The sequence below is a fragment of the Pseudoruegeria sp. SK021 genome (assembly GCF_002119405.1).
Lineage (GTDB): Bacteria > Pseudomonadota > Alphaproteobacteria > Rhodobacterales > Rhodobacteraceae > Meridianimarinicoccus.
Genome location: NZ_MTBG01000001.1, coordinates 285,865 through 343,229, shown reverse-complemented (window position 1 = coordinate 343,229; position 57,365 = coordinate 285,865). Strand labels below are relative to the sequence as shown.

49 protein-coding genes and 3 tRNA genes (1 of these 52 running past the window's edge) are annotated in these 57,365 nt (G+C 61.7%); 22 read left to right on the top strand and 30 right to left on the bottom strand.

Going from position 1 to position 57,365, the window contains the following annotated elements:
• The 4 genes from BV911_RS01590 to clcA all read left to right on the top strand — a co-directional run.
• On the top strand, window positions 1–2,409 hold the 3' portion of the coding sequence (locus tag BV911_RS01590; RefSeq protein ID WP_086051819.1) for a putative PEP-binding protein. The gene continues 138 nt to the left of window position 1, outside the view; only the last 2,409 of its 2,547 coding nucleotides appear in the window; the start codon falls outside the window, past its left edge; the stop codon is at window positions 2,407–2,409.
• Between the two features lie 165 nt (window positions 2,410–2,574).
• The gene (locus tag BV911_RS01585) at window positions 2,575–3,240 is read left to right on the top strand and encodes a cell wall hydrolase (RefSeq protein ID WP_086051818.1); all 666 of its coding nucleotides are present in this window, start codon (window positions 2,575–2,577) and stop codon (window positions 3,238–3,240) included.
• A gap of 208 nt (window positions 3,241–3,448) precedes the next feature.
• The gene (gene glmM / locus BV911_RS01580; RefSeq protein ID WP_086051817.1) at window positions 3,449–4,795 is read left to right on the top strand and encodes a phosphoglucosamine mutase; all 1,347 of its coding nucleotides are present in this window, start codon (window positions 3,449–3,451) and stop codon (window positions 4,793–4,795) included.
• A 112-nt stretch (window positions 4,796–4,907) separates the two neighbouring features.
• The gene (gene clcA / locus BV911_RS01575; RefSeq protein WP_086051816.1) at window positions 4,908–6,230 is read left to right on the top strand and encodes a H(+)/Cl(-) exchange transporter ClcA; all 1,323 of its coding nucleotides are present in this window, start codon (window positions 4,908–4,910) and stop codon (window positions 6,228–6,230) included.
• Between the two features lie 76 nt (window positions 6,231–6,306).
• On the opposite strand, the gene ilvC is transcribed toward clcA, so the two are convergent.
• A complete protein-coding gene (ilvC, locus tag BV911_RS01570) occupies window positions 6,307–7,329 on the bottom strand; it encodes a ketol-acid reductoisomerase (protein WP_086051815.1) in 1,023 nt (340 codons plus the stop codon).
• A 140-nt stretch (window positions 7,330–7,469) separates the two neighbouring features.
• On the opposite strand from ilvC, the gene BV911_RS01565 reads away from it, so the two are divergent.
• Both BV911_RS01565 and BV911_RS01560 read left to right on the top strand, forming a co-directional pair.
• Window positions 7,470–7,928: an Lrp/AsnC family transcriptional regulator gene (locus tag BV911_RS01565; protein WP_086052015.1), complete on the top strand. Its 459-nt coding sequence runs from the start codon at window positions 7,470–7,472 to the stop codon at window positions 7,926–7,928.
• Window positions 7,925–8,383, top strand: a complete 459-nt coding sequence (locus BV911_RS01560) for an Lrp/AsnC family transcriptional regulator (RefSeq protein ID WP_086051814.1) — start codon at window positions 7,925–7,927, stop codon at window positions 8,381–8,383. Before BV911_RS01565 ends, BV911_RS01560 begins: the two co-directional genes overlap by 4 nt.
• A gap of 11 nt (window positions 8,384–8,394) precedes the next feature.
• Here BV911_RS01560 and BV911_RS01555 read toward each other — a convergent pair whose 3' ends face one another.
• The 4 genes from BV911_RS01555 to BV911_RS01540 all read right to left on the bottom strand — a co-directional run bounded on the left by BV911_RS01555 (window position 8,395) and on the right by BV911_RS01540 (window position 11,623).
• On the bottom strand, window positions 8,395–9,318 hold the full coding sequence (locus BV911_RS01555; protein ID WP_086051813.1) for an ATP-grasp fold amidoligase family protein: 924 nt from the start codon (window positions 9,316–9,318) through the stop codon (window positions 8,395–8,397).
• 43 nt (window positions 9,319–9,361) lie between these two features.
• Complete coding sequence (locus tag BV911_RS01550) at window positions 9,362–10,558, bottom strand: UbiH/UbiF family hydroxylase (RefSeq protein WP_086051812.1); 1,197 nt, start codon at window positions 10,556–10,558, stop codon at window positions 9,362–9,364.
• Window positions 10,559–10,663: 105 nt separating this feature from the next.
• Window positions 10,664–10,879, bottom strand: a complete 216-nt coding sequence (locus BV911_RS01545; RefSeq protein ID WP_086051811.1) for a hypothetical protein — start codon at window positions 10,877–10,879, stop codon at window positions 10,664–10,666.
• A gap of 66 nt (window positions 10,880–10,945) precedes the next feature.
• Window positions 10,946–11,623: a pyrimidine 5'-nucleotidase gene (locus BV911_RS01540; protein WP_086051810.1), complete on the bottom strand. Its 678-nt coding sequence runs from the start codon at window positions 11,621–11,623 to the stop codon at window positions 10,946–10,948.
• A gap of 82 nt (window positions 11,624–11,705) precedes the next feature.
• Between BV911_RS01540 and BV911_RS01535 the strand changes: the two genes are divergently transcribed.
• Window positions 11,706–12,359, top strand: a complete 654-nt coding sequence (locus BV911_RS01535) for a GntR family transcriptional regulator (protein WP_086051809.1) — start codon at window positions 11,706–11,708, stop codon at window positions 12,357–12,359.
• A gap of 13 nt (window positions 12,360–12,372) precedes the next feature.
• Here BV911_RS01535 and BV911_RS01530 read toward each other — a convergent pair whose 3' ends face one another.
• Complete coding sequence (locus BV911_RS01530; RefSeq protein WP_086051808.1) at window positions 12,373–14,295, bottom strand: glycosyltransferase family 2 protein; 1,923 nt, start codon at window positions 14,293–14,295, stop codon at window positions 12,373–12,375.
• 109 nt (window positions 14,296–14,404) lie between these two features.
• Window positions 14,405–15,547, bottom strand: a complete 1,143-nt coding sequence (gene carA / locus BV911_RS01525) for a glutamine-hydrolyzing carbamoyl-phosphate synthase small subunit (protein ID WP_086051807.1) — start codon at window positions 15,545–15,547, stop codon at window positions 14,405–14,407.
• A gap of 160 nt (window positions 15,548–15,707) precedes the next feature.
• Between carA and BV911_RS01520 the strand changes: the two genes are divergently transcribed.
• The gene (locus tag BV911_RS01520) at window positions 15,708–16,175 is read left to right on the top strand and encodes a GatB/YqeY domain-containing protein (RefSeq protein ID WP_086051806.1); all 468 of its coding nucleotides are present in this window, start codon (window positions 15,708–15,710) and stop codon (window positions 16,173–16,175) included.
• 96 nt (window positions 16,176–16,271) lie between these two features.
• Here the strand turns inward: BV911_RS01520 and BV911_RS01515 are convergent, their stop codons facing one another.
• A complete protein-coding gene (locus BV911_RS01515; protein WP_086051805.1) occupies window positions 16,272–16,823 on the bottom strand; it encodes a DUF2244 domain-containing protein in 552 nt (183 codons plus the stop codon).
• A 209-nt stretch (window positions 16,824–17,032) separates the two neighbouring features.
• On the opposite strand from BV911_RS01515, the gene BV911_RS01510 reads away from it, so the two are divergent.
• Window positions 17,033–17,818, top strand: coding sequence for a pyrroline-5-carboxylate reductase (locus BV911_RS01510; protein WP_168183950.1), 786 nt, complete (start codon window positions 17,033–17,035; stop codon window positions 17,816–17,818).
• 111 nt (window positions 17,819–17,929) lie between these two features.
• On the opposite strand, the gene ctaD is transcribed toward BV911_RS01510, so the two are convergent.
• Window positions 17,930–19,588: a cytochrome c oxidase subunit I gene (gene ctaD, locus BV911_RS01505; protein WP_086051803.1), complete on the bottom strand. Its 1,659-nt coding sequence runs from the start codon at window positions 19,586–19,588 to the stop codon at window positions 17,930–17,932.
• A 259-nt stretch (window positions 19,589–19,847) separates the two neighbouring features.
• Here ctaD and BV911_RS01495 point away from each other — a divergent pair, with 259 nt between their 5' ends.
• Window positions 19,848–20,792: a DMT family transporter gene (locus BV911_RS01495; protein WP_086051801.1), complete on the top strand. Its 945-nt coding sequence runs from the start codon at window positions 19,848–19,850 to the stop codon at window positions 20,790–20,792.
• A 10-nt stretch (window positions 20,793–20,802) separates the two neighbouring features.
• On the opposite strand, the gene lipB is transcribed toward BV911_RS01495, so the two are convergent.
• On the bottom strand, window positions 20,803–21,510 hold the full coding sequence (gene lipB, locus BV911_RS01490; protein ID WP_086051800.1) for a lipoyl(octanoyl) transferase LipB: 708 nt from the start codon (window positions 21,508–21,510) through the stop codon (window positions 20,803–20,805).
• Between the two features lie 280 nt (window positions 21,511–21,790).
• On the opposite strand from lipB, the gene BV911_RS01485 reads away from it, so the two are divergent.
• Window positions 21,791–21,877: transfer RNA gene (locus BV911_RS01485), tRNA-Leu, on the top strand.
• A gap of 107 nt (window positions 21,878–21,984) precedes the next feature.
• On the opposite strand, the gene BV911_RS01480 is transcribed toward BV911_RS01485, so the two are convergent.
• The 6 genes from BV911_RS01480 to BV911_RS01455 are packed head-to-tail and all read right to left on the bottom strand — an operon-like array spanning window position 21,985 to window position 27,456.
• Window positions 21,985–22,914 carry an AEC family transporter gene (locus BV911_RS01480; protein WP_086051799.1) on the bottom strand — a complete coding sequence of 310 codons (930 nt, stop codon included), beginning with the start codon at window positions 22,912–22,914 and terminating at the stop codon, window positions 21,985–21,987.
• 4 nt (window positions 22,915–22,918) lie between these two features.
• On the bottom strand, window positions 22,919–23,716 hold the full coding sequence (locus BV911_RS01475) for an MBL fold metallo-hydrolase (RefSeq protein WP_086051798.1): 798 nt from the start codon (window positions 23,714–23,716) through the stop codon (window positions 22,919–22,921).
• Complete coding sequence (locus BV911_RS01470; protein ID WP_086051797.1) at window positions 23,716–24,513, bottom strand: TatD family hydrolase; 798 nt, start codon at window positions 24,511–24,513, stop codon at window positions 23,716–23,718. Before BV911_RS01470 ends, BV911_RS01475 begins: the two co-directional genes overlap by 1 nt.
• An 11-nt stretch (window positions 24,514–24,524) precedes the next feature.
• The gene (locus BV911_RS01465; RefSeq protein ID WP_086051796.1) at window positions 24,525–25,640 is read right to left on the bottom strand and encodes a DNA polymerase III subunit delta'; all 1,116 of its coding nucleotides are present in this window, start codon (window positions 25,638–25,640) and stop codon (window positions 24,525–24,527) included.
• Entirely contained in the window at window positions 25,640–26,275 is a 636-nt protein-coding gene (tmk, locus tag BV911_RS01460; protein ID WP_086051795.1) for a dTMP kinase, read from the bottom strand. The genes BV911_RS01465 and tmk overlap by 1 nt, the downstream gene beginning before the upstream one ends.
• A complete protein-coding gene (locus tag BV911_RS01455) occupies window positions 26,272–27,456 on the bottom strand; it encodes a D-alanyl-D-alanine carboxypeptidase family protein (RefSeq protein ID WP_086051794.1) in 1,185 nt (394 codons plus the stop codon). Before BV911_RS01455 ends, tmk begins: the two co-directional genes overlap by 4 nt.
• A 194-nt stretch (window positions 27,457–27,650) precedes the next feature.
• Between BV911_RS01455 and BV911_RS01450 the strand changes: the two genes are divergently transcribed.
• A tRNA-Met gene (locus BV911_RS01450) sits at window positions 27,651–27,727 on the top strand.
• A gap of 271 nt (window positions 27,728–27,998) precedes the next feature.
• Complete coding sequence (locus BV911_RS01445) at window positions 27,999–29,219, top strand: lytic murein transglycosylase (RefSeq protein WP_086051793.1); 1,221 nt, start codon at window positions 27,999–28,001, stop codon at window positions 29,217–29,219.
• 27 nt (window positions 29,220–29,246) lie between these two features.
• On the opposite strand, the gene hemE is transcribed toward BV911_RS01445, so the two are convergent.
• Window positions 29,247–30,281: a uroporphyrinogen decarboxylase gene (gene hemE / locus BV911_RS01440; protein ID WP_086051792.1), complete on the bottom strand. Its 1,035-nt coding sequence runs from the start codon at window positions 30,279–30,281 to the stop codon at window positions 29,247–29,249.
• A 111-nt stretch (window positions 30,282–30,392) separates the two neighbouring features.
• On the opposite strand from hemE, the gene hemC reads away from it, so the two are divergent.
• Together hemC and ppk2 are read left to right on the top strand one after the other, a co-directional pair.
• Window positions 30,393–31,343 carry a hydroxymethylbilane synthase gene (gene hemC / locus BV911_RS01435; protein ID WP_086051791.1) on the top strand — a complete coding sequence of 317 codons (951 nt, stop codon included), beginning with the start codon at window positions 30,393–30,395 and terminating at the stop codon, window positions 31,341–31,343.
• A gap of 102 nt (window positions 31,344–31,445) precedes the next feature.
• Window positions 31,446–32,366, top strand: a complete 921-nt coding sequence (gene ppk2 / locus BV911_RS01430; RefSeq protein WP_086051790.1) for a polyphosphate kinase 2 — start codon at window positions 31,446–31,448, stop codon at window positions 32,364–32,366.
• 113 nt (window positions 32,367–32,479) lie between these two features.
• Here the strand turns inward: ppk2 and urtE are convergent, their stop codons facing one another.
• The 8 genes from urtE to BV911_RS01390 all read right to left on the bottom strand — a co-directional run bounded on the left by urtE (window position 32,480) and on the right by BV911_RS01390 (window position 42,358).
• Window positions 32,480–33,175 carry an urea ABC transporter ATP-binding subunit UrtE gene (urtE, locus tag BV911_RS01425; protein WP_086051789.1) on the bottom strand — a complete coding sequence of 232 codons (696 nt, stop codon included), beginning with the start codon at window positions 33,173–33,175 and terminating at the stop codon, window positions 32,480–32,482.
• Window positions 33,176–33,178: 3 nt separating this feature from the next.
• Window positions 33,179–33,916, bottom strand: a complete 738-nt coding sequence (gene urtD, locus BV911_RS01420) for an urea ABC transporter ATP-binding protein UrtD (RefSeq protein ID WP_086051788.1) — start codon at window positions 33,914–33,916, stop codon at window positions 33,179–33,181.
• A complete protein-coding gene (gene urtC / locus BV911_RS01415; protein WP_086051787.1) occupies window positions 33,913–35,010 on the bottom strand; it encodes an urea ABC transporter permease subunit UrtC in 1,098 nt (365 codons plus the stop codon). Before urtC ends, urtD begins: the two co-directional genes overlap by 4 nt.
• Before the next feature lie 97 nt (window positions 35,011–35,107).
• Window positions 35,108–36,721 (bottom strand): urea ABC transporter permease subunit UrtB, encoded by a 1,614-nt coding sequence (gene urtB, locus BV911_RS01410; protein ID WP_086051786.1) that lies wholly within the window; start codon window positions 36,719–36,721, stop codon window positions 35,108–35,110.
• A gap of 87 nt (window positions 36,722–36,808) precedes the next feature.
• Complete coding sequence (gene urtA, locus BV911_RS01405; RefSeq protein ID WP_086051785.1) at window positions 36,809–38,092, bottom strand: urea ABC transporter substrate-binding protein; 1,284 nt, start codon at window positions 38,090–38,092, stop codon at window positions 36,809–36,811.
• 425 nt (window positions 38,093–38,517) lie between these two features.
• Window positions 38,518–40,164 carry a BCCT family transporter gene (locus BV911_RS01400; protein ID WP_086051784.1) on the bottom strand — a complete coding sequence of 549 codons (1,647 nt, stop codon included), beginning with the start codon at window positions 40,162–40,164 and terminating at the stop codon, window positions 38,518–38,520.
• 48 nt (window positions 40,165–40,212) lie between these two features.
• A complete protein-coding gene (locus tag BV911_RS01395; RefSeq protein ID WP_086051783.1) occupies window positions 40,213–40,626 on the bottom strand; it encodes a universal stress protein in 414 nt (137 codons plus the stop codon).
• A 250-nt stretch (window positions 40,627–40,876) separates the two neighbouring features.
• On the bottom strand, window positions 40,877–42,358 hold the full coding sequence (locus BV911_RS01390) for an MORN repeat-containing protein (RefSeq protein ID WP_240512100.1): 1,482 nt from the start codon (window positions 42,356–42,358) through the stop codon (window positions 40,877–40,879).
• A gap of 183 nt (window positions 42,359–42,541) precedes the next feature.
• On the opposite strand from BV911_RS01390, the gene BV911_RS01385 reads away from it, so the two are divergent.
• The 4 genes from BV911_RS01385 to BV911_RS01370 all read left to right on the top strand — a co-directional run bounded on the left by BV911_RS01385 (window position 42,542) and on the right by BV911_RS01370 (window position 48,641).
• Window positions 42,542–44,200 carry an NAD+ synthase gene (locus BV911_RS01385; protein WP_086051781.1) on the top strand — a complete coding sequence of 553 codons (1,659 nt, stop codon included), beginning with the start codon at window positions 42,542–42,544 and terminating at the stop codon, window positions 44,198–44,200.
• A 152-nt stretch (window positions 44,201–44,352) separates the two neighbouring features.
• Window positions 44,353–44,649: a hypothetical protein gene (locus BV911_RS01380; protein WP_086051780.1), complete on the top strand. Its 297-nt coding sequence runs from the start codon at window positions 44,353–44,355 to the stop codon at window positions 44,647–44,649.
• Window positions 44,650–44,797: 148 nt separating this feature from the next.
• Window positions 44,798–47,677: an excinuclease ABC subunit UvrA gene (uvrA, locus tag BV911_RS01375; RefSeq protein WP_086051779.1), complete on the top strand. Its 2,880-nt coding sequence runs from the start codon at window positions 44,798–44,800 to the stop codon at window positions 47,675–47,677.
• A gap of 31 nt (window positions 47,678–47,708) precedes the next feature.
• The gene (locus BV911_RS01370) at window positions 47,709–48,641 is read left to right on the top strand and encodes a patatin-like phospholipase family protein (RefSeq protein WP_086051778.1); all 933 of its coding nucleotides are present in this window, start codon (window positions 47,709–47,711) and stop codon (window positions 48,639–48,641) included.
• Window positions 48,642–48,655: 14 nt separating this feature from the next.
• Here BV911_RS01370 and BV911_RS01365 read toward each other — a convergent pair whose 3' ends face one another.
• Window positions 48,656–49,900, bottom strand: coding sequence for a bifunctional alpha/beta hydrolase/OsmC family protein (locus tag BV911_RS01365; RefSeq protein ID WP_086051777.1), 1,245 nt, complete (start codon window positions 49,898–49,900; stop codon window positions 48,656–48,658).
• Window positions 49,901–50,315: 415 nt separating this feature from the next.
• On the opposite strand from BV911_RS01365, the gene BV911_RS01360 reads away from it, so the two are divergent.
• A complete protein-coding gene (locus tag BV911_RS01360; protein ID WP_086051776.1) occupies window positions 50,316–51,587 on the top strand; it encodes a DEAD/DEAH box helicase in 1,272 nt (423 codons plus the stop codon).
• Window positions 51,588–51,730: 143 nt separating this feature from the next.
• Here the strand turns inward: BV911_RS01360 and glnA are convergent, their stop codons facing one another.
• Window positions 51,731–53,137: a type I glutamate--ammonia ligase gene (glnA, locus tag BV911_RS01355; protein WP_086051775.1), complete on the bottom strand. Its 1,407-nt coding sequence runs from the start codon at window positions 53,135–53,137 to the stop codon at window positions 51,731–51,733.
• Between the two features lie 75 nt (window positions 53,138–53,212).
• Window positions 53,213–53,551, bottom strand: coding sequence for a P-II family nitrogen regulator (locus tag BV911_RS01350; protein ID WP_086051774.1), 339 nt, complete (start codon window positions 53,549–53,551; stop codon window positions 53,213–53,215).
• A gap of 322 nt (window positions 53,552–53,873) precedes the next feature.
• Between BV911_RS01350 and BV911_RS01345 the strand changes: the two genes are divergently transcribed.
• Together BV911_RS01345 and BV911_RS01340 are read left to right on the top strand one after the other, a co-directional pair.
• Window positions 53,874–54,776 carry an NAD(P)H-hydrate dehydratase gene (locus tag BV911_RS01345; RefSeq protein ID WP_371587721.1) on the top strand — a complete coding sequence of 301 codons (903 nt, stop codon included), beginning with the start codon at window positions 53,874–53,876 and terminating at the stop codon, window positions 54,774–54,776.
• A gap of 441 nt (window positions 54,777–55,217) precedes the next feature.
• A tRNA-Leu gene (locus BV911_RS01340) sits at window positions 55,218–55,301 on the top strand.
• A gap of 113 nt (window positions 55,302–55,414) precedes the next feature.
• Here BV911_RS01340 and BV911_RS01335 read toward each other — a convergent pair.
• A complete protein-coding gene (locus BV911_RS01335; RefSeq protein ID WP_086051772.1) occupies window positions 55,415–56,152 on the bottom strand; it encodes an acetoacetate decarboxylase in 738 nt (245 codons plus the stop codon).
• Complete coding sequence (locus tag BV911_RS01330) at window positions 56,149–57,303, bottom strand: patatin-like phospholipase family protein (protein ID WP_086051771.1); 1,155 nt, start codon at window positions 57,301–57,303, stop codon at window positions 56,149–56,151. Before BV911_RS01330 ends, BV911_RS01335 begins: the two co-directional genes overlap by 4 nt.
• Between the last annotated feature and the right edge of the window lie 62 nt (window positions 57,304–57,365).

Below are 57,365 nucleotides of genomic sequence, written 5' to 3'. Positions count from 1 at the left end.
TCCTTCGAAGCGGTCACGGGCATTTCCGCGGGGCGGATGCCGGATGTCGCCCGGCTGCTAAGCACCTTTGGCACAACGCCGCTGGTGTCGGTCAGACCCAGTTCCGAGGACCCGGATTGGGGCGGCCCGGGGGCGGTTCTGAACATCGGGATGAACAATGCCCGCCATGCGGCGATGATCGACAGCCATGGTGCCGCCGCCGCGAACGCCCTGTATTTGCGGTTCATCCGCACCTATGCCGTTCAGGTTGCCCATCTGGACGATGCTCTGTTCGACCCTGCCGCCGATCCGAGCGCTGACAGCGTCGCCACCGCCTTGCGCGGCTTCGAGGCTGAGACCGAACAGCCGTTCCCGCAAAACCCAGAGGTGCAGCTGGCTGGGGTTCTGCGGTCCATGGCGCGGGCGTGGTTCAGCACCTCGGCCCGGCTGCTGCGGCAGGCCCGGGGTGCGCCGGTGGAAGCGGGGCTGGGGCTGGTGGTGCAAGAAATGGCGCTCGGGGTGGGGCCGGACGAATCCGGATCGGGGGTAATGCAGTTCGTGAACCCTCAGACTGGACAGCCGAAGATTACCGGGCGCTATCTCAGTCAAAGTCAGGGACGAGATGCCCTGACCGACCGCGCCGGGGCGATCTATCTGACCCGTGATCCCCGCGGACCATCGCTGGAACAGGTCTGTCCCGAAGTCTTTGATCAGTTGGTCGGCTATGGCGACCTGTGCCGGCAGCGGTTGCGCGACGAGATGCAGTTGGAATTCACCATTCAGGCCGGGCAGTTGTCGATTCTGGATGCGGTCAAAGTTCAACGCAGCGCCGCCGCATCGGTTCGGATTGTGATCGCCCTGTGTCAGGATGGGATCATTTCGCGCACCGACGCCTTACTGCGGGTGGCCCCGCGCGCGCTGAGCGAGTTGCTGCATCCCCAAGTCGATCCGACGGTGCCGGGCATCATCGTGACCCGGGCGATTGCAGCCAGCCCGGGCGCGGCTGTGGGCACGCTGGTGTTCTCAAGTACCCGGGCGCAAGCCATGGCCGCCCATGGCGAGACTTGCATTCTGGCCAAGCGTGAGACCACGCCGGACGATGTGCGCGGCATGCACGCGGCTGCCGGCATCTTGACCGAGCGGGGCGGCATGAGCAGCCACGCGGCGGTGATCGCGCGGGGCTTGGGCGTGCCTTGCGTGGTCGGGGCGTCGGAGCTGCGGATTGACCGGCGCGCCGGAACCATCGAATCGGCCAGCGGCCATATTTTCCGCGAGGGCGACGTGATCACATTGGATGGCAGTTCGGGCGCCGTGTTGGCGGGGGCCATGCCGATGCTGCACCCGGCCCTTGACGAGTCGTTCGAGACCTTTCTGTCATGGGCGGACGACGTGCGGGACATCGGCATTCGGGTCAATGCCGATACCCCGGAAGACGCGCAGATCGGGCACCGGTTCGCGGCGGATGGTATTGGGCTGTGCCGGACGGAACATATGTTCTTTGCCGAAGAACGGCTGACCGTCATGCGTGAGATGATCTTTGCCGACACCCCAACGGACCGGGATGCGGCGCTGGCCCGTCTGCTTCCGATGCAGCGGACAGACTTCAAGCGTATTTTCCGGATCATGGCGGGCAAGCCGGTCTGCATCCGGTTGTTCGATCCGCCATTGCACGAATTTCTGCCCCATGACCGCGAAGGCATTTTGGAACTGGCCGAAGCGCTGAGCCGTCCGGTCAGCGATGTGCAGCGCCGCATCGACGCCTTGGCCGAATTCAATCCGATGCTGGGCCTACGCGGGGTTCGGCTGGGCCTGACGCTGCCGGAAATCTACGACATGCAGGCCCGTGCGATCTTTGAGGCGGCGTTGGAAGTGTCCGAAGACGGGGCAACGGTGGTGCCGGAAATCATGATCCCGCTGGTTTCGGCATGCCGGGAAGTGGAAATCGTCAAGGGCCGGATCGATGCCATCGCGGCGGCAGTACAGGCCGAGCGCGGGGCGCCGGTGACCTATCGCCTTGGAGTTATGGTCGAAACGCCGCGCGCGGCCCTGATCGCGGGGAAGTTGGCGGCGCATTGCAGTTTTCTCAGCTTTGGCACCAACGATCTGACCCAGATGACCTATGGGTTGTCGCGCGATGATGCGGGCCGCTTCATGGGAAGTTATGTTCGGCAGGGCGTCTTTTCCGAAGATCCCTTCCACGTGCTGGACCGCGATGGGGTGGGCGAATTGCTGCTGATCGGAGCGCAACGTGGTCGGTCGGCCCGGCCGGATTTGGCCCTGTCGATCTGCGGTGAGCATGGCGGCAACAGCGATTCTATCGCCTTTTGTCGGGACGCAGGCTTTGACTATGTCTCCTGTTCGCCCTTCAGGGTGCCGCAAGCTCGGCTGGCAACGGCCCAACTTGCGCTGATATCCGCTCATCGCGATTGACGAGCCAAGGCGCTGAATTAAAAACCACTTTACAACTCCAATCGGCAGAAATCCACCGATCGGAAAAGATTTTGGAACCGATTGCAGAGTCGCGGATTTGCCAAATCCTTAACAGACCGGGTACGAGCATCGCTGTCGAGGAAACTATGGGTAAACTTTGTGACAATGCGAATGGGACTTCTGGCCCTGCTGACAAGCCTGACAATGACGGCTGCCGCAGCAGACACGACGGTGAGTACATCTAACGATCCGACTGCTGGCTTTGCCGGTCAATTGGAAAAGCTGTTCGGCCAGGAAAAGACGGCGATGGCGTCGATCAAGGATGGGGACCTGAAAAATCTGGTCACTCCGGCCGCCAAAGTCACTGTGCCTGTGGATTACACGAAGTCTTGGCTGGCCACGATCCCGGCGCCGGTTGAGCGGAGCGAGGCCCTGAATTGCCTGTCCGAGGCCCTGTATTTTGAAGCGCGCGGCGAAAGCGTGAAGGGCCAGTTCGCGGTGGCAGAAGTTATCCTGAACCGCGTTGCTTCGTCCTCTTATCCGAACACGGTGTGCGGCGTGATCAATCAGGGCACGGGGCGCAAGTTCCAATGCCAGTTTACCTATACCTGTGACGGAAATCCCGAGACGGTTCGGGAAAAGGATGCGTTTATTCAGGTGTCGAAAGTCGCGGAAGTCAGCTTGGCCGGTGCGCCGAAGGCGTTGACCGATGGCGCGACCCACTACCACACCCGGGCCGTGAAGCCGTCTTGGTCGCGAAAGTTTCCCCTGACGGCCAGCATTGGCGTCCACCGGTTCTATCGTCAGCCAGAGCGCGTCGCGACACGCTGACCCTTCGAGCCGCCGCTTAATTTTCTTTGCCGGAAACTGGTGTCGCTGACATGGGTCAGCGGCAGGAATATGCCGCTTCGGTTGTGATCCCAGACCCTGCCCCCCTTGCAGAGCCGGGCGCAGCCGTGCAGATGTGATCTTCTGGTGCCCGGGCAGAGGCCTCGGCTCAGGTTCCGGCCGATCGGAACCGCGACGAGGGAGACACAACATGGACGATCGCAGGCTGTTTGGCACGGACGGGGTTCGGGGTCAGGCCAACACTTTCCCAATGACCGCAGAACTGGCGTTGCGCCTTGGCGCGGCGGCGGGGCGCTATTTTGGCCGCGATCAGACCAATGGCCATCGCGTGGTGATCGGCAAGGACACCCGCCTGTCGGGCTATATGCTAGAAACTGCGCTGACCGCCGGGTTGACGTCGACCGGCATGAACGTCCTGCTGCTGGGTCCGGTTCCCACGCCTGCGGTTGGTTTCCTGACCCGGTCCATGCGCGCCGATCTCGGCATCATGATTTCGGCCAGCCACAATCCGTCGACCGATAACGGCATCAAGTTCTTTGGCCCGGATGGTTTCAAGCTGTCCGATGACGCTGAGGATGAGATCGAAATTCTGACGCGCGGGGACCTGATCCCGGCGCAACCTCAGAATATCGGGCGGGCACGCCGGATCGATGATGGGCCGGGGCGCTATGTCGAATACGCCAAAACCACCTTTCCCAAGGATGTGCGCCTGAGCGGCCTGAAGGTTGTGATTGATTGCGCCCATGGCGCGGCCTATCGCGCGGCGCCCGAGATTTTGTGGGAATTGGGCGCCGAAGTGATCCCGATTGGGGTCGCCCCGAATGGGCGCAACATCAATGACAAGGTCGGTTCGACCTCGCCAGAAGCCGCGGCCGCAGCGGTGCGGGAACACGGGGCCGATGTCGGGATCAGTCTGGACGGCGATGCCGACCGATTGATTGTGTTGGATGAGACCGGGCAAGTGGCGGATGGCGATCAACTGATGGGCCTGTTGGCCAGTCGCTGGGCCGCTGACGGGCGATTGCGCGGCAATGCGTTGGTGACCACCGTGATGTCCAACCTCGGGCTCGAGCGGTTCCTGCAAAGCCGGGGCATCGCCATGCTGCGCACCAAGGTCGGCGACCGCTATGTGGTCGAGGCCATGCGCGAGGGCGGCTATAATCTTGGCGGCGAACAATCCGGCCATATCGTGATGACCGACTACGCCACCACCGGCGACGGTCTGGTGGCCGCGCTTCAGTTTCTGGCCGAGATGGTGCAGACCGGACGCCGGGCCTCGGAACTGATCCAGGTGTTCACGCCCTGTCCACAACTCTTGAAGAATGTGCGCTATTCCGCAGGGTCTGACCCGCTGGCGGCGGGCTTGGTTCAATCTGCCATTGCCGACGCCGAAGACCGTCTGAGTGGGCATGGGCGCCTGCTGATCCGCAAATCCGGCACCGAGCCGCTGATCCGGGTGATGGCGGAATGCGAAGATCCCGCCATGCTTGAGCAGGTGGTCAACGATGTGGTCTCTGCGGTTCAAGCGGCCGTCTGATCGGCTTTGTCGTTGGGCTGATTGGGGGCCGCGACGCCGTGTCGGGTTCCTATTTCGGTCCCTGATGCGCCATGACTGAGGCAAGTTAGACACCCACAGAAAGACAGGCAGAATGGCCCGACTCTTGACTTCACATGGAACGGGTTCTGGTCGTCAGCCATCGCGCGTGCTGGCGCTGGGGCTGCTGGCTGTGCTGGTGGGATTGCTGACCGGGGTGGTTGGGGCCTGTTTCCGGATGGCGTTGACGGCGGCCGAGGCGTTTCGCGGCACTGTTATCACATGGGCGCATGGGCAACCTTACGGCATGGCAATTGTCATAGGCGCGTGCATGACGGCCACCGCCATCGCCGCATTTTTGGTGCGCCGGGTGGTGCCGGAAGCGGCTGGAAGCGGCATTCCGCATGTGGAGGCTCAACTGGAGGGCGAGGCTAAGCCTGCGCCGCTTTGGCTGATCCCGGTGAAGTTCGTGGGCGGGGTGCTGGCCATTGGGTCAGGCTTGGCACTGGGGCGCGAAGGCCCGAGCATTCAAATGGCCGCGGGGATCGCCAACATGATCGGCCGGGCGTTTCGGCGTAGCATCTCTGATTGTCGCGAACTGGTCGCTGGGGCTGCGGGGGCCGGGCTGGCCACTGCCTTTAACGCCCCTTTGGCCGGGGCTGTCTTCGTGCTGGAGGAATTGGTGGGGCGGTTCGAGCCGCGGATCACCGTCGTGGCGTTGGGGGCATCGGCCGCCGCAATTGCCGTCTCGCGTTTGATCGTGGGCGACCATCATGATTTCATCATGCCGGTCCTGACCTCCTCCCGACTAGAGCATATTCCGATCTATTGTCTGCTGGGTATCTTCATCGGCGTTATCTCGATCGTCTATAACCGCAGCCTGCTGGCGACGGTGGCGGTCACGGACCGGCTGAACCGGGTGCCTGAATTGCGCGCTGCGGTCATTGGGGCCGGGGTTGGCGTCGTTGCGTGGTATGCGCCGCACATGGTGGGCGGTGGCGATCCGATCACCCAGCAGGCGCTTTTGGGGGTCGGCACCCTTGCGCTGTTGCCCGCCTTTTTCATGCTGCGTCTTGTTCTTGGGGCGCTGTCCTATTCCGCCGGCACGCCGGGGGGGCTGTTGGCGCCGGTACTGGTGCTGGGGGCGCAAGCCGGATTGTTTGCCGGACTGGCCGTGCAAGCGCTGGCACCGGTGCTGGGCATCCAACCCGAAGCGATGGCAGTGGTCGGGATGACCGCCTTTTTCGTCGGGGTGGTGCGCGCACCGTTGACCGGAATCGCGTTGGTGACGGAAATGACCGGAAGTACGCAGCTGTTGCTGCCCATGCTGGCCGCCAGTTTCAGCGCCATGGCGGTTCCGACAATGACGGGCGATGCCCCGGTCTATACCTCGTTGCGCAAACGTGTCGCCGCGCCGGATCGTTCGACCCCCTCCTAACGCAACAGCCCCGCGCCGGTCGGGCGCGGGGCTGCAATTGTGGTCTCGTCGTGAACGTCAGTGCGTTCAGTTGAGATCAGTTCTTTTCTTTGTCGACCATCTTGCCAGCCGAAATCCACGGCATCATGCCGCGCAGTTTCGCACCGGTTTCTTCGATCAGGTGCTCGTCATTGGCACGACGCGACGCTTTGATCGTCGGCTGACCCACGGCGTTTTCCAGCATGAAGTCGCGCACGAACTTGCCTTTCTGGATGTCGGACAGAACGTCCTTCATCCGGGCTTTGGTTTCGTCGTAGTTCAGGATGCGCGGGCCGGTGACGTACTGGCCGTACTCTGCGGTGTTGGAGATCGAGTAGTCCATGTTGGCGATGCCGCCTTCATAGATCAGGTCCACGATCAGCTTCACTTCGTGCAGGCATTCGAAATAGGCCATTTCCGGCGCGTAGCCAGCTTCGACCAGCGTTTCAAAGCCGCAACGGATCAGTTCGACCAGACCGCCACAAAGAACCGCTTGCTCACCGAACAGGTCGGTTTCGCACTCTTCGCGGAAGTTGGTCTCGATGATGCCCGAACGACCGCCACCGATGGCCGAGCAATAGCTCAGGCCGATTTCCAGCGCTTTGCCGGATGCATCTTTGTCGACAGCCACAAGGCACGGCACGCCGCCGCCTTTGACATATTCGCCGCGCACGGTGTGGCCCGGACCCTTGGGGGCCATCATGATGACGTCGATGCCTTCTTTCGGCTCGATCAGGCCGAAATGGATGTTCAACCCGTGAGCAAACGCAATCGCCGCACCGGGCTTGATGTTGTCATGCACGTATTTCTTGTAGGTCTCGGCCTGCAATTCGTCGGGCATTGTGAACATGATCAGGTCAGCCCAAGCCGCAGCTTCAGCGATCCCCATGACGGTCAGGCCTTCGGCTTCGGCTTTCTTCGCCGACTTCGACCCTTCGCGCAGGGCAACTGCCAGGTTCTTCGCGCCGCTGTCACGCAGGTTCAGGGCGTGGGCGTGGCCTTGGCTGCCATAGCCCAAGATCGCGACCTTCTTGTCTTTGATCAGATTGATGTCGCAATCGCGGTCATAGTAAACGCGCATGGTTTGGTCCTTCCGTAGTGCCGTTATGGCTTTGTGTTGCGCAGTCTACCGCCTTTACGGCGATGGTTTGCAGAGAGTTGCCCTGTTTTGCCATTAATGTGAAATTGTCATGCGTGAAATTGCTTGATAGTAAGATGTTCATGCAACTTGATGATCAAGATCGCCGCCTCCTGCGCTTCTATCAAGAGGATCCGTCGCTCAGCGCGGCGGCCTTGGCTGAACGCACAGATATGACCCGCGCCACCTGCTGGCGACGGCTGGAAAAACTGACCGCAGCCGGGATCATTCAGGGCCGCCGCGCCGTGATCGACTGGGTGCGCCTTGGCTATGAGGTCGAGGTGAGCTTGCGGATCACCTTGGACAAGACCCAAGCCGGGGCCTTCGATACGGTCATTGCACAGGCGCGCGACATCCCAGAAGTGATCGAGATTCAGACCTTTCTGGGTCGGATTGACTTGCGGCTGTCGGTGATTGCGCGGGATATGCGGCATTATCAGGACATCTATCGTAGCCGCATCCTAACCCTGCCGCATATCGCTGATCTGGAACCATTGATGCGCGTCGCCACCATCAAACAGACCGAAAGCCTGCCGCTGTGAGCGATCTGGACGATACCGACCGGGCGCTGCTTCGGGCGCTGTCGCTGGATGCCGGGCAAAGCGCCGGGGCGCTGGGGCGGCGGTTCGGGCTTAGCCAGCCCGCCACATGGCGCCGCATCCGCCGGTTATCGGACTTGGGTATTCTCAGCGGCGAGCGGTTGGTGTTGGACCATGAAAAGCTGGGCTTTGGCGTCACGGTTTTTCTGGGCATCAAGCTGGCCGCGCGGGGGCGGGTCAGTCTGGAAGACTTTGAACGCGCCATCACCGCCATTCCAGAAGTGCAGACCGTGCTGCACGTGTTGGGCCGCTATGATTATCGCCTGAAAGTGGTGGCCCGGGATTTGGCCGATTTCGAACGGGTCTTGCGCCGCCGGATCATGACCTTGCCCTCAGTGGGCGAGGTCGAGGCCAATGTCCTGCTCAGCGAAGAACGCCGTCCCGGGCCGTTGGGCTGAGCCGGGCTGCGTCAGGCTTTGCCCGGCAGGGTCCACATTTCTCCTAGCGTCAGATCGATCGCGGGCGGGGTGAACGGGTTCATCCCACTGCCGCGATAGAACGTCAACTCGTTCAACCAGAACCGATTGTTTGTGAACATAAAATCGACCCGAACATAGTCAAAATGCCGCCCGATCGCCCGGGCAATCGCCAGCGCGTCGTGAAAGCAACTGGGCTCCGCTTCCAGTACATCGGATGCAGGATACACGCCCTGAAACGGCAGCGCGGACCACGTGTCATCCACATTGTCCTGACGGTAGTCGCCAAAGATGTCATGGTCGATCTGGGCAAACCCCAACCGGTCCCCGAACATGTTGAATTTCAGATCGCGCAGGGCGTCGCCGGGGGCGCCGGTCAACAGTTCCTCGGCCAGAATCCGGCGCGGAATATGCTGATAGGCCCATTCGTGCTTGTCGACGCCATAGCTGAGCCGCAACCACCGGGCACAAATTTGGCGTAGTTTGGCCTCATCTACCGGTTGCCCCGCCCGCAAAAAGGCATTGCGGCCGCTGGCATGATTGGCCTTCAGGGCCAGATCGGCGGGCAGGGCAGAGAAATCCAACTCGTCCGGGTGCGCCGCGGCGAGATAGAGCTTTGGAAACAGGTCGGCGCTTGCCTCAGCGCCCAGAATGTCCCGAACCACATCGCGCATCCGCAGCTTGTCAGAGGCTTGGATGAACAGTGGGTTGCGGTCGTAGAGCTTCCGCCACGTGATCTTTTCGTTGAAGGTCCGCGGCTGGTCCAGATCGGGGGCATAGCCGACCCGTTTCTGAAACAACGCGCGCAAGGCCGGAAACCCCCGTGCCGCATCACGCTGCGCGTTCAGACGCAGGCGGGCATCATGAAGGTAATCGCCCATCCGGGAACGCTTTGGCAGTTGTTTCTGAATGTGCATCTGTGCGGCGCTTTTCCCGGTTAGGATTGTGTCTTGGCTGGGCTCAGGTGGCGCCAAGACCGGCTTTCATCACGCTTCGGCGCAGCACTGGCAGGTCGTGCAGCAGGCCGAGCCCGCGCATCCGCAAATCGCGCAGAGCTTGGGTGTCGATCATTGAAGCGCGGTTCAGGGCGTCAACGCCCAGCACCCGCGCCAAGGCCGCTGGCCGCCGCGTCCGGTTATAGCGGTCCAATTGCGCCAATGTCCCCAAACCGTCGGGATCGGCTGCGACCAGATCAATCAGATCGCGAATATCGCCCAGCGACATGTTCAGGCCTTGTGCGCCGATGGGCGGCACCACATGCGCCGCCTCGGCCACCAATGCCACACGCTCGCCGTTAAACCGCTCGGCAAGTTGGCTGATGATCGGCCACAGGCTGCGCCCGCCGATCAGGCGCAGTGGCCCCAGCAGGCTGCAAGACCGTTCGGTGATCGCGTCGTTGAATGCCGGTTCCGGCAAGTCCATCAGCCGCTGCGCCTCGGCGCTGCGTTCCATCCAGACGACGGCGGAACAGGGGCTGCCGTCTTGGTCGGGCAACGGCACAAGGGTGAATGGCCCGCCAGTGCGATGCACTTCGGTCGAGACATCCTGATGCGGCACCGGATGGCAGACGGCGAAGGCCAGCGCTTTTTGACCGTATCGCGTCTGGCGCATGGCAATCCCGGCACCGGCGCGAACTTGCGAATTGCGGCCATCCGCAGCCACCACCAGCCGGGTGCGCAGCCGCGATCCGTCGCTGAGGGTGACCCGCGCCTCTGTCAGCCGGGCCAGCACCCCAGAGACACTGACCCCGGTGCGGTGGGTCACGCTGGCCGCCGCGGCCAGCCCAGCAGTCAGCTCCCGGCGCAGCACCTGATTGGGCAGGTTCCAACCAAAAGGCAGCGGACCCACATCCTGCGCGTCGAAGTCGCGAATCGTTCTGGCTTCTCCGGCGGCGCCGCCAGCATCGACGATCCGCATCACCTGCAACGGGCTGGCCAGCGGCGCGAGGCGTGCCCACAGGCCGATCCGATCCAGAAAAGCGCGCGATGGCTGCAACAGCGCGGTGGAGCGCAGATCGGGGCCGCGCGGGCCACCCGGTCCGGCCGGATCGACGCAGAGGGTGCGCAGCCCGAGACTGCCAAAGCCCGCTGCCGCCACCATGCCTGCCAGACCGCCACCGGCGACCACGACGTCATAGTCTTCAACCGATCCAGTCATCCTGATCTCCTTGCCGACATTGAGACCCCGCAATGACAGGGCTGGGCGCGCCCCTGCGCCGCCACAGTTCGCGGGCGTTTCGCGCCCGGGATGGCCGCCGATAGGTTAGCCTAAGGTGATTTTCACCAGCAGAACCATCACACCAGCGGTCAGCAGAAGGGCCGGAATAAGCAGGCCAACGATGCCAAACAGAACCGTCGACAGCGCCAGAACCAACACCAGAGTAATGGCCAGCATCAGCGCCAGTTCTTCCTCTTTGCTCCAACGCTGGGTGTTGTTGCCGATCGCGGTGGGGTCGGGGTTTTGGCTGGTGGGTGTCATGACGCTCTCCGGGTTGACTGGCCTTAGCCTAGCACGCGTCGATCAGACGCGAAACCAGCCTGAGGCTCAGATATGGGCGATCAAGCGTCGCAGAAAGCCGCTTAAATCATCGGTATGAAAGTCGATATGGTCGGCAGGCACGGGCTGCGGCGCAACAAGGACGGTGCCCATGCCCAGTTCATGCGGCACGGCCAGATTGCGGGGGTCGTCTTCGAACATCACCGCGTCTGAAGGGATCAGCCCGTCCATGGCAAAGACCGCATCAAAGGCTTGCCGCTGGGGTTTCGGGCTGTAACCGGCATGTTCGACACCGTAGACCGCATCAAAGACCCCCGCCAGCCCGCGCGCAACCAGAACCCGCTGGGCATAGGGCGCATCGCCATTGGTAAAGACGATCCGGCGCCCAGGTAGCGCGGTAATCGCCTCGGCCAAGGCCGGGTCCACGGTCACATGGTCCAGTGAGATATCGTGCACATCCATCAGATAAGGGCCGGGGTCCATCTTGTGCTCAATCATTAACCCGGCCAACGTGGTGCCATGGGTCTGCCAATAGTGACGGCGCAGCCGGTCGGCCTCGGCTGCATCGACGCCCAACGCGGCCATCACATAGGCGACCATCTTGATTTCAATTTGGTCGAACAGGCGCATGGCGGGCGGATAGAGGGTGTTGTCGAGATCAAACACCCATGTGGACCGTCCGGACAACGGATGGCGGGATGTGGCGGGCGCAGGTTGGGTCGTCATGGGAACTCCGTCGCTCCTGTGTTATCGGCTGGGTTGATTGAGGATGTGTCCCAGCGATACCCTGCGGCAAGGGAGAAAGCCAATGACGGTGATGCGATCCACCCAGAAGGACGCCTATGATCTGATTCTGGGGGCGATTGATGTCGGCGTGTACCGTCCGGGCAATCGGCTGGTGGAATCCGAATTGGCCGAACGGTTCGGGGTCTCACGGACGCCGATCCGCGAGGCGTTGCAGCGGCTGGAGACCCAATCCTTGCTGGTGCGGGACGGGCGCAGCCTGATCGTGGCCGCGCTGGATCACAACCAGATGGCCGAGCTTTATGTGGTCCGGTCCGAACTGGAAGGGCTGGCGGCGCGCCTTGCCGCGCAACACGCTACGGCTGAAGAAATCCGGGTGCTGCGCGATATGGTCGTGGCCGATCACAAGCGGGTGGGCAATCCGGCGGCGCTGTCACGGTCCAACCGCCGGTTTCACAAGCAAATCCATCTGGCATCCCATAATCGCTATCTGGTGCAGCAGTTGGATCTGGTGCATCGGACCATGGCGCTGATGGCGTCGACCTCGCTGGCGGTGACGGGTCGGGATGAGGTCTCTCTTGTGGAACATTCTGCCATCGTGTCGGCCTTTGAGGCCCGCGATGCCATGGCCGCCGAGGCGGCCCTCAAGGCCCATATTTCACAGGCCTTCGAAACCCGTCTCAAGCAAAATTCGCTGGATTTGGACGGGGCCGATTAAGCAGGCATCGGCGCTATGCCGGCGCGGGTGCGGCAGTGTCGGGCGCGCCTGCGTCAATCGACAGGCCGTGCTGGGTCTTGTCCCAAAAGAACGGCCGCGTCATCAGTTCCGAGAGGGCTTTGTACGCCGCCAGCGTGGCCAGCATGTGATACAGCCCCATGGTCACGGCGCAGGGCAACAGGCCAAGCTGATCGCTGCGGTACAAGGCCACCGTCGACAGCGTGGAATTCAGCAGCCCCGATGTCACCACAACCCCGATCACCGTCAGCCCAAGCGTTTCCGTCAAAACCGGCGAAAGCGGATGCGGCAAGGACAGGGCCACGGCCCAGCACGACCAGATCAACGGTGCCAAAAGCGCCTGCAACAAACTGCCCAGAAACATGATCTGAAATCCGGCGAACGCCCTCGGCCCCAAGTCTCGCCACAGTCGTTTGGGGTCTTGCATATGGGTGGCATAGGTCATGGCATAGCCCTTGATCCAGCGCGACCGCTGCCGCACCCATGCCCAGCCGTGGCAGTTGGCCTCTTCGCGGGTGACCGTGTCGATCAGTTCGGTGCGATAGCCGTGCCGGGCCAGACGAAGGCCAAGATCGGCGTCCTCGGTGACGTTGAACGCGTCCCAACCGCCCAATTGGCGCAATAAAGACGCGCGGAAAAACAGGGTCGTCCCGCCCAGCGGCACCGGCAGGCCCAGCTTGGCAATTCCGGGCAGGACCACGCCGAACCATGTGGCGTATTCAATGCTAAAGCAGCGCGACATCCAGTTCTGACGCCGGTTGTAGAAATCCAACCGGCCCTGCAAGCAGGCGACCTCTGGCGGGGCATGGGCAAAGCGCGCCACCACGCGGCTGATCTGGTCGGCATCCGGCGCGTCTTCGGCGTCATAGACCCCGACAATGCTGCCGCGACAGAAATCCAACGCATAGTTCATGGCGCGGGGCTTGGTCCGCAGATCGCCGTCAGGCACCGTCAGGACCCGCATCCAGTGCGGCAAGGCGGTTCGGGCCAGCGTCGCCCGGGTCACCGCATCGTCGGCCTCTATTACCAGACATACATCCAGCAATGCATGGGGATAGTCGAGTTGCTGCAAATTGCGCACCAGCCGTTCTGCAATCTGGTCTTCTCGCAGAAGGGGTACCAGAATCGACACCACCGGCAGACGTCGATCCACCTGCTGCGGCAGCAGCGGCAGAACGTTGCTGTCCGCCGTAGTGCCGGGATGCCGGGACTGCAGCCCAGCCCACAACGCTGCGCCTTTGAGGGCGCTGGCCGCGATCAAAATCAGCAGGGAAAAACTCAGACCGGCGACAAAGGTTGTGGCCGGGGCAATTGCGGCAAGATAGGCGAGGGTGGCCAGAGTCGCGCTGGCCCAGATCAGAAACTCGGTGCCGCGCCAGTGGCGACAGCTGTCGATCACCCGGTCTTCTGCCCGAAGGTTCAGCGCCCGTGGAAACAACCGGGACAGGCTGTTGGTCAGGTCTTGTTCGCTGACGATGGCCAGCATCACCGGCCCAAACAGCGCCTCAAACTCTGGCTTTACGGCCTCAAATGCGTCCGGTTGCGAGGTGGCGATGACGGTGGCGCCGCCGATATGTCGCCACGGCAGGGCGCGGGCCTCAAAGCAGCGGGCCAGTCCGACCGTCAGAACCAACCCCGGGTCCGGCGGGCGCGCCCGCAGGTCCAGCCCGCCAGCGCCCCATTGCTGTTGTAGGGCCGACAGGATGTCGCCCTCATTCAGCCCGACATCGGCCTGCAACAACGCGCCCAAGGGCGCTGCCATGTCCTGCTGCATCGCCAGACAGGCGCTGACCGTCTCGATCCCGACCAATTGCCGGGCGCACAGGATTTCGCCCAACCGTGGCCGAGATGCGCCCGCAACCGAGGTCGGTTGCGGCGCCGGGGTGGTGGCGACAAGTGTAAGACCGGGCGAGACCATGCGATCGGGACCCCTGTTCTGGACCCGATCAAGTTACCCAAGGTAAGGTTAACCGAAGCTTAAATTGCCCGGTCTGGGGTGGCGCCTCTGCGCCGACCGCGGGCCGGCCTTACGCCATGGCGGCGCGGAACCGTTCGAACAGGTAGAAGCTGTCTTGCGGACCCGGGCTGGCTTCGGGGTGGTACTGAACCGAAAATACCGGCCGACCGGTCATCTTGATGCCGCAATTCGACCCGTCGAACAGCGACACATGGGTCTCTTCCACGCCTGCGGGCAGGGTCTGGGCATCCACGGTGAACCCGTGGTTCATCGAGGTGATCTCGACCTTGCCAGTGCCCAAATCCTTGACCGGGTGATTGGCGCCGTGATGGCCGTGGTTCATCTTGACCGTCTTGGCCCCCAAGGCCAACGCCAGCATCTGGTGGCCAAGGCAAATGCCGAACACCGGCATCTGAGTGCTGTCCAGAATGGTGCGGATCATCGGCACAGCATAGGCGCCGGTGGCTTCGGGGTCGCCCGGTCCGTTGGACAGAAACAACCCGTCCGGCTGATGCGACAGCACGTCTTCGGCAGTGGCCGAGGCCGGCAGAACCGTGACGTCGAACCCGGCACTGGCCAGACAGCGCAGGATGTTGCGCTTGGCGCCATAATCCACGGCAACCACCTTCGGCGCGGTGCCCTCACGGGTGCCAAACCCACCGGGCCACGCCCAACGGGTCTCGTCCCAGCGATAGGACTGGGCGCAGGTGACGTCCTTGGCCAGATCCTTGCCCAGCAGGCCCTCAAAGCCACGCGCCGCAGCGACCAGAGCCTCGATGTCGAACACACCGTCGGGGTTGTGGGCCAGCGCCACATGCGGCGCGCCTTGCTGCCGGATGGCCCGGGTCAGGCGGCGGGTGTCGATCCCGCCCATGCCGATGCGGTTGCGCCGCGACAGCCAATCGGACAACTCGCCTTGCGAGCGCCAGTTCGACGCCACGGTCGGATCCCATTTGACCAGCATCCCAGCGGCGACCGGATCATTGCTTTCGTCGTCTTCGCTGGTGATGCCAACATTGCCGATATGGGGGAAGGTGAAGGTCACGACCTGACCGGCATAGGACGGGTCAGTCATGATCTCTTGATAGCCGGTCATGGAGGTGTTGAACACCAGTTCGGCGGTCACCACCCCGGTGGCCCCGAACCCCTGTCCGAAGAACACAGTTCCATCGGCGAGGGCTAGGCAGGCGGTTGCGGGGGCATGAACGGGCATCGGCGGACTCCGGCTGAAAATCGTCGGGACACTATGCGCCGCAGTGCGGCGGGTCAAGGTCGCGCGGCAGGGTCGGGCGGTGCCATCTTGGTCCTCAGGGTTGCCACTGGGGCTGTCGATCCGTAAAAGCCCGCTTTGACGATTTTAGGATTGGACTCAGATGAGCCTGAAGCAAAAGATCACCGTTAAGATGAAGCAGGCGATGAAAGACAGAGATGTCAAAAGCTTGCCCACCCTCCGGCTGATCATCGCCGCCATCAAGGACAAAGAGATTGCCTGTCGTGGCTGCGAAGAAGGTGTGAGCGACTCGATCTCAGAAGATGAAATTCGGGCGATTCTGTCGAAAATGGTGCGTCAACGCCGCGAAAGCGAAAAAGCCTATGAAGAGGCCGGTCGCTTGGAATTGGCCGAACAGGAACGCGAAGAAGCCAAGATCATCGCGGGATTTCTGCCCAAACCCCTGACCGAGGATGAAGAGACCGCCGCCATTGCCGCTGCGATCACCGAAACCGGTGCCGACTCGATTCGGGATATGGGCAAGGTCATGGGGCTGTTGAAAGAGCGTCATCAGGGCCAGATGGATTTCGCGTCGGTCGGACCGCAGGTCCGCGCCCGCTTGTCGGCATAAAGTGTAACCGGAGGTCCGCGCCCGCTTGTCGGCATAACGTCACACCACGGGCTCGGATCGACTGATGGCTTGGCGCGGATCGCTCTGCGCTGCGTCTCAGGCTTTGGCCCCGGCGGTTCTGAGGGCTGCCAAAACCTGCTCTAGCTGGTCAAACAACACCACCCGCTCGTCGGCGGACAGGAACGCCCCCAGTTCGACCTCGCGTCCGGCACCGCGCAGGGTCAGATACTGCTCAACCGGTCGGCTTGAGGGATGCAACTGCACGGAAACCCAATATGGGTTGGCCGCCCAGCTTTGGGTTGGCCCCCGGCGCGGCTGATGGGTCAGGTCGGCGCGGTCGGTCCACAGCCGCAATTCCTCAAGAATTTCACCGTCGCGATAGGATTTCTCTAACAGAAACCACAGCAATGCCAGCGCACCAAGAAGAAACGGCAACAGGCCCCACAGCACCGGGGTGCCAATGACCGACAGCAGCGGGATCATCAGCAGGGCAAAGGTCGCGCCGATCACCAGCACAAAGCCGCGCCGGGGCAGCGACCGGTAGGGCCAGAGATGCAGGCGGATCAACGGCGGATCGCCTGCCGCGTGATACGCCGTTCGTCCCGTGGCCGAGGCTGCACTGGTGCCATCCATCCATTCCACGGGCATGTCAGAGGCCCCGCTGCAGCGCTGGGGGCAGGGCTTGGGGCAATGCGCGGATGGTCTGACAGCGTATCATGCCCTGACCTTAGCGGGTTCGTGACCGCGAAAAAGCCCATCCTGCTGCGGCGTCGCGTCTTTTCCGGGTTTGGACAGGTCCGCCGCGATGGTGTAGCCCGGTCACGCGAACCTCTGTGATGCTACAATGGGAGACAGGCATGAAAATCGGCTTTATCGGAACGGGCGACATCGCCGAAGCGGTCATCACCGGTATGATGCGGGCAGAATTGCCGATCGACAGCATCGCGGTCTCGGCGCGCAGCCAGCACATTTCGTCCAAACTGGCGCAAGAATACGCCAAGGTGCAGGTCTTTGACGACAACCAGCAGGTGGTGGATGCCGCTTGCGATCTGATTTTCCTGTCGGTGCTTCCGCAGCAGGCCGAGGCCGTGCTGACCCCGCTTCAGTTCCGCAACGGACAGGAAATCGCCAGCCTGATCAGCACGATCCCGGTCGAAAACTTGGCCGAATGGACCGGCGCCACTGGCCCGATCACCCGAGCGATTCCCTTGCCGCCAGTGGCCGAACTGCGGGCGGTGACCGTGCTGTCGGGGCCCTCGGCGCGGCTGGAGGCGATTTTCGATCAACTGGGCGGGGTTGTCGTGACCCACAGCTTGGACGAGATGAACGCGCTGACCATCCCAAGTGCGTTGATGGGCACATTTTTCGGCCTGCAGGAAATCATCGTGGATTGGGTCGGAACCAAGGGCGTGCCCGAGCCGGATGCCCGCCGTTATCTGTCCAGTCTGTTTCTGGCGCTGGCCCAGACCGGGGCAGGGTCCGACCGGACCTTCCCTGAACTGCGCGCGGCACACAGCACGCCCGGCGGGCTGAACGCCCAGATCTTTCAGGTCTTTACCGAAGGTGGCGGCGACAAGGCTCTGACCGAAGCCATGGACAGCGTCATGAACCGGATCCTTGCGGCCAGCGCCAAGCAAGACTGATCCGAAGCCGTCCGCAGCGTTTTGATCCGGGGCGCTGCGCCCGCCCGTCACACAGCAAAAAGCCCCGGCAATACCGGGGCTTTTCTTGTCTCAAACCCAATCCGCTGAGGATCAGTGCGCGTGGCCTTTGTCCCACTCGCTCTGCTTCGGCAGGGTCTCGAACGTGTGCTCTGGCGGTGGGCAGGGCAGTGTCCATTCCAGCGTGTCCGCGTACTCGTTCCAGTAGTTGTTGACCGTGATCTTCTCACCACGGGTCAGGGTGTACCAGACGATGTAGATGAACAGCACGAACGAAGCGAAGGACAGATACGCACCAAGCGATGACACCAGGTTCCAAGTCGCAAAGGCTTCTGGGTAGTCAATATACCGGCGCGGCATGCCCTGACGGCCCAAGAAGTGCTGCGGGAAGAAGGTCAGGTTGGCCCCGATGAACATCATCCAGAAATGGACCTTGCCCAGCGTCTCGGGATATTGCCGTCCCGACATCTTGCCGATCCAGTAATAAATCCCGGCGAAGATACAGAAGATCGCTCCAAGGCTCATCACGTAGTGGAAGTGGGCAACCACGTAATAGGTGTCATGATACGCCCGGTCGATGGCCGCTTGGCTGAGAACGATGCCGGTCACGCCGCCAACGGTGAACAGGAACAGGAAGCCGAACGCCCACAGCATGGGGGTCTTGAACTCCACCGATCCGCCCCACATCGTGGCGATCCAGCTAAACACCTTCACGCCGGTCGGCACCGCGATGACCATGGTTGCCAGCATGAAATAGCTCTGCTGCGACAGTGACAGGCCGACCGTGTACATGTGGTGCGCCCAGACCACGAAGCCCAGCACGCCGATGGCGATCAGGGCCCAGACCATGGGCAGATAGCCAAAGACTGGCTTCTTCGCGAAGGTCGCGATGACGTGGCTGATGATGCCAAAGCCCGGCAAAATGATGATGTACACTTCCGGGTGACCGAAGAACCACAGGATGTGCTGGTACAAGATCGGATCACCGCCACCGGCCGGATCAAAGAACGTCGTGCCAAAGTTGCGGTCGGTCAGCAGCATGGTGATCGCACCCGCCAGAACCGGCAGACTCAAGAGGATCAGCCAAGCGGTGACAAAGATCGACCATGCGAACAACGGCACCTTGAACAGGGTCATCCCCGGGGCGCGCATGTTCAGGAAGGTGGTGATCATGTTGATCGCCCCCAGAATCGAGCTGGCGCCCGAAACGTGGACTGCGAAAATCGCCAAATCCATCGACATGCCGGCTTCTGAGGTCGACAGCGGCGGGTACAGAACCCAGCCAACGCCCGAGCCAAGCTGACCGTTGCCGCCGGGGCTCAGCAGCGAGGCGATGCCAAGCGCGGTACCCGCGACATACATCCAGTAGCTGAGGTTGTTCAGCCGCGGGAACGCCATGTCCGGCGCGCCGATCTGCAAAGGCATGAAGTAGTTGCCGAATCCCCCGAACAGGGCCGGAATCACCACGAAGAACATCATCAGGACGCCGTGATAGGTGATCATCACGTTCCAGAGGTGTCCGTTCGGCGTGCACGGATCGGCCATGAAGCCTTCCATACACATATACTGTACGCCCGGATGCATCAGCTCCAGACGCATATAAACTGTGAACAGGACCGAAATGAACCCGACGGCGCCAGCCGTAAACAGGTACAAGATCCCGATGTCCTTGTGATTGGTGGACATAAACCATCGTGTGAAGAACCCGCGCTGGTGCCCGTCTTCGTGGCTGTGAATGGCTGCGTCGGCCATGCGTGCCTCCTAGTTGACCATGAGTCCGGGCCTGCGCCTCGGTATCTCATCGGTTCTAGTGCGACCGGATGCGCGAGGCAATGTCTTGAAGCGCATTGATCTGGGGCATTATGTCCTTTCCCGGTTGACGGTCGGTCGGAACGGACAGGTTGGCGGCCTTGGGCCGGTGGTCTATGGCCGCGCCCCGGCGCAGATGTCGCCGTGACCGGCCATGGGCAATGCCCTAGGATGAGCGGCGTTCGCAACCAAGGCCCTACTCATGTCCCGTCCGCTTTCCTCCGATGAGCCGTCCGGCCCGCTTGCCACCGGCAATGGGATCGCGCTGGCCGCCCTCGTCCTGACCGTTCTGCTGTGGTCGGGAAATTTCGTGGCCGGGCGGATCATGGGCGGGCTGATTGATCCGCTGACCCTGACCAGCCTGCGCTGGCTGATTGCCTTGGCCGGGATTTTGCCCTTTGCGGCGGTGCCGCTGTGGCGGTCGCGCCGGGCGCTGATGCGGCGGTGGTATTTTGTGGCCGGGCTTGGTCTGACCGGTGTCGCCCTCTTTAACGTCTGCGTCTACTCCGCCTTGCAGCGTATTCCCGTCGCAAGCGCGACCTTGATGCTGGCAGTGGTGCCCTTCGCAATTTTGACCGGCTCGGTCTTACTGGGGAAGGCCCGCCTGCGGCTCAAGGATGGCGCGGCGTTGCTGGTCTCTGTCATTGGCGTGCTGATCCTGCTGACCGATGGTCATCTGGAATCGTTGATGGGTCTGAAATTCGGCGCGGGCGATCTGTGGATGCTTCTCGCCGTGTTGGCATGGACGGTCTACACCCTGCTGCTGCGCGCATCCCCGGCCGATGTGCCGCCTGATGCGATGCTTGCGGCCAGCATGATCGCCGGATTGGTGCTGTTGCTGCCGCTGGCGGGGATGTGGGGGACGACCGACCTGACCCTGTTGCCGCTGCCGGTTTGGGGCGGGGTGCTGTATGTCGGGCTGGGCGCGTCGCTAGTGGCGTTCTGGTGCTGGGGCTTTGGCGTCCGCCGAATCGGGCCCGAGGCGGCAGGGTTCTTCATCAATCTGATGCCGGTGTTCAGCGCAGTTCTGGCATGGCTGCTGCTTGGCGAAACCCTTGGTGCCAGCCAAATGGCCGGGGCGGCTGCGATCCTTGGGGCGATTGTGCTGTCGTCGTGGCGCGGACCGGCGTCCAAGTCGGTCCGATAAAAGTCCGACGTTAGTCCGACGATTGTCCGACACTGGATTCGTCGATCTCGGACGGTGCCCCGAACACTTGCGCAAAGGTTTTTTCCAGCGCGACATCCACATCCTGCATCGTCACCGGAAGCCCCAAATCCACCAGTGAGGTCACCCCGTGTTCACTGATCCCGCAGGGCACGATTCCGCTGAAATGGCTCAGGTCTGGCTCAACATTGATCGACAGGCCATGAAAGCTGACCCATTTCCGGATGCGCAGACCAATCGCCGCGATCTTGTCCTCGCAAGGGCGCCCGTCCGCGGCGACCGGTTTGTCAGGGCGGACAACCCAGACCCCGACGCGCCCGGGGCGCCGTTCGCCCACGACATTGAATTCATTCAGGGTTTTGATGACCCAGTCTTCGACCTGAGCCACGAAATGCCGCACGTCGCGCCCGCGTCGCGACAGATCCAGCAGGACATAGGCCACCCGCTGCCCGGGGCCATGATAGGTGTACTGCCCGCCGCGCCGGGCGTCATAGACAGGAAACCGGTCCGGCGAGATCAGATCGCGCGGATTCGCGCTGGTGCCCGCAGTGTAGAGCGGCGGATGTTCCAGAAACCAGATCAACTCGCGCGCGGTTCCAGCCCGAATCGCCGCCACCCGCTGTTCCATCAGCGCCAGCGCCTCAGGATATGGCACTTGCCCCGGCGACGTTACAAATTCTGGGTAATCATTGGCTTGCACGGATCAGGGTCTCTTCATCTTTGATGTCCCCGGTTTAGTCCCTTTGCTGTCAGATTCAAGCGTTTGAAATTGCTGACTTGAAACAGATGGATAGGGCGATTTCTCTTGAGGTTTGATCACGGCGTCAGCCAAAGGTCGGGACTTTTATCCGGGCGGGACGACCGGTTTACGCAGGGGATTTGGGGCCTGTCCGCCAAATGCTGCATCTCTTGGAAAATTCCTGCGATTCTGTCTTCACATCCGCCACCCGGTCGGCTAAACCCCGCCCACTGTCTAAAGTGCGGTCGTGGCGGAATTGGTAGACGCGCAGCGTTGAGGTCGCTGTTCTTTAACCGGAGTGGAAGTTCGAGTCTTCTCGACCGCACCAGACAGGATTAGGGCCATCGTGCCCCGTCGGCTTGACGCCATCCCCCCAAATCTAGGTTGTTCTTCCAATCAATCGACGCTGCTGGTCTCGGGGTGTGCGTGCCGTGATTATCCTAGAATTGTCAGCCAACCCCAAACGGTTATCGACGAGATCGCGGTGGCCACCAGCACTGAAGTGGCGGCAACACGGCGGGCGCGTCCATACATATCGGCAAAGACGTAGACGTTGATCCCCGGGGCCATGGCGGCGGTGATCACCGCTGACCGAAGCACCTCGGTCCGCAAATCCCCCCAGGTCCCGAAGCTGTACATCAGCACCGGATGGACGATCAGTGAAATCACCACCACATACATCACCGTGGTCATGTCGCCTTCAGGCCGATACCGGCACAAGATGCCGCCGATGCCGAACAAAGCCACCGGTAGCGCGGCTTGGGCGATCAGGTTGACGCCGTCGGTGATCGCTTGGGGCAGGGCTAGCCCGCTCAGGTTGACCGCAAGGCCAAGCGCGATGCCGATGATGATCGCGTTGCTGAACATCGCCCGCAGGATCGCCTTGATCGTGCTGGTCCCAGTGCGTCCTTTGTTGCGGATCAACTCCATCGCCGTGATCCCCAACAGGTAGCAAAACGGCGAGTGGATCGAGATCAGGGCAAAGTTGGTCGCCAGCGAATCGACCCCATACGCGCGTTCCGAGATCGGAACTCCCAGCAGCATCGAATTGGAAAATAGGCAGCAAAATGCAATGGCGACGGCATCTTCGGCGGGTCGTTTGAACAGCAACCGCGCGCCGACATATCCCAAGACAAAGCAGATGGTTGCTGCCACGTAATACGAGCCCATCAGCACGAGGTCGAATTCGCGGCTAAGATCAAGGGTCGACATTGCCCTGAACAGCAAGGTGGGCACGCCGATTTTCATCGCAAATCGCATTAGTCCGTCGGCGCTGGCGTCGCTGAGGACGCCGCGCCAAACCGAAACATATCCGCCGATGATCACAAGAAAGACTGGCAGGACGACGTCGAAAAATGCGGACACTGGGTTAGACCTTATAGGTCAGGACCAGCCCATCATGGGCTGGCGTGATATGGTCGGGTGTTTCCGCCGCCACGGTCGCATAGTCCAGATCCACATGCATATTGGTCAGGATCGCTCGTTTGGGCGCTGCGCGCGCGATCCAGTCCAGCGTCTGCGCCAGATGGGCGTGGCTGGGATGCGGTGTGCGGCGCAGGGCATCCACGATCCAACAATCCAGTCCGGCAAGCGCCGTCCACGCGTCGGCGGGAATGTCCGAGACGTCTGGCAAATAGGCCAGATCGCCGATGCGAAACCCCAGCGCATGAATGCTGCCATGGCGCACTTGGAATGGGGTCAGGCAGATTGGCCCGCCGTCGCCCTCTACGGTGACATCGCCGTCAATGGTGGCCATGGTCAGGATCGGTGGATACGGCGACCCCTCCGGCTGGACAAATGCGTAGCCAAACCGTGAAATCAGATCGTTTTGGGTGGCGCCATCGGCCCAGACGGTCAGACGCTTGCGGGTATTGAAGACGATCATCCGCAAATCGTCCAGCCCGTGGACGTGATCGGCATGGGGATGGGTGTAGACCACGGCGTCGAGTGTTCCGACTTCGGCGTCCAGCAATTGCGCGCGCAGATCGGGGGAGGTGTCGATCAAAACTCGGGTGACGCCGGTGTCGGTTTCCCGTTCAATCAGCACCGAACAGCGGCGGCGCAGGTTGCGGGGGTTCATCGGGTCGCAATCGCCCCAATGACCGCCGAGACGCGGAACCCCCCCGGACGAGCCGCAGCCCAAAATGGTGAAGCGCAGTTCTGCCATCACACCTTGGCTTTCGGGAATAACCGATCGAAATTGGCGGTCGTGGCAGCCGCGAATTCTGCCAGTGTCAGGTCATGCACGGTCGCACCAACGGCGGCGGTCTGCGCCACATAGGCTGGCTCATTGCGCCGTCCGCGATGGGGCGGCGGCGCCAGATAGGGTGAATCGGTTTCCACGAGGATTCGGTCCAGCGGCGTGCGCGCAAAGATATCGCGCAGCTCTTGCGATCGGGGAAAGGCGGCGATGCCTGACATGGACAGGTAAAAGCCAAGATCCAGCGCCGCTTCGGCCAGTGCTGCGCTGCTGGAAAAGCAATGCATCACGCAGTTAAAGGCCCCGGCCCGGTGTTCCGTAGTCAGAATCTCTGCCATGTCATCGTCGGCGGCGCGAGCATGGATGATCAGCGGTAGACCGGTCTGGCGGGCGGCATCGATATGGACCCGCAGGCTGTCCCGCTGAATTCCGGCGGATTCAGCGCTATAATGATAATCCAGCCCGGTTTCCCCGATGCCAACGAATTTTGGATGTGCGGCAAGTGCGACCAGCTGATCCACCGTGGCGAGGGGCTCTTCAGCGGCGCTCATGGGGTGGGTTCCGGCCGCGTAGAACACGGGCGCATGCGCCTCGGCCAGCGCGCGAACGGTCGGCTCATTGCGCAGGCGGGTGCAGATGGTCACCATCCGCTCGACCCCGGCGGCGCGGGCGCGGGACAAGATGTCGGGCAATTCTCCGTCGAAATCGGGGAAGTCCAAGTGACAATGGCTGTCGACCAGCGACGGGGACGGCGTATCGGTCATAACAAACGTACCTAACTGGCGGCACATTGCCCCGCCAAAGCATCAACTCTGAAGATCATATCGAGGATCAGGCTGTGCGGGTCAAGGTTGACCGCCAGCCCATTGCGCACACGGGCGGTCATCTCTTGCCGGGCTTCAGCCCAATGGCGTCCGGCGGCGGGGGTTGGTGACAACCGCCGCAAGAGATCCGCCCGGGGCGAACCGCCGGATTGTGCCAACACGCCCGCGCGGGCCAGATCGGCCAGAAACGCATCGAACAATTGCAAAAACAACTCGCACCGATCCGCCGCATCCCGCTGCGCCAGAGATGTCGCCAACGCCAGCGCCCGCATCCGATCGACTGCGGGCATAGTGGCAAAGAGGGCCTGAACCTCGTTCATCAAGGCGGGGCCATTGTGCTGGTGCAGCCAGAGGGCAACCCCGACGCTGCCATCTGACAGGCGCGCTAATGCCTCTGCCGTGTCGTGGTCCAGCGTGTCATCAATCCCTGTCAGGATCTCAACCACCTCATCCTCGGTCAGCGGCAGACACGGCAACGTCCGACAGCGGCTGCGCACTGTTGGCAACAACCGGCTGGGCATGTGACAGACGATCAGGAATACCGTCTGGGGTGGCGGCTCTTCCAGCAGTTTCAGCAATGCGTTGGCGGCGGCGGTGTTCATCTCGTCGGCGCAATCCACAATGACGACGCGGCGCCCGCTTTCGGTCAAGCTGAGGTGGAAAAAGCGTTTGAGGGCACGCACTTCGTCCACGGTGATGAACGCCCGCAGTTTTTTGGTCTTCGGGTCCCACGGACGCCGCAACAGATAGAGCCCTTGTTCGGCCAGCGCATCAATGCGGTGCGCGACCGGGGCATCTGGATCGGAGTCCAGATCGGTGGGGGGGCCAAGCAGGTCGTGTCCCAAGACCGGCTGCGACAATAAAAACCGTGCGATTTTCCAAGCCAGCGTCGCTTTCCCGATGCCGCGCGGCCCCGAGATCAGCCACGCATGGTGCAGGCGATCTTCGCGCACCGCGGTGAGAAAGGTTTGCTGCTGTCGGTCACGTCCGATCAGATGACGGCTAAAGCGGGGATGCAGGGCGCCTGCGGCGCAGTCCGCTTCGGGGATATCGGTCTCAACTGCCATCACAGACCAGACAGATCAAAGGCCGCGAGGATCCGCGCCGCGATTGCGTCCGGTGTGCCGGTGCCGTCGATCCGCTTCACCCGCGTCGGTTCAGCCTGTGTCAGGGCCAGAAAACCGTCGCGAAGTTTGTTCTGAAATCCAAGGCCAAACTCCTCGAACCGATCCTCGCCGTCCTGACGCCGGGTGGTTCGCGCCAGCGCCTCGGTTGGGTCCAGGTCAATGACCAAGGTCAGGTCGGGTTTGGTCCCGATCATAAGGTCGTGCAGCTGATCCACGGTTGCGGCCAGATCGCCACGCGTGGTGCCTTGATACACCCGGGTGCTGTCGCAGAACCGGTCCGTGATTACCGTTGCCCCTCGGGCCAGCGCGGGCCGGATCGTGCGCTCCAGATGATCCCGGCGGGCGGCGGTGAACAACAGCAGTTCGGTTTCCGCCGACCAGCGATCCGGTTCGCCCTCAACCAAAAGCGCGCGGATCAATTCGGCGCCGGGCGATCCGCCGGGTTCACGGGTCAGAACGACATCGATGCCTTGCGCCGAGAGGTGCGCGGCCAGACGGCGCGCTTGCGTGGATTTCCCAGAGCCGTCAATGCCTTCAAAGCTGATGAAGCGGCCCGTGCCTGTGGACGTGGTCAAAACAGGTCTTTCGCCTCACCGGCCAAGCGATTGTACAGCACTTGAGTGGCGCTGCGCATCCGTGGAATAAGTCCGCCCTGCGCCACATCGCGTTCGGCGACCAGCGGAATCCGCGAATCGGGAAGGCCGGTTCGGGTGATCACCAACTGGCCGATCTCGTCGCCCTTGGCGATGGGGGCCTGCAATGGGCTGCGATACACCACTTCAGTCGTGTAATCGTTGGCGAAGGCGGCTTGATTGAGGAAGGTCACATCCTTCGGCACCACCAGTCCGACGCTTTGCAGGTTTCCCATCCAGACCGGCGCTTCGGCAATCAGGTCGCCTTCTTCGGCCAGTTTGGTTTCCAGAAATTGGCGGAATGCCCAACTGACGACCCGCTCGGCCTCTTCGGCCCGGGCCTCGGCTGTGGGAAGGCCGGAAATCACAAAGATAACGCGGCGATTGCCTTGCGCGGCCGAGCCGACCAAGCCGTACCCGGCCTCTTGTGTGTGGCCGGTCTTCAGCCCATCCGCGCCAATGCCCAGTTTCAGCAAAGGGTTGCGGTTGAAGCGGTTTTGCGGTGCTCGCCCATCAAACGGATACTCCGCCTGTGAGAAATAGCCGTAATATTCGGGGAAATCCCGGATCAGGTGTTCGGCGACAAAGGCCAGATCCTTCACGCTCATCCGGTGGTTGGGGTCCGGCCAGCCTGAGGCATTGGCGAAGGTCGAGTTTTCCATCCCCAGCGCTTTGGCCCGGTCGTTCATCATCCGCGCAAAGGCATCTTCGGTTCCGGCCAGGCCTTCCGCCACCACGACGGTGGCGTCATTGCCCGATTGGACGATGATCCCCTGAATAAGCTCTTCGACGGTCGGACGATCCCGTTCGTTCAAGAACATGGTGGACCCGCCCATTTCACGGGCCTTGGTCGAGACCCCGAAGCGGGTGTCCAAGGTGACATTCGGATTATCCCGCAGGGATTCGAACAGCATCAACAGGGTCATCAGCTTCGACATGGACGCGGGCGGCAGGGATGCGTCGGGGTTCTTTTCAAACAGAACCGTGTCGGTGCCGACATCGACGACATAGGCCGCCCCGGCCTGCGTTTCGAACCCGACCTGCGCCATACCGGGAAAGGCGAAAACAAGGCTGGCAATCAAGGGGGTCACGAGGTGTCGCACGTTGGAGTTCCTTGTGGGCATCAATAGACTTGGATTCTAGCACTTGCTCGGGACCGCGCCAACCGTGTCGCGGCACAAGTCGTGGAAATGTTATTGATCCGGGCAATTGTTTGGTGAGTGGGTCGAAATTTCGGGGTTGCGGGAAAAAGTCGGGAAAAACCGGCGTTTTCCGCCTTGACGCCCGGCGCGTGCTTGCCTAATCAGCGGCTCACCGTGGCGGAGTAGCTCAGTTGGTTAGAGCAGCGGAATCATAATCCGCGTGTCGGGGGTTCAAGTCCCTCCTCCGCTACCAAATATCCTGATGATGATCTGGATTGGGTCGGGTTTTACCGGCCTTTTTGGCGTTTGGTGCCGCGCTTTTTTGGCGTCGGACCCACGTCGGACTTTTATCGGACTTTCGTCGGACAAAGTATCGGTTCGTGGCCTCTGGGTGGGGGCGACGGGGTCGGGCAGGCCATTGCCGTTCGCGAGCCATCAGATAAAGTGTACCGAACAGCCGGAACGACGCGGCGAACAGGCAATGAGCAGAGTTGGGGGTCAGGGTGATCAGCAGACGGACAGTAATGTTGGGTGTTGCAGGGATTGGGCTGTCAGCCTGTACCGGTGGCGGGGGCGGCAGCCCAATGGTGACGCGCACCGTAGACCCGGCGATGCAGCCACAGGCCAATGCAGGGTATGACGCGTGGGTGGCCGGATTTCGCGGGCGGGCGCAGGCACAGGGTATCAGCCAAGCCACGCTGAACGCCGCGTTCCGCAATTCCGGCTATCTGCCCGGGGTGATTGAGCGGGATCGCAATCAGACCGAATTTACCCGGACGCTGGAAGATTATCTGGCGATCGCGGCCTCGGATGAGCGGGTCAGCAAAGGCAAGGCGGCGCTGTCGCAAAATAGCGCGGCGTTGACCAAGATCAGTCAGCAATACGGCGTCGAGCCTGAGGTGATCACTGCGGTCTGGGGGCTGGAAAGCTTTTATGGCGAACGGCGCGGCGATATTTCGGTGATCTCGGCCACCAGCACATTGGCCTATGACGGACGGCGCGGGGATTTTTTCGAGAAGCAACTGATTGCGTCGTTGAAAATCTTGCAAAATGGCGATGTGACGGCAGAGAACATGACCGGCAGTTGGGCCGGGGCGATGGGACATACCCAGTTCATCCCGACATCGTATCAGGCCTATGCGGTGGATTTCACCGGCGACGGCAAGCGCGATATCTGGTCAGACAATCCCACTGACTCGCTGGCGTCGACTGCGGCCTATCTGTCGCGCTCGGGCTGGACCAAGGGCCAGCCGTGGGGCGTTGAGGTCAAGCTGCCATCGGGGTTCAATACCGCGCAGGCGGGGCGCAGTACCACGCGCAGCCCCTCTGAATGGGCGGCGCAGGGCGTGCGGGACATGAACGGACGGGTGGTGCCAAATTATGGGGCAGCGTCGATCCTGCTGCCCTCAGGTCCCAGCGGGCCGGCCTTCATGACCTTCCGCAACTTCACCGTGATCACTCGCTACAACAATTCCGAAAGCTACGTGATCGGGGTGGGCCATTTGTCAGACCGTTTGAAGGGGGGCAAGCCGATCCAAGGATCGTTCCCGCCGGACAAATACGGGCTGACCATCGATGATCGCCGGGCGCTTCAGCGTGGCCTGACAGCCAAGGGTTTTGATACCCAAGGGGCGGATGGGGTGATCGGGTCGAACACCGAGACGGCGATCCGGGCCTACCAGCAAAGCGTTGGCCTGCCGGTAACCGGCCTGCCATCGCGTGCGTTGTTGGCCAGTGTCACCTGAGTGAACAGGCCCGGCGCTACGCCGGGCCTAGCCGTTGCGCAGGGTGTCGATCATCAGCGCGACGTTGTCGGGATTGGCGTCCGGGGTGATGCCATGACCGAGATTGAAGATATGCGGCCCCTTCGAGAACGTCTCGCGGATGCGCAGCACTTCGTCGATCAGGGGCTGACCGCCGGTGACCATATGCTGCGGCGCCAGATTGCCCTGCACACACACCTCGGTCTGGATATTGTCCACCGCCCATTGCGCGCTGACCGAATTGTCCAGCGCCACGCAATCCGCGCCGGTCGCTTTGGCGAAGCCGATATAGCCGTCGCCCGCTTCGCGCGGAAAGGCGATGACCGGCACGTTCGGGTGGCGGGCTTTCAGGGCTGAAATGATCTTGCGGGTGGGTTCCAGCGCGTAATTGGTGAAGTCAGCGCCTTTCAGCGACCCGGCCCAACTGTCGAACAGCTTGACCACTTCGGCCCCGGCCTCGATCTGTTTTGACAGGTATTCGATGGTGGCATTGGTCAGCCGCCCGATGATCGCGTTGAACAGCGCCGGGTTTTCGGCCTTGAGCCGATGCGCCGGGGCCTGATCCGGGGTGCCGCGACCGGCAATCATATAGGTGGCCACGGTCCATGGCGCGCCTGCAAACCCGATCAGCGCGGTTTCGGCGGGCAATTCGCGCTTCAGGATGCGCAAGGTTTCATAGATCGGCGCCAGATGGTCATGGATGGCGTCGGCATGGACCAGCTTGCCAAAATCCTGCTCGGTGGTGGTGGTGGATAGCCGGGGTCCTTCGCCGGTGACGAACCACAGATCTGCGCCCAATGCGTCGGGGATCAACAGGATGTCGGCAAACATGATCGCGGCGTCAAACCCGAAGCGGCGGATCGGCTGCAAGGTCACTTCGGCGGCCAGTTCGGAATTATAGCACAGCGACAGAAAGTCCCCAGCTTGGGCCCGGGTGGCACGATATTCCGGCAAATAGCGCCCAGCTTGTCGCATCATCCAGATCGGGGGAATGGTCTGAACATCGCCGTTGAGGCTTTTCAGCAGCTTTTTGGTTTCCGCCATCGGTTTCCTCGCTTATTCCTGACTTCGGGTCGTCCCGCATGTCCCGTCCAATGTCAACGCGCTGCGTGCCCCCATACAGGTAACCCACTCAGATGGGTTCAGGTGAAAATAATGAAATATGACCTTCCTTCTGCTGCGCAACCGCTGAAAATCGGCACCCGTGGATCGCTGCTGGCGCTGGCGCAGGCGCATGAGACCCGTGACCGGTTGGCGGCAGCGTTCGATCTGCCCGCTGAGGCCTTTCAGATTGTGCCAATCAAAACCACCGGCGACAAGGTTTTGGACCGGCCCTTGAAGGAAATCGGCGGTAAGGGCCTGTTCACCCGCGAGATCGAAGACGCAATGTTGACGGGCGCCATCGATATTGCGGTGCATTCGATGAAGGATATGCCGACCCTGCAGCCGGGCGGATTGGTGCTGGATTGCTATTTGCCAAGGGAAGACGTGCGCGACGGGTTCGTATCGCCGCACTTTGCTGCGTTGGCCGATTTGCCCGAAGGGGCGGTGGTGGGCTCTAGCAGTTTGCGGCGGCGGGCGCAGTTGGCGCATGTTCGCCCGGATCTGAAACTGGTCGAATTTCGCGGCAATGTGCAGACCCGGATGAAAAAGCTGGACGATGGCGTGGCGGTTGCGACCTTCTTGGCGATGGCGGGGTTGCACCGGCTCGGCATGCCCGAGGTCGCCCGGTCGGCCATTTCGCCCGACGAGATGCTGCCGGCGGTGGCGCAGGGGGCGATCGGCATTGAACGGCGGTCCGAAGATGTCGCCGTGGCCGCGATGCTGGAAGCGATTCATGATGGGCCAACCGGCCAGCGGCTAATGGCGGAACGGGCGTTTCTGGCCGCATTGGACGGATCGTGCGAGACCCCGATTGCCGGGCTGGCGGAGCTGGAAGGCGGCACCGTGCGGTTGCGCGGCCAGATCCTGCGCATTGACGGCTCCGAGGCGTTGTCGGATATGGCCAGCGCCCCGATCGAGGACGGCGCCGAACTGGGGCGGTCATTGGCTGCGGGGTTGTTGGCGCGGGCGCATCCGGGTTTCTTTGACTGGCGGGAGGGCTGAGCCAGCAGTCAGCGCAAAAGCCCTTTGCAAAACCGTTACGTGCGCGGGATAGTTCGCCATTGAGTCCAAATTGATTGTGACCGCAGTCCGAAGGAGCGCCCCATGGCCGAAGACCACACCCCCGAATTTGGCAAGGATTGGCTGGCGGCCGAGCTGGCGGATACGCTGGACGAAGATTTCGAGTTGGAGCTGTCGGAACCGGCGCTGTCGATGGAGATCCGCAAAATCTATCGCCGGGCGCATCCGCCATCGCTGGAACGCCACGATTATTTTCAAAAACTGCTGTATCTGCAATCGGAACTGATCAAGCTACAGGATTGGGTTGAGCATACCGGCGAAAAGGTCGTGGTGGTCTTTGAAGGGCGCGATTCGGCCGGGAAGGGCGGGGTGATCAAACGGATTACCCAGCGGTTGAACCCAAGGGTGTGCCGGGTGGTTGCCCTGCCTGCGCCCAGCGAGCGCGAGAAAAGCCAGTGGTATTTTCAGCGTTACGTGCCGCACCTGCCCGCCGGGGGCGAGATCGTTCTGTTCGACCGCTCGTGGTACAACCGCTCGGGCGTGGAGCGGGTGATGGGCTTTGCCAACGAAGATCAAGTCGAACAATTTTTCAATGACGTGCCGGAATTTGAACGGATGCTGGTGCGGTCGGGGATCCGGCTGGTGAAATACTGGTTCTCGATCACCGACGAAGAACAGCAGATGCGGTTTCAGATGCGGATCCACGATCCGATGAAACAGTGGAAACTGTCACCGATGGATCTGGAAAGTCGGGTGCGGTGGGAAGATTATACCAAGGCCAAGGAAGAAACCTTTGCCCGGACCAATATTCCCGAAGCGCCGTGGTATATCGTTGAAGGCAACGACAAGAAGCGGGCGCGCCTGAACTGCATCGACCACCTGCTGAGTCAGATCCCCTATGAGCCGGTGCCGCAAGAAGAGGTCACCTTGCCCGACCGGGTGCACAACACCGAATATGAACGCGCCGTGCTGCCGCCGGAATTGTATGTGCCCAAGAAATATTAAGCCGGACCGATGATTTTATAGTTCTCTATTCCGTCCTTCTGTCGATGAGGCCAAGGCCTGACCGAGCCAGAAGGGCGGCAGGGTTCATCCGTCAGGACCCGTTCTGCGCACGCTTAGACGGTGAGCAGGGCGCGCACCTCGTCATCGACCATTTCGGCGCGGGTGCCGGATTTGACGATCTGGCCCCGGTCCATGACGTGGAACGTGTCGCAAAGATCGCGGGCGAAGTCGTAATATTGCTCGACCAACAGGATGGCCATGTCGCCGCGATTGCGCAGATAGCTGATCGCCCGACCAATATCCTGAATGATCGACGGTTGGATGCCCTCGGTTGGCTCGTCCAGAACCAGCAGGGACGGGCGCATCACCATGGCCCGGCCAATGGCCAGTTGCTGTTGCTGGCCGCCCGACAGGTCGCCGCCGCGACGGCCCAGCATTTGCTTGAGGACGGGAAACAGGTCGAACACTTCTGACGGCACATAGCGTTCGGACCGGGGCAACATGCCAAAGCCGGTTTCCAGGTTTTCTTGAACCGACAGCAGGGGGAAAATCTCGCGGCCTTGCGGCACCGAGGCAATGCCAGCGCGGGCGCGGGCATCGGGCTTGGATCGGCCCAGATCCGACCCGTTCCATGCAATCTGGCCACCAGAAATCTGATTGCGCCCGACAATGGCCCGCAACAGGGTGGTTTTCCCGACGCCGTTGCGGCCGAGGACGGTTGTGACCTTGCCGGGCTCGGCGGTGAGGGACACCGACCGCAGCGCCTGTGCCGCGCCATAATGCAGGTCTACGTTTTCAACACTCAACATTGATTAGCGCCCCAGATAGACTTCGATGACTTGTTCATTGGCCGAGACGTGGTCCAGCGACCCTTCGGCCAGCACATGGCCCTGATGCAGCACCGTTACCCGGCAGTTCAGGGCGCGGACGAAATCCATGTCATGTTCGACCACCACGACCGTGTGCTTGCCCGCAATGGACCGCAGCAGGTCGGCGGTGCGCATGGTTTCGGCATCGGTCATGCCCGCGGCGGGCTCATCCACCAACAGCAATTCGGGATCTTGCGCCAGCAGCATGCCGATCTCTAGCCATTGCTTCTGTCCGTGGCTGAGATCCCCGGCCATCCAGTCGGCGACGGCGGACAGTTTTACCAAATCCAACAGCTCGGCGATGCGGGCATCTTCGGCGGCGCTGGAGCGGTGGAACAACGTCGCCCAGATCGTGCGCGGCTCCTTCAGCGACAGGGCGATGTTGGTCTTGACGGACTGGGTTTCAAACACGGTGGGTTTTTGAAACTTGCGGCCGATGCCCAGCCGGGCCGAGCCGGCCTCGTCGGTCTTGGTCAGGTCGACGGTCTGGTTCCACAGGACCTCGCCTTCATCCGGGCGGGTCTTGCCGGTGATGATGTCCATCATCGTGGTCTTACCTGCGCCGTTCGGGCCGATGACCGCGCGCAATTCGCCCTTCTCGATGGTCAGGGACAGATTGTTGATCGCCTTAAAGCCGTCGAAACTGCGGCAAACGCCATCAAGGGACAGCTGAACGCTCATACGGAGGCCTCTTGGGTTGGTTTGGGGGCGGGTTTGCGCCGCAGGGTGGATTCGATCACCCCAAGAACGCCGGTGGGCATGAACAGGGTGACGAAGATAAACAGCGCCCCGAGGGCGAACAGCCACGCTTCGGGCAACCAGCCGGTCAGCAGGGTCTTGGTCAGTGCCACTAGGAAGGCACCGATGGCCGCACCGACCAGCGTGCCGCGCCCGCCCAAGGCCACCCAGATCACGATCTCGATGGAGTTGGCGGGGCTAAATTCGCCCGGGTTGATGATGCCGACCTGCGGTGTGTACAGCGCGCCCGCAACCCCGGCCATCATTGCCGAGACCACAAAGACGAACAGCTTGTATTCCTCAACGCGGTAGCCAAGGAACCGGGTCCGACTTTCGGAATCTCGGATCGCAATCAGGATCTTACCCAGCTTTGAGTTGGTGATGGCCTTGGCGATCAGCAGGCCGGCGGCCAAGGCGATGGCTGACAGGATGAACAGGCCCGCGCGGGTGCTGTCTGATTGCAGGTTGAAGCCCAGCACGTCCTTGAAATCGGTCAGGCCATTATTGCCGCCAAAGCCCATTTCGTTGCGGAAGAAGGCCAGCATCAGGGCATAGGTCATGGCTTGGGTGATGATCGACAGGTAGACGCCGGTGACGCGGCTGCGGAAGGCGAACCAGCCGAAGACGAAGGCCAACAGCCCCGGCACCAGCATCACCATCAGGCAGGCGAACCAGAACATGTCGAAGCCATGCCAGAACCACGGCAATTCGGAATAGTTCAAAAACACCATGAAATCAGGCAGATCGGGGTTGGCATAGACACCCCGGTCGCCAATTTGGCGCATCAGGTGCATGCCCATGGCATAGCCGCCCAAGGCAAAGAACGCGCCGTGTCCAAGGCTGAGGATGCCGCAATAGCCCCAGACCAGATCCAAGGCGACGGCCAGCAGGGCGTAGCACAGATATTTGCCAAACAAACTCACGAGATAGGAGGGGACAGGCTTGCCATCTATCAGCAGGTTGCCGACGGGAATGGCGACGGTGAGGATGAACAGGCCAGCCAGAAAAATGCCCATGCGGCGGTCGATCAGGCCCATGTGGAACCCCCTTCGGATCGTAAAAAACGGGTGTCGGACTTATGTCGGACTTTGATCGGACTTTCGTCGGACCGGTATCGGACCTGTGCGGGATGGGTCATCCGTCTACCGCCCGGCCCTTGACGGCGAACAGGCCGCGCGGACGCTTCTGAATGAACAGGATGATGCAGACCAGCACGATGATCTTAGCCAGGACGGCGCCGGAATAGGGTTCGAGAAACTTGTTGGCGATGCCGATGGAAAACGCCCCGGCAAGGGTGCCCCAGATATTGCCCGCGCCGCCGAAGACCACGACCATGAAGCTGTCGACGATGTAGCTTTGGCCCAAGTTGGGCGAGACGTTGTCGATCTGGCTGAGGGCGACCCCGGCCAGACCGGCAATCCCGGCCCCAAGGCCAAAGGTCATGGCATCGACCCAGCCGGTCCGGATGCCCATGCTGGCGGCCATGGCGCGGTTCTGGGTCACGGCGCGCATTTGCAGGCCGATCGGGGTTTTCTTCATCACGAAGAGCAAAATGGCGAAGACGGCCAGTGCGAAGACGAAAATCCACAGGCGGTTATAGGTGATGGTCAGGTGGCCGATGTCGAAGGCGCCGGACATCCAGCTTGGGTTGCCGACCTCGCGGTTGTTGGGGCCGAAGATCGAGCGCACGGTCTGTTGCAGGATCAGGCTGACCCCCCATGTGGCCAGCAGGGTTTCCAGCGGACGGCCATAGAGGAAGCGGACACAGCCGCGTTCAATGGCCACGCCAACCGCACCGGCCATCAGGAAGGCGAGGGGGGCGGCGATTAGCAGGGACCAGTCGAAAAGGAAGGGAAAGGAATTTCGGATGACCTCTTGTACCGCGAAGGTGGTGTAGGCCCCGATCATCACCAACTCGCCATGGGCCATGTTGATGACCCCCATGACGCCGAAGGTGATGGCCAGACCAATCGCGGCCAGCAGCAGGACCGAGCCAAGCGAGATGCCGAAAAGGACGTTCTGCGCCCCAGACCACAGTTTTTGCGTGCGTTCGATCTGATCGACGGCATCGGCGGCGGCGGCGGCAATCTGGGCATCGGGGGCGGCGACCAATGGGGTCAGGATGCCAAGCGCGGCTTGATTGGCTTGGGTCTTGAGGATGGCGATTGCCGCCAATTTGTCGGCGACGGTGCTGTCGCCCGCCAGCGTGGTCGCGGCGATGGCACTTTTTAAGGCGGCGCTGACCCGGGGGTCGGTTTCGTCCAAGATTGCGGTTTGCAACAGGTCTAGCTGGTCTGGGTCCGGGGCGCGGAAGGCGGCCTCGGCCGCGGTCAGGCGGCGGGCGGGATCGGGGCTGGACAGGGTCAGGATGCCGATGGCAGCACCGATGGTCCGGCGCAGGCTGTTATTGACCCGGATGGCGCTGGCGCCGCGACGCGGCACGACGCCGGCTTCCGCGCCGGTCAGGGCGTCGGCGGCGATGTCCACGCCTTTGACGTCGGTGACGATGACAAGGCGGCCATCGGATTTCAGAACCTGCAATTCCCCGTCGCTGAGGGCTTCGAGCAGGCCAACGGCGCGGTCATCGCCAGAGGCGGCAATCTGGCCGACGACAGCGGCGCGGTCGTCAAAATTTCCGTCCGGAAGGGAGGCGACCAGCGCGTCAAAATCCTGAGCCGTGGCCATGGTGGCCAGCAGCCCGGCCACACAGGTGAGCACGGTGAACAGATAGGAACGCAAATGGGTCATGGAAACTCCGGCGGGACGGGGGAATGGGGCGTCCGGTAGGGCGGCCCCCCCGAAGGGGCGCCGCCGCAAGGCTGAGACGTGGCGCGATCAGGAGCCGCCGCAGGTCTCGGTCTGGGTGTTGTAGTTGCCGCATTTCAGATCGACCCAATCCGAGGTCAGCACGGCGCTTTCTGGCAGGAAGTCGGACCATGCGTCACCGGCGACAAGGCCATCGGTTTCCCAAACGACGCTGAACTGGCCATCGTCCTGAATTTCGCCAACCAGAACCGGTTTGGTGATGTGGTGGTTCGGCAGCATGACCGAGGTGCCACCGGTCAGGTTCGGCACTTCGATACCCGGCAGGGCAGCGATGACAGCGTCGGGATCGGTGGTGCCGGCTTCTTCGACTGCCTTCACCCACATGTTGAAGCCGATATAGGTGGCTTCCATCGGGTCATTGGTGACGCTGTCGTCATTGCCGGTGAAGTCCAGCCATGTGTCGATGAACGCGTCGTTCTCGGGGCTGTCCACCGACATGAAGTAGTTCCACGCGGCGAGGTGGCCGACCAGTGGGGTGGTGTCGAGACCGGCCAGTTCTTCTTCGCCAACCGAGAAGGCGACGACGGGAATATCGGTGGCCTCAATGCCTTGGTTGCCCAGTTCTTTGTAGAACGGCACGTTGGCATCGCCATTGATGGTCGAGACTACTGCGGTTTTCTTGCCCGCCGAACCGAAGGTCTTGATGTCCGAGACGATGGTCTGCCAATCGGAATGTCCGAACGGGGTGTAGTTGACCATGATGTCTTCGGCGGCGACGCCTTGGTCCATCAGGTAGGCTTCGAGGATCTTGTTGGTGGTGCGGGGATAGACATAGTCGGTTCCGGCCAGCACCCAGCGTTCAACGCCTTCGTTCGCCATCAGGTAATCCACGGCGGGGATCGCCTGCTGGTTCGGCGCGGCGCCGGTGTAGAAGACGTTATACTGGCTTTCTTCGCCCTCGTACTGCACCGGGTAGAACAGGATCGAGTTCAGTTCTTCGAACACCGGCAGCACCGATTTGCGCGACACCGAGGTCCAGCAGCCGAAGACGACGTCCACCTCGTTGGCTTCAATCAGTTCGCGGGCCTTTTCGGCAAAGAGCGGCCAATCAGAGGCCGGGTCGACGACCACGGCTTCCAGCATGCGCCCGTCGATGCCGCCCTTTTTATTTTGCTCGTCGATCAGCATCAGGACCGCGTCCTTGAGCGTGGTTTCCGAGATCGCCATGGTGCCTGACAAGGAGTGCAGGACGCCGACCTTGATCGGGCCGTCTTCGGAGGCCGCGAGGGCGGTGGAGGACAAGAGGGTCGCGCCGAGGCTGGCGCCGATGAGCAATTTTCTGAACGAAGTCATAGTATTTCCCGTACCTTCATGAGCGTCGTGACACGTGGGGTGATGGCCCGGCGTGTCATCGTTCCGGGCCGTTGGCGGCCAGACGCTGCGTTCCTGTTGTCAAGATCACCGCAAGACAGGCCCTAGGCGGGTCGTCGCTTGCTGCACTCTCGGTCTGTGTGTCCGGCGCGAACTGCCGGGTTGCGCCCAGAGGTTGCGCAACAGGCAGGGTGGTCGGAACAGGAAATGGTAAGGAGGTGGGCGTTGCGCCCGAAAAACTGCTTCAATAAAGCACAAACGCACAAAATATAGGCGAATAGGTCGAAAAATAGGCCGAGAAAAAGTGATGAGGGTGCCGGCTGTGTCTGACCCTAGGGCAATCCGGCAAAAAAATGCCCCGCCCGTGGAGGGACACGGACGGGGCGGGCAGGAGTATATGTAACGCGTTATGAGCCGCGCGGTTCCGTGGCCAGACCACGAATAATCGCATAACACATCACAAGCAGGACAATGGTGAACGGCAAGCCGGTTGAGATCACCATAGACTGGAGCGAAGCCAGCCCGCCGGTCGACAACAGCAGCACAATCGCAACCGTGCCTTCGAAGATGCACCAGAACACCCGCTGCGGTACCGGCGCATCGACCTTGCCGCCTGCGGTGATGGTGTCGATCACCAAGCTACCACTGTCCGAAGAGGTCACGAAGAACACGATGACCAAGACGATGCCCAGCAGCGAGGTGATGCTGGAGAGCGGCAACATGTCGAACATCTTGAACATTTTCAGCTCAAGCGGGGCTTCTTGTGCGGCGGTATAGCCGTCGTTCAGCACCTGATGGATCGCGGTGCCACCGAAGGTCGACATCCACAGCACGCAAACGAGGCTGGGGATCAACAGCACGCAGGTGACGAATTCCCGCACGGTGCGGCCACGGCTGACGCGGGCAATGAACATGCCGACGAACGGCGACCAGCTGATCCACCACGCCCAGTAGAACGAAGTCCAGCCTTGGCTGAAGTTCACGTCTTCACGCCCAAACGGGACAGCCAGCGCGGGCAGATATTCGAAATAGGCCATCAGATTGTCGGCAAAGCCGGTCAGAATGGCCACGGTCGGGCCTGCGATCAGTACGAAGGCCAGAAGGGTGAAGGCGAGACCCATGTTGATCTCGGACAGGATCTTGACGCCGCCATCAAGGCCGCGAACCACAGAGATCAGCGCAAAACCGGTGATGACCATGATCAACACAACCTGCGTGGTCGTGCTGAACGGGACGCCGAACAACTCGCTCAGACCAGCATTGGCCTGTGTTGCGCCCAAGCCCAGCGAGGTGGCCAGACCGAACAGGGTGGCAAAGACGGCCAGAATGTCGATGGCATGTCCGGTCCAGCCCCAGACCCGTTCGCCGAAGATCGGATAGAAGGCCGAGCGGAGGGTGAGCGGCAGGCCTTTGTTGAAGCTGAACAACGCCAGCGCCAGTCCGACCACCGCGTAGATCGCCCAAGGATGCAGGCCCCAGTGATAGATGGTGGCCGCCATGCCAAGACGCACGGCCTCGGCCTCGTTGCCAGCGGCGCCGGCCAGAGGTGCCCAGTCGGTGCGCGCGCCGTTTTCCAGCGTGATCCCGCCCATGGCCGATGAATAATGGCTCATGGGTTCGGACACGCCATAGAACATCAGGCCAATGCCCATGCCGGCCGCAAAGAGCATCGAGAACCAGCCGATATAGGAGTAGTCGGCAGTGGCATCCACGCCGCCAAGCCGGACACGCCCATACGGGCTGACAATCAAAAACAGGCAGAAAATGACGAAAATGTCGCCGGCGCCAATAAAGAGCCAGTCAAAGCTTTTGGTGACGGTGTCGAACAGCCACGAGAACACTGCGCCCGATTGGTCGGGCAGCAATAACGTCAGCAGAACGAAGACAATGATGGTCACGCCCGAGGTCATGAAGACCGGGTTGTGAATGTCAAAGCCGATCGGACCGACCGATCCTTCGACATTGTCTTGTCCGATATTATAATCCGTATCGATGGGCGTTGCTGCGCCATCTGGCTCCGGTATCCCGGATGGATCGGTGGAGGTATCTGTCATGAAGACTCCTGAGAGAGACAAAGAAAAAGGGGAGGCGCGGCGCGCGGATCAGCGAATGACGAAGACCGAAGCCTTGGCGCGGCGCGCGATCTGTCCGCCATGGGACGGCCAGAGATGATCGGCCAGTCCGGGAATATGCGAGGCCATCACAATCAGATCCGCGTCCAGCGTCGTGGCTGCGGCAAGCAACTGCTTGTCCAGATCGGCACTGGGATCGGTGCTGATGCAGGCATGGGAGGTAACCTTGTGCCCGTGTTGCGCGCCTTGTTCGGCTGCAAATGCCGCAAGCTTGGCGGTATATTCTTTTGGCGAATGCGCCACCGCCCCCGGGGTTTCCCCGGTGACGCCCACATAGCAGACCGGACAGTCATACTGGGTGCCAAGATCGGCTGCGGCTTGAAGCGCACGGGTCAGTTTGGCGGCATGGGCCAGATCGACAGGACACATGATTTTGGAGAACATTTGTTGCCTTCCATAGGTTCAATAGCGCTTCGAACACCGGATGATGCAACGCGTGTGGAGAGTTGGGGTTAACGTGGAGTAGTCCAAAACATGAAATTTTTCAACCCCATAGCGCGAATTAACCGCCTCGTCGCCGAGGCAGCCTTCGGGTGCCCTTGGGTTAGGGGCTGAAATTCGTCCGCCCTTTCAGGCGTTTGGGCGGAATGGCGCGGGGGTGTAGGGGTGAGGCCCGCGCCGGGTCTGTAGGGCTTTATTCAGGCGTTTCAGCTGGGTCTGTGTCAGGATCGGTTGCGCCCGTAGCGGGAGCGTCCGGTGCGGTTGTGGCTGGGGCATCCGGCTCGGTCAGTACGCCATTCGTCCAGATGCCGCTCAGCACTTCGCCGGTGGCATAGGTTAGGGTGCCACGGCCTTCGCGCTTGCTGTCGACAAAGGCGCCCTCATAGACATCGCCGGTGGCATAGCGGGCGACGCCGGTTCCGGTGATCGCGCCATCGTTCCATTCGCCGGTATAGGTCATGCCATCGGGGACGGTCAGGGTGCCGGTGCCGTGGAACTGATCGTTTTGGAAGCCGCCCGTGTAGGTGGTGCCGTCGGCATAGGTGACGCTGCCTTGGCCGGTCCGCAGCCCAGCGTCCCAATTGCCTTCGAAGCTATAGCCGTCGGCGGTGACCAAGGTGCCTTGACCCTGCTGCTGACCGTCGACGAAGCCGCCGGTATAGACGGTGCCATTGGCGCGGCGGCTGGTGCCTTGGCCATCGATCACGCCGTTGACCCAGTTGCCGCTATAGCTGTCGCCGCTGGGATAGGTGATCCGGCCTGCGCCTTGGGGCAGGTTGGCGGCAAAGTTGCCCTCGAAGATCGAGCCGTCGGGATAGACCAGACGGCCTTTGCCCTGATGCTGCCCGCCTTGCCATTCGCCGTCATAAAGATAGCCGTCCGTGCCGCGAAAGGTGCCGATGCCGCTGCGTTGGTCTGCGGCGAAGGCACCCTCGTAGACGTCGGAATTGGCATAGGTCATCTTGCCGTTGCCATGGCGCTGCCCTTGGGCCAGCACGCCCTCATAGACGTCGCCATTGGCATAGGTGACGCGGCCAAAGCCGCCCATCTGGTTCTCGACCCAGTCCCCGACGTAGATGAACCCGTCGGTCATCACCATGGTGCCCTTGCCGTTGCGCCGGTCCGACAGCATCTCTCCCTCATAGGTGGAGCCATCCGGGTAGGTGATTGTCGCCGCGCCGCTGCGCATGCCGTCGATCCAGCCGCCCTCGTAGACATATCCGTCGGGGCGGGACCATGTGCCGTTGCCGTGCCGTTGGTTGTCGACGAAATCGCCCTGATAGACCGACCCATCGGCATAGGTGGCGGTGGCCGGACCGCTGAGCACCCCATCGGTCCACGTGCCGAGGATGACCGAGCCATCCAGCAGCGCGATCTGGCCGGTGCCATTGGGGGTGCCGTCAACAATCGCGCCCTCATAGACCGAGCCGTCGACAAAGTTCGCGGTGCCGTGTCCGGTGCGGGCGCCATCGACCCAATCGCCGGAATACTCATAACCATTGGGCAGGGTGTAAGTGCCGAAACCGTCCGGTTTGCCGCCGGTCATCGCCCCGGTATAAACGCCGCCATTGGCATATTGCTGGGTGACGCTGTCGGGGTTGCCAGTGCCAGTGCCCGTGCTTTGGGCCGTAGCGGTGAGTGTGCCAAAGAGCAACACGCCGGCGATTGCTGTCACTTTCCGCCCGCGTGCGGTTCGGTGTCTTTGCCTGGCCATGTCGCTACAGTCCCACATTGTCGCTGGTGTTCTGGCGACTGTGCTAGTCGATCCACGGCAGAGGGGCAACATTGCTTCGCGCTTGACGCTTTTCCTCGGGCGCGCTGGGCCGTAAAGAGGGGGGACGAGCAGGAGAACCGGACCATGCGACAGACTTTCCGCCTGACCCTTGGTCAGATGAACCCGACCGTGGGCGCACTGGACGCCAATGCGGCGCTTGCCCGGCAGGCGTGGGCCGAAGGGCGTGACGCCGGGGCCGATCTGGTGGCGATGTCGGAAATGTTCATTACCGGCTATCAGATTCAGGATCTGGTGATGAAGCCGGCCTTCATCAAAGCGGCGATGGCGGCGATTGATACGCTGGCCAAGGACTGTGCCGATGGGCCCGCGCTGGGCATCGGCGGGCCATGGATCGCCGAAGACAAGCTGTACAACGCCTATCATATCCTGAAGGGCGGGCAGGTGGTGGCTCGGGTCTTCAAGCATGAGTTGCCGAATTGGGAAGTGTTCGACGAGGTCCGACTTTATGATGCGGGGCCGATCTCGGGGCCGTTTCGGTTGGGGCCGATCCGCATTGGTACCCCGATCTGCGAAGACGCGTGGCATCAGGACGTGGCCGAGGCGATGGCCGAAAGCGGTGCCGATATCCTGTTGGTGCCGAACGGATCGCCCTATCACCGCAACAAGCACGACGACCGGCTGACCCATATGGTGGCGCGGGTGATTGAGACCGGCAAGCCGTTGATTTATCTCAATATGGTGGGCGGTCAGGACGATCAGGTGTTCGATGGCGGCTCATTCGGGTTGAACCCGGGCGGGGTGCTGGCCTTTCACATGCCGGTGTTTGCGACCGCAGTGGCCCATGTGGATCTGGAAGAGACCAAGGCCGGTTGGCGCATTGTGCAGGGCGACCGGCCCGCGCAGCCGGACGAATGGGAACAGGACTATCAAGCCATGGTCATCGGCCTGCGCGACTATCTGCGCAAGACCGGCTTCAACAAGGTGGTTCTGGGCCTGTCGGGCGGGGTCGATTCGGCGCTGGTTGCGGTGATTGCCGCCGATGCTGTGGGATCTGCGAATGTGCGCTGCGTCATGTTGCCGTCGGAATACACCTCAACGCATTCGCTGGAGGATGCAGAGGGCGTTGCGGCGCGGCTGGGCTGCCGTCTGGATACGCTGCCAATCGGGGCCGCGCGGGCGGCGGTGTCGGACACGCTGGCACCGCTGTTTGAGGGGCGTGATCCCGACCTGACCGAAGAGAACATCCAATCCCGCCTGCGCGGGGTGATGTTGATGGCCCTGAGCAATAAGTTCGGAGAAATGTTGCTGACCACGGGCAACAAGTCCGAAGTCGCGGTCGGCTATGCGACGATTTATGGCGATATGGCGGGTGGCTTTAACCCGATCAAAGACCTGTACAAAATGCGGGTGTTCGAAACCTGCCGCTGGCGCAATGCCAATCATCGCGACTGGATGCAGGGACCGGCGGGCGAGGTGATCCCGGTGCGGGTGATCGACAAGCCGCCCTCCGCCGAGCTGCGCCCCGATCAGAAGGACGAGGACAGCCTGCCGCCCTATCCGGCGCTGGACCGTATCCTAGAGATGCTGGTGGACGAAGAAGCGTCGGTCAGCCAAGTGGTGGCGGCCGGGTTCGACCGCGAGACCGTGCGCAAGATCGAACGGCTGATCTATCTCAGCGAATACAAGCGCCACCAGTCGGCGCCGGGGCCGCGTCTGACCAAGCGGGCGTTCTGGCTGGACCGCCGCTATCCGATTGCAAACGGGTGGCGCGACCGCAGTTAAGCCGCACTGGCGGCGCGGGGGACGTTCACATCGGTGTTCGGACGAAGCCAATATGCGACATTATGCCTCTCGTCCGTCCGAAGTGAAAGTTAGGCGGTTGTTCTGAATGGTGCGAGTCATGGCGCACGTTAATCAATTCAGGAGAAAGCGTGATGGAAGGTATTGTTGCAATTATTGTGCAGGCGGTGGCCGGTATGGTCGGCGGCGGTGTTGCTGGGCAGGTCGTTAAGACGGTTGGTATGGCCGTCTTGCCGCGTCTGATTGCCGGTGCCGTCGGCGGCGTTGCGGGTGGGTCGTTGATCGGCGCGCTGTTGGGCGGTGCCACGGATGCCGCGGCCGGGACAACCGGCGGCATGGATATGGGCGCGTTGATCGGTCAGGTCCTGGGCGGCGCCGCTGGCGGCGGTGTTCTGACCGCGATCGTCGGGCAATTTATCGGAAAGAAATAAAGCTTTCAGGGGCAGGCCGATGCTGGTCTGCCCTGTTGCCGCTGGATGGCGCCGAATTTTACGGCCCGCGTTCTATATTTGTTCACATTTTATCATTGGAGACTCGGTTCAGAGACCCTAGATTACCCGGATCATACCGAGGTGGGTCATGGCCGAGTTGAAGAAGATCGAAGTGCGCGGCGCGCGCGAGCACAATCTCAAGAATATCGACGTGGATATTCCGCGTGACCAGCTGGTGGTCATCACCGGGCTCAGCGGGTCGGGCAAATCCAGCCTTGCCTTCGATACGATCTATGCCGAAGGGCAGCGCCGCTACGTCGAAAGCCTCAGCGCCTATGCGCGGCAGTTTCTGGATATGATGGAAAAGCCGGATGTGGATCACATCTCAGGGCTGAGCCCGGCCATCTCCATCGAGCAGAAGACCACCAGCAAGAACCCGCGTTCGACCGTGGGCACCGTCACCGAGATCTATGATTACATGCGGTTGCTTTATGCGCGGGTTGGTACGCCATTCAGCCCGACCACCGGCTTGCCGATTGAGGCGCAGCAGGTGCAGGACATGGTCGACCGGATCATGGCGCTGGAGGACGGCACCCGCGGCTATCTTTTGGCCCCGATTGTGCGCGACCGCAAAGGTGAATACCGCAAGGAATTCATAGAGCTGCGCAAGAATGGCTTTCAGCGCGTCAAGGTAGATGGCGAATTTCACGAATTGGACAGCCCGCCGACGCTGGACAAGAAGTTTCGCCATGACATCGACGTGGTGGTCGACCGGATTGTGGTGCGTGAGGGGCTGGAAACGCGGTTGGCCGACAGCCTGCGGACAGCCCTTGATCTGGCCGATGGCATCGCGTTTCTGGAAACAGCGCCAAAGGCGGGCGATGGGGACGACGCGGCCCCGGCACCCGACCGCCTGACCTTTTCCGAGAAATTCGCCTGCCCGGTGTCGGGCTTCACCATCCCCGAGATTGAGCCGCGCCTGTTTTCGTTCAACGCGCCGTTCGGGGCCTGCCCGGCCTGCGATGGCTTGGGGGTTGAGCTGTTCTTTGATGAACGGCTGGTGGTGCCGGATCAGACGATCACCCTGTATGACGGGGCGCTGGCGCCGTGGCGGAAGGGCAAATCGCCTTATTTCCTGCAAACCATCGAATCCATCGCCAAGCATTACGATTTCGACAAGGCGACGCCGTGGAAAGACCTGCCCGAGGCGGTGCAAAACGTGTTCCTGCGCGGCTCGGGCGACGAAGAAATTCAGTTCCGCTATGATGAAGGTGGCCGGATTTATCAGGTCAGCCGGGTGTTCGAGGGGGTGATCCCGAACATGGAGCGGCGCTATCGCGAGACCGACAGCGCTTGGGTGCGGGAAGAATTTGAGCGCTATCAGAACAACCGCTCGTGTGGCACCTGCGGCGGCTATCGTCTGCGCCCCGAGGCGTTGGCGGTGAAGATTGCCGGGCTGCATGTCGGTCAGGTGGTGCAAATGTCGATCAAACAGGCCTTCGACTGGTGCGAAAGCGTGCCGGAAAGCCTGACCGCGCAGAAGAATGAAATCGCCCGGACCATTCTGAAAGAAATCCGCGAACGGCTGGGGTTCTTGAACAATGTCGGGTTGGAATATCTGACCCTCAGCCGCAATGCCGGGACGTTGTCGGGTGGTGAAAGTCAGCGGATCAGGTTGGCCAGTCAGATCGGGTCGGGCCTGACCGGGGTGCTGTATGTGCTGGACGAACCCAGCATCGGCTTGCACCAACGCGACAATGACCGTCTGCTGATTACCCTGAAAAACCTGCGTGATCAGGGCAATACCGTGATCGTGGTCGAACATGACGAAGAAGCGATCCGTGAGGCGGATTATGTCTTTGATATGGGTCCGGGCGCGGGCGTGCATGGCGGATCAGTCGTGGCGCATGGCACACCGGCCGAAGTTATCGCCAATCCGGTGTCATTGACCGGAGCTTACCTCAGTGGGAAGCGCGAGATCGCGGTGCCGAAAACCCGGCGCAAGGGCAATCGCAAAAAGCTGACAGTGGTGAAGGCCACCGGCAACAACCTTCAAAACGTCACGGCGGAATTTCCGCTGGGCAAGTTTGTTTGCGTCACAGGCGTGTCGGGGGGCGGCAAGTCGACCCTGACGATTGAAACGCTGTTCAAGACCGCCTCGATGCGGCTGAACGGGGCGCGCCAGACGCCTGCGCCTTGTGAGACGATCAAGGGTTTGGAGCATCTGGACAAGGTGATCGACATTGATCAGCGGGCCATTGGCCGAACGCCGCGATCCAACCCCGCGACCTATACCGGGGCCTTCACGCCGATCCGCGATTGGTTTGCCGGGCTACCAGAAGCCAAGGCGCGCGGCTATAAGCCGGGGCGGTTTTCGTTCAACGTCAAGGGTGGGCGCTGTGAGGCCTGTCAGGGGGATGGCGTCATCAAGATCGAGATGCACTTTTTGCCCGACGTCTATGTGACCTGCGAGACCTGCAAGGGTGCGCGGTACAATCGTGAGACGTTGGAGGTGAAGTTCAAGGGCCGCAGCATCGCCGATGTGTTGGATATGACCGTTGAAGATGCCCAAGGCTTCTTCGCCGCCGTGCCGTCGATCCGCGAAAAAATGGACGCGCTGATGCGGGTCGGTCTGGGTTATATCAAGGTTGGTCAGCAGGCCACAACCCTCTCGGGCGGCGAAGCCCAACGGGTGAAGCTGTCAAAGGAACTGGCGAAACGATCCACCGGTCGGACACTGTATATCCTGGATGAGCCGACCACAGGTCTTCACTTTGAGGACGTACGCAAGCTGTTGGAAGTGCTTCATGAACTGGTCGAGGGCGGCAATACGGTCATTGTGATTGAGCACAATCTTGACGTGATCAAAACCGCCGACTGGCTGATCGATATTGGCCCCGAAGGCGGCGATGGCGGTGGGCAGGTGGTGGCTGTGGGCACACCGGAAAAGGTGGCCGAGGTTGAGGCCAGCCACACCGGGCGCTATCTCAAGCCGATGCTGTTGGCGCGCAAAGTGGCCGCGGAATAACCGAGGCGCGGGGGGCAGAGGGAACGACGGCATGACGCAGCAGGGCTTGGGACTGGCGCTTGGCATGGGGGGCGCCCGCGGCTGGGCCCATATTGGCGTTCTGCAAGAACTGGCGCGGATTGGCGTCGTGCCCGAATATCTGAGCGGCTGTTCCATGGGGGCGCTGGTCGGTGCAGCATGGGCCGGGGACCGGCTTTCCCCGCTGGAGGACTGGGCCACCAATCTGACGATGCAGGGCGTTCTGGGCTATATTGATCTCAAGCTGTTCGGCGGCGGTTTGGTGGAAGGCGGCGAGATTGCGCGTTTGGCCGCCCGGCTTGATCTGCCGCAACTGATCGAAGATCTGCCGCGGCAGGTGTCCATGGTCGCCACGGACATGAGCAGCGGTGAAGAAATCATCCTGCGCCGCGGGCCACTGGCCGATGCGGTGCGGGCATCGACGGCGATTCCGGCGGTGTTTACGCCGAAGTTTCTGGATGGGCGTTGGCTGCTGGATGGGGCGCTGGTCGATCCGGTGCCGATCACGCCCTGCCGCGCGATGGGGGCCAACCGGGTGATTGCGGTCAATGTGAACGCCACGATGGGCAAGCCGCTTTGGGCAGCGCGGGCGTTGCCGCAAGTCAGCGAAGGGCTGTTCTCGCGGATGGTGCGTCCCGACATTCTGCCAGACAATCTGCGCAATCTTCTGGGCTGGCCTGCAGAGCGAACGCCGGTTCCGGACAAGCCAGACAAACCCCGGTTGCGCGATCCGAATTACATGGATGTGGTGCTGACCGCGGTCGATATCCTCTGCGAGGGGGTGCTGCGGCACCGGCTAACGCTGGACCCGCCCGAGGTGATGATCGATCTCGACCTGCGCCATATCGGGATCTTGGAACTGCATCGCGCCGACGAAGCGATCGCGGCAGGACGCGCTGCCGTGGCCGCACAGGCCGACGCGATCCTTGCCGTGGCGCGGGGCTGAGTAACCCCGCTGCGCTATTCCGGGTCTTCGGTCGCCGCGTCCGGTTCGTTCAGCAGATGGGTGACTACTTTAGCACCGGCTTCGATGGTGCGGTGAACCGGACATTTCTCAGCAATCTCGAGCAATTTTTGCCGTTGCGACTGTGAGAGATCGCCATGAAGCCGGATGACCCGTTGAAACTGATCGATCCGGGGACTGACCGACACTTCGATATCCTGCGCATGCACCTTGTTATGGGTGACATCCACCCGGATCCCGGTCAGAGGGAACCCTTTGCGGCGGGCGTACATCCGCAGGGTGATCGACGTGCAGGCACCCAGTCCAGCCGCCACCAGACTATAGGGCGACATGCCCTTGTCGGTGCCGCCATAGGCGCGAGGCTCATCCGCCAGTATATGATGGTGCGGGCCGTTGGTGATATCCTGAAGAAAGCCGTCCGGGTCGGCTTCGGTGACGCGGATCACATCTTCGGGCACATCCGGGGGCGGGGCAGGGCTGCGCAGCGCCAGATACCGCCGCGACCATGCCGCGATCACTTCGGCGGCATATTCCGCGTCTTCGGGGCGGCTGAGCAGGTGGTCGGCCTCGTCAAGGGTAACAAAGCTTTTGGGGTGATGGGCGGCGCGGAAAATCTCGGTCGCGTTGTCGATGCCGACCGTATTGTCGCGCGGGGCGTGAAGGATCAGCAAGGCGCGGTGCAGCCCTGCGACGGCGGGCGCGAGCGAACTGGCCGATACATCATCGAGGAACGCAGCACCGACGCGCAGGGCGCGGCCACCCAGTTGAACCTCGGCGCTGCCGTCGGCGCGAATTTTGTCCAGCGCGTCGCCGAAGTTATGGGTCACATGGGCGGGATCGTACGGCGCGCCGATGGTCACGACGGCGCGGGCCGATGGAATCTCGCCCGCGGCGCGCAGGACTGCCGCGCCACCAAGGGAATGGCCGATCAACAGATCGGGGGCTAGGCCGCGCTCGGCCAATGCCTGTGCGGCAAGGCGCAGATCTTCGACATTGCTGGTGAAGGTGGTGTTGGCAAATTCACCGCCGCTGTGACCGAGGCCGGTGAAATCAAAGCGCAACACTGCGAACCCCATCCCGGCCAGTCGGGCCGAAATGCGCCGGGCCGCAAGGATATCCTTGCCGCAGGTGAAACAATGGGCAAACAGAGCGGTGGCCAGATGCGGACCGTCCGGCATATCCAGCCGCGCGGCCAGATCATGGCCGCCGTGGCCGGCAAATGTGAAACGTTGGGTCGACATGGCTGTCCTTTACGATTGCTGCCATGAAACTGATGCTGCGCGGGGCTTGGAACAAGGGGCGAAGTGGCCGGGTCACGCAAGGGTGACGCAAAGGGGTCAGTTTGCAACATGCCCGGCACCGATGGTGTTATGGGCGGGAATCCCTTGACAGAGCGTCTGAAAAGCCCCACATGAGCCTCTGTCAGAGACCGCTGCCGCGTGAGCAGCCCGCGACCCGAACCCGGGAGATCGCGACGGCGCTGACAAATTTCTGGTTCCCACATCACGCAGGGGTTCAGGCGTCGCGACGGCATGCTGGGCAATTCGGCCCATTTGTCAGGCAGCGACGCAGCCTTTGCGATGCCCTGCACATGTCTGTGCGGGGTGCGTATGTGTTTGCGTGCAGTCTTTATGGCGCACGCTGTGAGGACTATTTATGGATTTCGACATGCTGGGCCTAGCGCCCCGTCTTGTAGCCAAACTGGCTGAGCAAGGCATCAAGACCCCGACTCCTATTCAAACCCAAGCCATCCCCCATGCCATGAATGGCCGGGATGTGTTGGGGCTGGCCCAAACCGGGACCGGCAAAACCGCCGCCTTCGGCCTGCCGCTTGTGCATGCGCTGTCGGTGGACGGCACCCGGCCTGATCCCAAAACGGTGCGCGGGTTGATCCTTGCGCCGACACGGGAACTGGCCAAGCAAATCTCGGATAACCTGCGGGCCTATACCGAAGGCAGCCACCTGAAAGTGGCGCTGGTTGTCGGCGGTGCTGGCATCGTGGCGCAAGTCAAGCGTCTGGAAAAAGGCGTCGACCTGCTGGTTGCGACGCCGGGCCGGTTGTTGGACCTGCTGGATCGCCGCGCTGTTCGTCTGGATCAGACCCGGTTCTTGGTGCTGGACGAAGCCGACCAGATGCTGGATCTGGGCTTTATCCATGCGCTGCGTAAGATTGCACCGCTGCTGGCAAAAGAGCGTCAAACCATGCTGTTCTCGGCCACCATGCCGAAGCAGATGGCGGAACTGGCACAAGCCTATCTGACCGATCCGGTCAGGGTGGAAGTGTCGCCTCCGGGCAAGGCTGCCGACAAGGTGACGCAAGCGGTGCATTTTGTCACCAAGGGCGACAAGACCGATCTGCTGATCAAGTTGCTGGGCAAGCACCGCAGCGAGATGGCTTTGGTCTTTTCGCGCACCAAGCACGGTGCCGACCGGTTGTCGAAATCCTTGGAGCGTGCCGGGTTTGATACCGTCGCCATCCACGGCAATCGTAGCCAAGGTCAGCGCGAGCGGGCAATTTCGGCGTTTAAGGCCGGTCAGATCAAAGTGCTTGTGGCGACTGACGTTGCGGCGCGTGGGATCGACATTCCGGGTGTGCGTCACGTCTATAACTTCGATCTGCCGAACGTGGCCGAGAACTATATCCACCGGATCGGCCGCACTGCGCGCGCCGGGGCCGATGGTGCTGCGGTTGCATTCTGCGCGCCCGATGAGATGGGCGAATTGCGCGACATTGAGAAGGTGATGAAAATCTCCATTCCGGTCGCGGGCGGAACGCCTTGGCAAATCGAAGCCGGTGCCAAGAAAGGCCGCAGTGGCGGCGGTGGTGGTGGCGGCGGCGGTGCTGGTGGGGCTGGCAACGGTCAGCGGCGTCGGCGCCCCGGTGGGGCCGCTGGCGGACAACGCCGAAAGTCACGCCAAGCCGCGTAACAAATGATGAAAAGGGCGCCTTAAGAGGCGCCCTTTTTTTGTGCCGGGCGCTGGTGTGTTGGGCTGTGTGACTTTCAGCAGACATCAAAAAAGGGGACGCCCGAAGGCGCCCCCTGATACTCGTTACGGCCTCTGATCGACGATCAGCTGCTGTAATACATTTTGAACTCGATCGGGTGCGGCGTGTGCTCGTAAGCGTACACTTCCTGCCACTTCAGCTCGCAATAGGCATCGATCTGGTCTTTGGTGAACACGTCACCGGCCAGAAGATACTCGTGATCTGCCTGCAGCTCGTCCAGCGCTTCGCGCAAGCTGGCGCAAACGGTGGGGATGCTGGCCAGTTCTTCCGGCGGCAGATCGTAGAGGTCCTTGTCGCTGGCTTCGCCGGGGTGGATCTTGTTCTTGATCCCGTCGAGGCCGGCCATCAGCAGGGCTGCGAAGGCCAGATAAGGGTTGGCGGTCGGGTCCGGGAAACGGGCTTCGACGCGCTTGGCCTTGGGGCTTTCTGCGAACGGAATGCGGACACAACCGGACCGGTTCGAAGCCGAGTAGGCCCGCAGAACCGGGGCTTCAAAACCGGGGATCAGGCGCTTGTAGCTGTTGGTGCCCGGGTTGGTGAAAGCATTGAGCGACTTGGCGTGCTTCAGGATGCCGCCGATGAAGTACAACGCTTCGTCGGACAGGTCGGCATATTTGTCACCTGCGAACAGGGGCTTACCATCCTTGAAGATCGACATGTTGACGTGCATGCCGGTGCCGTTGTCACCCGAGATTGGCTTGGCCATAAAGGTCGCGGTCTTGCCATAGGCTTGGGCCACGTTGTGCACGACATATTTGTACTTCTGGATCTCGTCGGCTTGCTTGGTCAGGGTGCCGAAGATCAGGCCCAGTTCGTGCTGGCAGGACGCCACTTCGTGGTGGTGCTTGTCGACCTTCATGCCCATGCGCTTCATGGTCGAGAGCATCTCGCCGCGAATGTCTTGCGCATCGTCCACTGGGTTGACCGGGAAATAGCCGCCCTTGATGCCCGGACGGTGGCCGGTATTGCCCATTTCGTATTCGGTGTCGGTGTTCCACGAGCCGTCTTGTGCGTCGACCTGATACGAGACTTTGTTGGTGCTGACCTGAAAGCGGACGTCGTCGAACAGGAAAAATTCAGCTTCCGGACCCATATAGGCGGTATCGCCGATGCCCGAGGACTTCAGATAGGCTTCGGCGTTCTGCGCGGTGCCGCGCGGGTCGCGAGAGTAACGCTCGCCGGTGTCGGGCTCGACCACGGTGCAATGGATGCACAGGGTTTTCTCAGCGTAGAACGGATCGATGTAGACGCTATCGGGATCCGGCATCAGTTTCATGTCGGATTCTTCAATGCCCTTCCAGCCGGCAATCGAAGAGCCGTCGAACATGAAGCCTTCCTCGAGGAAATCTTCATCGACGAGGTCCGCCACAACAGTGACGTGCTGAAGTTTGCCGCGCGGATCGGTAAAGCGAATATCCACGTATTCGACTTCTTCGTCCTTGATGGTCTTGAGAACAGCTTCATTGCTCATGTGACCTAGTTTCCTCTTGCTTGCGTTTTCGGGTAGAACCCCGGGGCCGTGTGATCCGGGGAGTGTGTTCTGGGCTTAAAGGGCGGCTTCGCCGTCCTCGCGGGTCCGAATGCGGATGGCTTGTTCCACGTTCGAGACGAAAATCTTGCCGTCGCCGATCTTATCGGTCCGGGCCGCTTCGAGAATGGCTTCGATCGCTTCGTCGACCTGATCGTCCGACAGCACCACTTCGATTTTGACCTTGGGAAGAAAGTCGACAACATATTCCGCGCCGCGATACAGTTCGGTGTGGCCCTTTTGGCGGCCGAAGCCTTTGACTTCGACCACGGACAAGCCCTGCACGCCGACATCCTGAAGCGCCTCTTTGACCTCATCCAGTTTGAACGGCTTGATAATTGCCTCAATTTTTTTCATGTCAGACTTTCCCCCGCGCGGTGGTTTCGATGCGTGAGACCACTTTCACCGTATCGCTTCAATTGGCTAGGGGGGTGATGCAAGATTGGCTCGTGGGAATCTCAGTCGGTTGATTGAAATTTGGGCGATACGCACAAAAAGGCAGCGAAATGAAAACTTGCCAGACAAGGGTGCGCCTCAGTCGGGGCGATGCGACAGGTCAACCGGGGATGACGAGCAGTGAGATTCTGGCGCGATTGGCGTTTCCGGTCCCGTCACCCAAGGGGGTGGCTGTGAGCTTATGGAATGGGGATGGACGGATCGCCGCCATGCGGGCAGGGCGATGAGCGCGGTAACCGCACAAGGCTTGTCGCCCGATTTGGTGGCACAGCTGTCGAAATCCGCAGATCAGCACAAATACGATCACGGTCATGCGCTGGTTCTGTCAGGCGGGGCGGGGCATGGCGGTGCGGCACGATTGGCAGCCCGGGCGGCGCTGCGAATCGGGGCCGGGCTGGTGACGCTGGGCTGTCCCCCGGACGCGCTGGCCGAAAATGCCGGTCAGTTAACTGCGGTCATGGTGCGGGTGCTGGGAAACGCAGACGCGTTGCACGATGCGCTTGGGGATGCGCGGTTGACCGCCCTCTGTCTTGGGCCGGGCCTTGGGGCTGGGCCGGGGCAGGGCGGTCAAAGCCGCGTGCGCACGCAGGGGTTGGTGCAGGTCGCTTTGGCTGCACGCCGCGCGACAGTTTTGGATGCCGATGCGCTGACGGCGTTTGCCGATGCGCCGGAAGCGTTGTTTTCCGGTCTGCATGAAAGGGTGCTTCTGACGCCGCATTCCGGCGAATTTGGGCGGCTCTTTCCCGATCTTGCCGGGGCGTTGGCGGGCGGATGTGATGAGGCGGCGCTTCCGGCGCGGCGCAAGGCGGTGTGCGCCGCCGCGGCGCGATGTGGGGCGACTGTTCTGCTGAAAGGAAGCGTGACCTTGATCGCCGGTTCGGGTGGGGAATTGGCCGAGGTTCACTTGACCGGTGCCGCCGCCGCGCCATGGCTGGCAACGGCGGGGTCCGGGGATGTTTTGTCAGGGTTTATCACTGGGTTGCTGGCGCGTGGGTTTGCGCCGGGGCAGGCCGGAGAAACCGCCGCTTGGTTGCATGGGGCCGCGGGGCGGCATGTCGGGCCGGGCCTGATCGCCGAGGACCTGCCGGACGCGCTGCCCGGGGTTTTGCGCGCGTTGGGGGTCTGACCCCGGGGGCCGCGCGCTGCGCAAGTCTTAGCGGCTTTGGGTCAGGCTGCCGCTATTGCCGCGCCAATCGGTGACCGGGGCCGGAGTTTGGCCGGGCACATGGGGAAATACGGCCTGTACCAGCAGGGCCGATGCCAAAAAGAACGCAACGATCCAACCGGTTTGGCCGCCGACGCGCAGGGGGGGCTGCGGTGGGGGCCGTTCCTGTCATGGAATGGGACATCTTCACTCTCCAAAAGGGGGTACTCTTGCCGGCTCCGGTATCCCAAGATGCGCCATAGTAAAAACGAATGTTTTTGACGATGCGGATCACGAAACGTGATGCATGGCGGTGGGATGCAGATCTGTGATGATCTGATCATTTTGCCTCTCGCCACGGCCCGAAGGCTTTGCTAGAAGCCGCCTAGGCTGAAGACAAAGAACGACGTTGTCGGCCAGCGTGCGGGTGTGGCGGAACTGGTAGACGCACCAGATTTAGGTTCTGGCGCCTATGGCGTGGGGGTTCGAGTCCCTTCACCCGCACCACTTTTGAAATCAAGTCACGTTCAGCAATACTGCCGGGGCTGCTTCCCTATAATCTCGGCTCTGATGTGTTCAAGAAAACGCCGCCCGCACGTTGCTGTTGGGCCAGAGCAGTTTCAGCCCAGATAATCGTGCACAACTTTTCCTAGGCCCAAGGTCAGATCGGTCAGGATGTGCGTTGCGGACAGCACTTCGCGCACCGGCAGGGCCGAAACCGGCGCCAGCGCATGTGCAAAAAGTTCCAGCCCGGCCGGCCCTGCCCACGCGCCTTTGATGGTCAGGTCCGTCAGCGAATATTCCACCAATTCGCAGATCCGCGGTGTGCAATCCACATGCGGGATGATCTTGAGCAGGAAACTGGGCGCCTCAAGCCCGGCACGAAGCGATTCACCGTCCAAAGTCTGGTGCTTGTAGCCCATGGTCCCCGTCGCCAGTCGCACCGATCCCAGATCCAGCGTGCCGACAAGGGTGTCTTGCTCGACACGCAAAGACGGTTGCGCCAACTTCTTGGGAAAGCCCCAGATCTCACGCCCGCCAGCGATGGGAGAGCCGTCGTTCAGAAACATGGCGTGAACATAGCCACCCTTGCGGCCCTGAAAGCTGACCGGAATAACCTGTCCGGCTTCGGTGTAATCGCCAAATCCGGTAGAATCCGGCATGCGGATGAATTCAAATTTCACGATCGGTTCGTCGACCTGCAAGGGTTCGGGAACCACGGCGCGCAGGGCCTCTAGATCGGTGCGGTAAGTGATGACCAGGAATTCGCGATTGACGAAGCGATAGGGGCCTTTGGGGTAGGCCGGGCTGGTTAACGGCATGGAAAAGGCGTTGGAGACGACGTCGGACATCTTCATAGGGGCGTTCCCTTGCTGGGCCGCGATGTGCGGGTTTTGCCGGGGTCGTAGACGCGAAGCCCCTTGTCGTCGTCATCGCGGTTGATCCAGTCGGGGTGGGCCAAGGCGTGCCGGACGTCCAATTGTCCGGCGGACCAATGTTCGGTCATGGATAGGCGCGAAAACTCATAATCCTTAGACGGGCCTTCAAAATCCAGTTTGCGATGGATCAGATGCACCAATGAGATCGCCACATCCGGGGCGGCATTGCGCAACTGTGCCAGATCGGGGTCATCTCGCAATTCGAGCGGAAGCTTGTCGGCCAATCGGTCAGCGGCGCGGCGCAATTCGAACAATTGGCTATACAGGTCAGTGGTTAGCCGGGTCCGGCTGGAAAACTGGATGTCCTTGGTGCGCTGCGTGACGTCATCCAAAGTTTCAGGGCGCGTGCCGGTGGCACTGAACAGATCGACCTGAAAGATGCACATTGGGGACTGATCGGTATTGGTCATGATATAGGCGAGCGGTGTGTTCGAGACGAGGCCGCCATCCCAATACTCGCGGCCGTCAATGGCCACCGGGGGAAACCCGGGCGGCAAGGCGCCGCTGGCCATGATATGCGCGGGCTCAATCCGGTCTCGTCTGCTGTCGAAATAGGCAAAGTTGCCGCTTTCCACCTCGACCGCGCCGACACTGATCCGTGGCCCGGCATCGTTGAGATAGTCGAAATCCACCAGCGATTCGAGCGTCCCGACCAACGGCGCGGTGTCGTAATAACTGCGCACGGGGAACGGACTGAAGGGCAGGAATGGCAATGGCGATGGGTGTGGCGCAAAGAATCCCGGCACGCCGGACAGCATCACGCTCATAGAGGCCGCTTCGGTGAACAGATTGCGGGCGGCCTTACCGGTGAAAAGCGGCGCAAACGTCAGGTTCGATGACACCTGTTCCCAGAATTCGCGCAGGCGGGCGACGCGCCGTTCGCGGGGATTGCCGCAGATGATGGCCGCATTGATCGCGCCAATGGAAATACCGGCGACCCAGCCCGGCTCGGTTCCCGCCAGTGACAGCGCCTCATAGGCGCCGGCCTGATAGGCCCCAAGCGCGCCACCGCCCTGAAGGACAAGGACGATTTTTTCGGCGGGTGAGGCGGAGGAGGGGGGACGTGTCATGCAATTCCTTGCGCGGTGTTTCAGGCGGTGCCCGGATCGGTCCGGCCCCCTGCCCATGCAAA

Bases quoted from the DNA above. Each gene is read 5' to 3' on its own strand.
- BV911_RS01585 (WP_086051818.1), top strand. From the start codon at position 2,575: ATGCGAATGGGACTTCTGGCCCTGCTGACAAGCCTGACAATGACGGCT.
- glmM (WP_086051817.1), top strand. From the start codon at position 3,449: ATGGACGATCGCAGGCTGTTTGGCACGGACGGGGTTCGGGGTCAGGCC.
- clcA (WP_086051816.1), top strand. From the start codon at position 4,908: ATGGCCCGACTCTTGACTTCACATGGAACGGGTTCTGGTCGTCAGCCA.
- ilvC (WP_086051815.1), bottom strand. From the start codon at position 7,329: ATGCGCGTTTACTATGACCGCGATTGCGACATCAATCTGATCAAAGAC.
- BV911_RS01565 (WP_086052015.1), top strand. From the start codon at position 7,470: ATGCAACTTGATGATCAAGATCGCCGCCTCCTGCGCTTCTATCAAGAG.
- BV911_RS01555 (WP_086051813.1), bottom strand. From the start codon at position 9,318: ATGCACATTCAGAAACAACTGCCAAAGCGTTCCCGGATGGGCGATTAC.
- BV911_RS01550 (WP_086051812.1), bottom strand. From the start codon at position 10,558: ATGACTGGATCGGTTGAAGACTATGACGTCGTGGTCGCCGGTGGCGGT.
- BV911_RS01545 (WP_086051811.1), bottom strand. From the start codon at position 10,879: ATGACACCCACCAGCCAAAACCCCGACCCCACCGCGATCGGCAACAAC.
- BV911_RS01540 (WP_086051810.1), bottom strand. From the start codon at position 11,623: ATGACGACCCAACCTGCGCCCGCCACATCCCGCCATCCGTTGTCCGGA.
- BV911_RS01535 (WP_086051809.1), top strand. From the start codon at position 11,706: ATGACGGTGATGCGATCCACCCAGAAGGACGCCTATGATCTGATTCTG.
- BV911_RS01530 (WP_086051808.1), bottom strand. From the start codon at position 14,295: ATGGTCTCGCCCGGTCTTACACTTGTCGCCACCACCCCGGCGCCGCAA.
- carA (WP_086051807.1), bottom strand. From the start codon at position 15,547: ATGCCCGTTCATGCCCCCGCAACCGCCTGCCTAGCCCTCGCCGATGGA.
- BV911_RS01520 (WP_086051806.1), top strand. From the start codon at position 15,708: ATGAGCCTGAAGCAAAAGATCACCGTTAAGATGAAGCAGGCGATGAAA.
- BV911_RS01515 (WP_086051805.1), bottom strand. From the start codon at position 16,823: ATGCCCGTGGAATGGATGGATGGCACCAGTGCAGCCTCGGCCACGGGA.
- BV911_RS01510 (WP_168183950.1), top strand. From the start codon at position 17,033: ATGAAAATCGGCTTTATCGGAACGGGCGACATCGCCGAAGCGGTCATC.
- ctaD (WP_086051803.1), bottom strand. From the start codon at position 19,588: ATGGCCGACGCAGCCATTCACAGCCACGAAGACGGGCACCAGCGCGGG.
- BV911_RS01495 (WP_086051801.1), top strand. From the start codon at position 19,848: ATGTCCCGTCCGCTTTCCTCCGATGAGCCGTCCGGCCCGCTTGCCACC.
- BV911_RS01475 (WP_086051798.1), bottom strand. From the start codon at position 23,716: ATGGCAGAACTGCGCTTCACCATTTTGGGCTGCGGCTCGTCCGGGGGG.
- BV911_RS01470 (WP_086051797.1), bottom strand. From the start codon at position 24,513: ATGACCGATACGCCGTCCCCGTCGCTGGTCGACAGCCATTGTCACTTG.
- BV911_RS01465 (WP_086051796.1), bottom strand. From the start codon at position 25,640: ATGGCAGTTGAGACCGATATCCCCGAAGCGGACTGCGCCGCAGGCGCC.
- BV911_RS01455 (WP_086051794.1), bottom strand. From the start codon at position 27,456: ATGCCCACAAGGAACTCCAACGTGCGACACCTCGTGACCCCCTTGATT.
- BV911_RS01445 (WP_086051793.1), top strand. From the start codon at position 27,999: ATGTTGGGTGTTGCAGGGATTGGGCTGTCAGCCTGTACCGGTGGCGGG.
- hemE (WP_086051792.1), bottom strand. From the start codon at position 30,281: ATGGCGGAAACCAAAAAGCTGCTGAAAAGCCTCAACGGCGATGTTCAG.
- hemC (WP_086051791.1), top strand. From the start codon at position 30,393: ATGAAATATGACCTTCCTTCTGCTGCGCAACCGCTGAAAATCGGCACC.
- ppk2 (WP_086051790.1), top strand. From the start codon at position 31,446: ATGGCCGAAGACCACACCCCCGAATTTGGCAAGGATTGGCTGGCGGCC.
- urtE (WP_086051789.1), bottom strand. From the start codon at position 33,175: ATGTTGAGTGTTGAAAACGTAGACCTGCATTATGGCGCGGCACAGGCG.
- urtD (WP_086051788.1), bottom strand. From the start codon at position 33,916: ATGAGCGTTCAGCTGTCCCTTGATGGCGTTTGCCGCAGTTTCGACGGC.
- urtC (WP_086051787.1), bottom strand. From the start codon at position 35,010: ATGGGCCTGATCGACCGCCGCATGGGCATTTTTCTGGCTGGCCTGTTC.
- urtB (WP_086051786.1), bottom strand. From the start codon at position 36,721: ATGACCCATTTGCGTTCCTATCTGTTCACCGTGCTCACCTGTGTGGCC.
- urtA (WP_086051785.1), bottom strand. From the start codon at position 38,092: ATGACTTCGTTCAGAAAATTGCTCATCGGCGCCAGCCTCGGCGCGACC.
- BV911_RS01400 (WP_086051784.1), bottom strand. From the start codon at position 40,164: ATGACAGATACCTCCACCGATCCATCCGGGATACCGGAGCCAGATGGC.
- BV911_RS01395 (WP_086051783.1), bottom strand. From the start codon at position 40,626: ATGTTCTCCAAAATCATGTGTCCTGTCGATCTGGCCCATGCCGCCAAA.
- BV911_RS01385 (WP_086051781.1), top strand. From the start codon at position 42,542: ATGCGACAGACTTTCCGCCTGACCCTTGGTCAGATGAACCCGACCGTG.
- BV911_RS01380 (WP_086051780.1), top strand. From the start codon at position 44,353: ATGGAAGGTATTGTTGCAATTATTGTGCAGGCGGTGGCCGGTATGGTC.
- uvrA (WP_086051779.1), top strand. From the start codon at position 44,798: ATGGCCGAGTTGAAGAAGATCGAAGTGCGCGGCGCGCGCGAGCACAAT.
- BV911_RS01370 (WP_086051778.1), top strand. From the start codon at position 47,709: ATGACGCAGCAGGGCTTGGGACTGGCGCTTGGCATGGGGGGCGCCCGC.
- BV911_RS01365 (WP_086051777.1), bottom strand. From the start codon at position 49,900: ATGTCGACCCAACGTTTCACATTTGCCGGCCACGGCGGCCATGATCTG.
- BV911_RS01360 (WP_086051776.1), top strand. From the start codon at position 50,316: ATGGATTTCGACATGCTGGGCCTAGCGCCCCGTCTTGTAGCCAAACTG.
- glnA (WP_086051775.1), bottom strand. From the start codon at position 53,137: ATGAGCAATGAAGCTGTTCTCAAGACCATCAAGGACGAAGAAGTCGAA.
- BV911_RS01350 (WP_086051774.1), bottom strand. From the start codon at position 53,551: ATGAAAAAAATTGAGGCAATTATCAAGCCGTTCAAACTGGATGAGGTC.
- BV911_RS01345 (WP_371587721.1), top strand. From the start codon at position 53,874: ATGAGCGCGGTAACCGCACAAGGCTTGTCGCCCGATTTGGTGGCACAG.
- BV911_RS01335 (WP_086051772.1), bottom strand. From the start codon at position 56,152: ATGAAGATGTCCGACGTCGTCTCCAACGCCTTTTCCATGCCGTTAACC.
- BV911_RS01330 (WP_086051771.1), bottom strand. From the start codon at position 57,303: ATGACACGTCCCCCCTCCTCCGCCTCACCCGCCGAAAAAATCGTCCTT.